Raw genomic sequence first — 57671 nt, 5'->3', positions numbered from 1 at the left:
GTGGGCCAGGCCTGCTCGACGGCGACCTGACGCAGGCCGGGTGCCGGGTTGACCGCATGGGGATGGGTCACAGCCCGCAGCAGTGGCAGGTCGTTGTGGGAATCGCTGTAACCGTGGCTCTCCTGCCAGAGGTTATCGTTCCCGGCGAAGAGCTGGTTGATGCGGGCCACCTTGCCTTCCCGAAAGCTGAGAGTGCCGCGAGTCTGGCCGGTCAGCATGCCCTCTTCCTCATCCAGCAGTATGGCGACGCAGTGATCCATCCCCAGCATCTGCGCCATGGGCGCCACCAGATGCTCGCCGGAGGCGGAGATCAGCACCAGCTCGTCGCCGCGCTCCCTGTGCCACTCGATGCGCGCCAACCCTTCCGGGTAGATGCGCGCCCGCAGCACCTGCTCGGCAAAGTGCTGGCACTGCTGGCCGAGCCACTGGCGCGACTTGCCCGCCAGCGGCCGCAGGGTGAAGGCCATGTACTGATGCATGTCCATCTTGCCCTGATGGTAGAGGGACATCATGGCCTGCTCCTCGGCAATCATGTCCGCCGGGGCCAGCTCCTGGGCCACCATGTACTCCAGCCAGAGGCTGGCGGAATCCCCGGCAATCAGGGTCTCATCCAGATCAAACAGTGCCAGTGCCATGACGGCTCCTTGGGTTGGTGGCCGGCATTTTGATGCCGGCCGAAAACAGAATGGGATACATGGCCTTATGCTACCTCACACAGCTGATCCCGGGCCACCGCCAGAGTGACACTCGTGCCTGCCGGCAGCAGATCCCGGGCCGAGCGGTTGAGGCAGTCCACCGTCAAGAGCCCCGCCTCGCACGCCACCTGATAGCGGATGACGTTGCCGAGCAGCTGCTGCTGGCGAATGATGCCGGGCAGGCTGGGCTCGCTACTGGTCGCTCCTGCGGGCAGCAGTGTGATGGACTCCGGCCTCAGCGCCAGCTTGCCCTGAAAACGGGGGCCGAACAGGGACTTGCCCTGCTCTGCGTTCAGCAGGTTGTAGTTGCCGATAAAGCTCGCCACAAACTCGCTGGCGGGGCGGGTGTAGATCTGCTCAGGCGTGCCGCTCTGGACTATGGATCCCTTGTTCATCAGGAAGATCCGGTCCGACATGGTCAGCGCTTCTTCCTGGTCGTGGGTGACGAAGATGGTGGTGAGCTCGAGTCGCTGCTGGATCTCGCGGATCTGCAAGCGCAGGCTGCGGCGGATGCGGGCATCGAGGGCCGAGAGCGGCTCGTCCAGCAACAGGATCCTTGGCCGCACCACCAGGGCGCGGGCCAGGGCGACCCGCTGGCGCTGGCCACCGGAGAGCTCGCTCGGATAGCGGCGCTCTAAGCCATCCAGCTCCACCAGACTCAAGGCCTCCTGCACGCTGGCCGCCAGCTCCCGTCCCGGCTGGGGCTTCATCTTGAGGCCGAAGGCCACGTTGTCCCACACCGTCATGTTGGGGAAGAGGGCATAGCTCTGGAACACCATGCCGATGCCCCGTTTCTGGGGGGCCTGCCAGGTGATCTCTTCACCGGCCACCCGCACCTGACCGCCATCGACTGGGGTGAGCCCGGCCAGCGCCCGCAACAGGGTGGATTTGCCGCAGCCTGAGGGGCCGAGCAGGGTCACCAGCTCCCCCTTGCGGATGCCGAACTCTATCCCCTCGAACACCTTGGTCTCGCCGTAGGATTTGTGCAGTTGGGTTACTTCTAGATGGAACATATGGATCACCGATGGAATCTGTTTGCCGCCCAGGTGAGCAGCAGGGTCAGCAGGAAGTAGCTCATCACCAGGGCGCTGGTGAAGTGGCCCGAGGTGGCGCGCATGTTGTAGAGGTAGACCTGCAGGGTCTCGTAACGGGTGCCCACCAGCATGTTGGCAAACACGAACTCCCCGAGCAGGAAGGAGAGCGACAGGAACAGCGCCGCCAGCAGCCCCTTGCGCAGGCAGGGGATCACCACCAGCGCGAAGGCGCGGGCACTGCTGGCCCCCAGCAGGTGGGCGGCATCCATCAGATCTTTCAGCGGTACACCCTGCAGGCTGTTGGCCAGCGCCCGGTACATGAAGGGCAGCACGACTGTGAACCAGGTGCCGATCAGGATCCAGGGCGTGCCGACTATGGGCAGCGGACCGTCGGCGTAGATCTGCAGCAGCCCCACGGAGGAGACCACGGGCGGCACCGCGAAGGGGAGCAGGATCAGCAGGTTCATCCAGGGATCCAGCCTGGGGAAGTAGTAGGCCACCACCAGCACGGTCGGCACCAGAACCAGGGTTCCGAGCAGCAGGGTCGCGAAGCAGACCAGCAGGCTGCGGCCAAATGCCGCGAGAAAGCGCGGGTCGCCCCACAGCTGTAGATACCAGTCGAGGGTGAAGCCGTCCGGCAGCAGGGTCGCCCCCCAGCGGGTGGAGATCGAATAGAGAAAGGTGGCCAGCAGCGGCAGCAGCAGGGTGGCGACCAGCGCCCCCAGCACCCACCTTGGCCAGCGTGGCGTCAGGTCATGCATGGGATTGCCCCTTGTTCACATAGCTCTTCTTCAGCAGCCACTGGTTGGCGGCCGTCACCACTCCCAGCAGCACCATCAGGATCACTGCCAGCGCCGCCGCCAGATTGGGCTCGAGGAAGATGTCGCCGGAGACCAGGCTGGCCACGCGTATGGTCACCAGATTGAAGTTGCCCGTGGTGAGGGCGTAGGCGGAGGCATAGGCCCCCACTGCGTTGGCAAACAGGATGATGAGGGTGCCGAGCAGGGCGGGAGTGAGCACAGGCAGCGCCACGTGCCACACATATTGCCCCTTGCTCGCCCCCAGCAGGGCGGCGGCCTGGGGCCAGTCATCCTGCAAGGCATCGAACGCCGGATAGAGCAGCAGCAAGGCGAGCGGGATCTGGAAATAGGTGTAGATCAGAATAAGGCCCGACCCCGAGTAGAGGTTGAAGCCGTCGATCCAGCCCCAGGATTTGAGCAGCAGGGTGACGGCGCCGTTGATGCCGAGAATGATGATGAAGGCGAACGCCAGGGGCACGCCGCTGAAGTTGCTGGTCATGGTGACAAAGGCCAGCAGCAGCCGCTTCACCCGCTCGCCGCTGTGGCGCAGCGCAGCGGCGCCCAGGGTGCCGATGACGAGCCCCGCCAGGCTGGCGATGCCGGCGATACGCAGCGAGTTGGTGAAGGATTGCAGGTAGAAGGGGGAGCCCAAAATTTCCCGGTAATGGTCGGTGCCCCAGCCATCCGGGGTCTGGAAGCTGCCCACCAGCACCCACACCATGGGGGCGAGCTGGAACAACATCATCAGCAGGATAAAGGGGAGCAGCACCATGGCCGGCAGCCAGTGGCGGCGGGCTCCGTGCAGGATCTTCACGGGTTGATCCGCCGCGATCCTCGTGGTGGCAGGCATCATCAGTGCACCTCGCGCATAAAGGCCGCCTTGAGCAGCTGTGGTGCGGCTGGCTTGTCGTGGGGAATGCCCAGCAAGTCGGCCATCAGGGCGCAGAGCTGGGTCTGGGCGATCGTCGCGCCCTCCGGCCACTGGGCCACAAAGGCATCGCCAAACAGCCAGAGCGGCACAGTGCGCTCTTCTGGCAGGGTGCCGCCGTGGCTGAGATCCTCGTTCATGCCGTGATCCGAGGTGACCACCACCTGATACCCTTCTGCCAGCCACTGGGGCAGCAGATCGGCCAACAGGCTGTCCATGCGGCGCGCCTGGTTGCGGTACTGGCGAGAATCCAGGCCAAACTTGTGGCCCGCATCGTCCACCCCCATGGGATGGATCAGCAGGAAGTCGGGGTCGTACTGGGTGCGCAGCCATTCGCCGTCCAGCAGCAGGTGGCTGTCGGGGTAGTTGTCATCCCAGTAGAAGCAGCCGTGCTGGATCGGCAACTGCTCGTCATGGGTGTAACGATCCCGCAGCGCCAGCCAGGGGCTGCGGTTATAGAGTTCGCTTACCCAGTGATAGGCAGCGGCGGCGGTGCTTTTGCCCGCGGCCCGGGCGAGATGGAAGATGGATTCGTGCTGGCTCAGGCGACTCACCCCGTTGTGGGTGATGCCGCTGGTTACTGGCGGTACGCCGGTCAGGATGCACTCGTAGAGGGGCCGGGAGAGGGAGGGCAGGGCGCAGCTCAGGGTCGTATACAGGCCGCGCTCTGCCTCCACCATGCCTGTGAGGTAGCCCATGGTGTGGGCTACCTCGGCAGACAGGCCATCAACAAGTACCACTATCACCTTGTGTTGCACTGGCACTCCTTACTGCATGTTGATCATGACGGTTTCCTGCCACTGGCGCGGCAGGGCCTTGGAGCTCTGCTCCCAGGCGGCATGGTCGCTGACCGGCTTGGCATTGGCGTATTGCTCGGCCGGCAGCAGCTTGGCTTTCACGTCGTCCGGCAGCACCACATTGCTGCGGATGGGGCGGGCATAGCCACGGGCCAGGTTGATCTGACCGGCATCGGAGAGTATGTATTCCCGCGCCAGCTTGGCGGCGTTGGGGTTCTTGGCCCACTTGTTGATGATGGTGGTGTAGCCGGCGATGACGGAGCCGTCGCTCGGGATCACCACATCAAACTTCTTGGGGTCTATCTTGTCGCGGTAGTTCAGCGCGTTGAAGTCCCACAGCACGCCCACTTCCACCTCGCCCTTCTCGATATTGGCGATGGAGGGGTCGTTCAGCGACAGGCGACCCTGCTTGGCCAGCTGGCCGAACAATTCCAAGGCGGGCTTGAGATTCTTCTCGCTGCCGCCGGTGGCATAGGCCGCCGCCAGCACGCCGTTGTTGGCCTGGGAGGCCACGCCCACGTCACCCAGCGTCACCTTGTAGTCACCGCCGAGCAGGGACTGCCAGCTGGTGGGGGCGGCCTTGACCAGATCCTTGTTGATCAGGAAGGCGATGGTGCCGGTATAGGCCAGCATCCAGTGGCCGTCCGCATCCTTGGCCCAGTTCGGAATGTCTGCCCAGGTGGAGGGCTTGTAGGGCTGGGTGACCCCCTGCTTGACCGCGACCGGGCCGAAGGCACCGCCCACGTCGCCGATGTCGGCGGTGGCATTGGCCTTCTCGGCGGCGAACTTGGCGATCTCCTGGGCCGAGCTCATGTCGGTATCCTGATGCTTGATGCCGTAGATGTTGCCCAGCTGCTGCCAGGTGTCCTTCCAGTTGGCCCAGCTGTCGGGCATGCCTATGCTGCTGAGCTGGCCTTCACCGCGGGCGGCTTTCTCAAGATCCGCGATGTTCTCGGCGGCAAACAGTGGCTGACTGATGGCCACCAGGGCCAGTGCACTTGCGATCACGCTTTTCATCATCCCATCCCTCTGGACTAGGTCAGTTAAGGTTCGAGAGGGATGCTAGAGGGGAAATATGACGGTGGCGGGGCGCTTTGATGGCAGTTTGATGACAATCGCCCTGTCACGGCACTGTCATCCACAGCGGTTACAACTCAGGGCCGACAGCCGCTGGTCTACTCCAGACGGACGCAAACCGGAATGACCGACAGGGATGTGACAGTGACAGAGCGATTGAGCGAACAGGGTGTGGCTGCTGGCCGCAGCCCCTCCAAGTGTGAACAGATTTGCCAGACCCTGCGCCGCTATATCGGCAGCGGCCAGCTGGGGGCGGGGCAACAGTTGCCCGCCGAACGGGCCTTGAGCGAGCGTTTCGCCACCACCCGCATCACCATCAAGGAGGCGCTCTCCAGCCTGGAGGCGGACGGCCTCATCTACCGGGCCGAGCGGCGCGGCTGGTTCGTGGCGCCGCCCCGGCTCACCTACGACCCCGCCATCCACACCCATTTTCACCAGTGGATCGGCGAGCAGCAGCGCATTGCCGAGACCCGGGTACTGGCCCACGGCAGTGCGCTTGCCAGCAGCGAGTTGTGCCGCTGGATGGGGTTGGCGCCCTTCACCCCGCTCTACGAAATCCGCCGCCAGCGGTTGATCGACGGTCGACCCGTGCTCCACGTCAGCCACCACCTGCTGGCCAGCCGCTTCCCCGATATCGCCAGTGCGCCGCTGGCCAGCTCACTCACCGAGCTCTACCAGCAGCACTATGGCATAGGCCAGGGCGGCGCCAGCCTGGAGATCACCCCCTCGGCGGCGCGGGGCGCCATAGCCCGCGCCCTCAATCTGGCGGAAGGGAGCGCAGTGCTGCGGCTGGTACGGGTCAACTATGACGAGCGAGGGGGGCTGGTGGATTGCGATATCGAGCACTGGCGGCCGGATGCCATACGAATTCATCTCGACACCCGGGCGCTGTCGCCTGCATTCAGCCCCTCAAAATGTCCTCATATGGCGGAGTCACAATGAATCAGCGCGCACTGGCGGGCACAGTGGCGACAGGTATCTGTCGGGATATGCGGCCGCTGCGGCCGATGGCAGCAAGACGACCTGAATTGCCGCTATCGAGCTGACCACAGCTGACGGATCCCGCAGGATCCGCCGGGATCAGTTGTCGATATTGGGGATCAGGTCGTCGAAGCTCTGGTAGCCGCAGTCCGCCAGCTGCAGCGACATTGTGTAGGTCTTGCTGCCCTCGCGCTGGCCGATGGCGGGGCGGTTGAGCTTGAGCTCCTGGTGCCAGTACTCCTTCATCCGCTCGATCAGCGCCATGGCCTCGCTCTCGCCCAGATGGAGCTGGCACAGCGCCATGTAGTTGTTGGACTTGTGCATGTTCTCCACCAGATAGTCCCCCAGCACTGACATGGCCTGGCGCGCCTGCTGGCGGGCGAAGCGGCTGTGCTGCTCGAAGCTGATGCGCTCGCTGATGAGGAAGTGATAGCTGTTGTCTATGCCGAGCTGCAGGATGCCGAGCTTCTCCAGCTTGCGCAGGTAGAGGTAGCAGGAGGCGTCGGTCAGGCCGTACTCCCGCTTGAGATCGATCAGCGTCTTGTCGCGCCAGAAGATGTTGGCGAGAAAGGCGTAGAGGCCCGGCTCCTTGTGGAATGCCTCGTCCTGCTCCTGGGTGAAGACGGCGCGGCGGCTCTGGGCATCCTGGGTGCGGTCCAGCAGCTCCTCGAACGAGAGCCCCACCAGGTGGCAGATCTCCAGCAGGGTATCGAACGGCAGGGAGGGTTTGTTCATCATCCGCTTGATGGTGGCGATGGAGACCCCCATGGCTTCTGCCAGGGTCTGATAGCGGATCCCCTTGTCGGTCAGGGTCTTCTTCAGGGTGTCGAGAATATTGTTGGCCAGGGTCTGGCTGTAGGTCATGCAACTATTCCTTTATCTGCATCTTTATGTTGTGTCAGAAACTGGGTTCTTTTTTAGTTATGGGCTCAGATACTGACACTTAAAAAAACCAGAGGAAATAAACCCGTCGTAATCGGTTGAAATGGCCAGACCAGTCAAGGGTGAAGGTTGCAGATAGTGATACTCTGCGGTGCATATCCTTCAACCATTCAACATTTTGCTGGTGGCGCATAAAACATCGCGCATAATTCAAAACGAATCGGATTCAAGACCTTCCTGGTTGAGAAATCGATTGTTTGCTTCCAATTTAAGGGTTTTTTAAACCGCAAGGTTTTTATTCTTTCCTGGCATTGAGCGGAACTCGCAAGAGGTCCGCTTTTTTCTTTTCCCCGAATTTGCGCCCGCCGTCAAGCGGAGGCGATCGCTGCCTCCATCCGTCATGGCTAAGGCTCCCCGGCCTCACTCCCCCTTGCAGGGAAACAGCTTGGGGATCTCCCGCACCAGCCAGCTCTTGGCCTTGCCCATGGTATCGCGCCGCCAGGCCAGTACGACCTGGATCTGGTGACGATACTCGGGGCTGATCACCTTGAGGCGGCCCGCCTTGATGTCCTCTTCTATCCAGCTCAGCGGCATGGTGCCGACGCCTATCCCCGCCAGCAGGGCATCGCGTTTCTCCGCCATGGTGCTGACGGTGAGACGCGGCTGCTTGTCGAGCAGGCGATAGGTGAGCACCGGCTTGCGCAGCGCAGAGTCCGCCACTGCGATGGCGCGGTAGCGGCGCAGCGTCTCGTCCGCCAGGGGCTCGGGCTCCTGATGCAGCGGGTGATCCGGGTGGGCGACGTAGAGCATCACCTCCTCCTGCAGCGCCTGATGCTTGATGCCGGTCAGCATGATGTCGGGGTTGAGGGAGGAGATGAGCAGGTCGGCCCGGCCATCTTCCAGACACTCCCAGCTGCCTGCCAGCACCTCGGCGCGAAACCTCAGCCGGGTATCCGTCAGCTCCGCCAGCCTTTCGACCAGGGGATAGAGCGCCTGCAGCGGCACCAGGGCATCGACGGCTATGGTGATGTCTGTCTCCCAGCCACGGGCCAGCGCCCGGGTCTCGCCCACCAGATGCTCGGCCGCCTCCAGCAGCACCCGGCCCCGCTCCAGCAGCATTCGGCCGGCCGGGGTGAACTTGGTTCTGTGGCCGCTGCGGTCGAACAGCATGGCGTCGAGCTCGTCTTCCAGCTTCTGTACCGTGTAGCTCAGCGCCGAGGGGACCTTGCCCAGCTCGTCTGCGGCCGCCGCGAAGCTGCCACGGCGATCGATGGCGTCCAGCACCCGGATGGCTTCCAGGGTCAGCGCCCGTTCCTTGTTCGATTCCTTGGCCATTTCATACCTTCAATTTTTTTGAACATGTTTGCCAGTTTATCTCGCTAACAACTTAGGCCAAGTGTCTTTAATATTCAATCAACGCTTAGGCAGGAAGGCCAAGCGGCCAAATAAACAGTAGTTCCGGGCTGAGGCATCACAAAGAGTGATGTCTGATGTCGGTAAAAGAACAACACACTATTTGAATAACCTCTTGCATGGATGCATTGATTCTGGCCGAACCGGCCTTGGCAATGACATAAAAACCAAGAGAGTGAATGAACATGAAAAACGTAATCAAGATGCTGGCCGTTGCAGGCCTGATGACAGCCGGCTTTGCTCAGGCTTCCGTTCCCGCTGACCTCAACGCCGCCCCGGGTGTGCTGTTCGTCAACTGGCACGCGAGTGCCGCGGTGGAAGGCAAGGGCAGCCCCATGCTGGAAGTGCGTGACGAGTCTGGCGACCTGGTTGCCTCCGTGCATGCCAACCTGATGGGCAGCCAGCAGGTACAGATCCCGAGCCGCACCCAGGGCAACCTGACCGTGAGCCTGGGTGAGCAGAGCAGCGACTACCGGATTCCGTTCGGCATCGGTAGCGGCAAGCAGCGTTAATCAACCGTATCGGTACGTGAGGAGCACACCATGATGACATTGAGAGCCGCAGAAGCGCGCGGCAAGGCCAACTTCGGCTGGCTGGATGCGCGCCACAGCTTTTCCTTCGGGCACTACTACGACCCGGACTGGATGGGGCATTCGGTGCTGCGGGTCATCAATCAGGATCTGGTGGCACCGGGTGGCGGATTCGCCACTCACCCTCACGCCAACATGGAGATCCTGACCTGCGTGCTGCAAGGCACCATAGAGCACAAGGACAGCCTCGGCCACGCCGAGCAGATCCCGGCAGGGGATTTCCAGCTGATGAGCGCAGGGTCCGGCATCCGGCACAGCGAGTACAACCCCTCGCAGACCGAGCCGCTCTCCCTGTTGCAAATCTGGATCGAGCCGAACGAACACGGCACGACCCCCGGTTATCAGCAGAAGAAGATTGAAGCCAACCCGGGATTGACGCTGGTGGCGTCGCCGGACGGCGAAGCGGGATCCTTCAGGATCCGCCAACAGGCCCGCGTATGGCGGTTGCAGCTTGAACCCGGTGAGAGTCTCGCCTGGGCGCTGGCCGGCCGACACGGTTACCTGCAGATGATTTCAGGGGAGCTGACCGCCAACGGTCTGGCTGCCCGACCCGGCGACGGGGTACTCAGTCGTGATGAACCCAAATGGGATCTGGTGGCAATGAGTGCCAGCCAAGCCCTGTTATTTGACCTACCCTGAAGCAGTCAGCGGTGATTTGACATACAACGAGGAGTTTGAAATGGACAAGATGAAAGATGTGGCACTGCTGGTGGGTCGCGTTCTGCTGGCACTGATGTTTGTGATTGCAGGCTGGGGCAAGATCGGCGGCTATGCCGGTACCCAGGGTTACATGGAAGCCATGGGCGTGCCCGGATTCATTCTGCCGCTGGTGATCCTGCTGGAGCTGGGTGGTGGCCTCGCCATCATGCTGGGTCTGTTCAGCCGCAGCATCTCTGTGCTGATGGCCGGTTTCACCCTGATGGCCGCCTTTATTTTCCACTATCAACCTGCGGATCAGATGCAGATGCTGATGTTCATGAAGAACGTCTCCGTGGCCGGTGGTTTCCTGGCCCTGGCGGCGGCCGGTGCAGGGGCTTTCAGTCTGGATGCCCGCCTCGGCAAGAACTGGTAATACCCGGATAGCGAGAGTTTTCCAACGCCTTTTGGCCGGTGCAGCAGCACCGGCTTTTTTATGCCCGCCATTGACCCTTTCCCGCCCCGCATGATGGCGACGTGATCTGCGGCAACAAGCGCCTTTTGCATCTTACCCCCCGATCCCCGACAATCCCATTTCGTGTGAAGTGACGGGAATGACTCACCTTTTCTCGCACCCACCCCTCATTTGAATTGGCGGGAGTCGTCCATGTTTACCCTCTACCACTCCAATCAGCTGGATCTGCTCAAGGAGCTGCTGGTGAGCCGCATCCGGCAGGCTCCTCTCTCTCACCCCTTCGATCGGGAGCAGATCCTGGTGCAGAGTCCGGGCATGGCCCAGTGGCTCAAGCTGGAGCTGGCCAAGGCCTTCGGCATCGCCGCCAATATCGACTTCCCGCTGCCTGCCAGTTTCATCTGGGATATGTTCACCCGGGTGCTGGCGGACGTGCCTCGCCAGAGCCCCTACAACAAGGGCGCCATGAGCTGGCAACTGATGACCATTTTGCCCGCCCTGCTGGGCAGGCCCGCCTTCGCACCGCTCGCCGCCTATCTGGGGGGTGGGGATGACGAGGATCCTTCGCAGGATCCCGAACAGGTGCGACTGTGGCAGCTCTGCCAGAAGGTGGCGGATCTGTTCGACCAGTATCTGGTCTACCGGCCGGACTGGATCGCCCGCTGGGAAGAGGGAGAGGGACTTGTCGGAACAGGGAGTCAGGAGCTGGCCGGGGTGAGCGGGCAGGATTGGCAGCCCGAACTGTGGCGCGAGCTGGTGGCCCGCACCCTGGCGCTGAGCCCGAGCGGCTACCACAGAGCCAACCTCTACGAGGAGTTTATCCACGAGCTGGCGCGCACCGCCGAGCTGCCGGGCAAGCTGCCGCAGCGGGTGTTCGTGTTCGGCATCTCGGCGCTGCCGCCGCGCTATGTGGAGGCGTTGCTGGCCCTCGGCAGCCGACCCGAGGTGGAGGTGCACCTGTTCGTCACCAACCCCTGCCGCTACTACTGGGGAGATCTGCTGGATCGCAAAACCCTGGCGCGCCTTGAAAACAAGCTCAAGCCCGGCACGGATATCGAGACCTTGCAGGGCCCCGCCAACCCGCTGCTTGCCTCCATGGGCAAGCTGGGGCGCGACTACCTGCATCAGCTGATGGAGCTGGAGGTGCCGCAAATCGAGGCCTTTGTCGACATCGACGAGCTGGATGCCAGGGGCAACGTCAGCCTGCTGCGCGCCATCCAGAAGGATGTGCTGGAGCTGGCCGAACGGGGGGCGGGGCAGTTCGATCTCGACAGCAGCCACCACAAGAGCCCGATCGATCCAACGGATGGATCCTTGCAGATCCACGCCTGTCACGGCCCGATGCGGGAACTCGAGGTGCTGCACGACCGGCTGCTGGCGCTGTTCGAGCAGGACCCGTCCCTCAACCCGAAAGACGTAGTGGTGATGATGCCGGACGTGAACAGCTACGGCCCCTACATTCAGGCGGTGTTCGGTGCGCGCGGCCAGATCCCCTTCGCGGTATCGGATCGGGCGGCGAGCCAGGAGAGCCCGCTGCTGCAAAGCTTCCTCGCTTTGCTCAAGCTGCCCAACGCCCGCTTCGGCGCCGGCGAGCTGCTCGCCATTCTCGAGGTGCCCGCCGTGCTGCGCCGCTTCGAGCTGGATGACGACGAGTTCAACCAGCTGAGGGTCTGGGTGCAGGAGACCGGCATTCGCTGGGGGCTGGACGATGGCTATCCCGCCCGTTTCGATCTGCCGCCCATGTCCGGCAACAGCTGGTTGTTCGGCCTGCGCCGCATGCTGCTCGGTTTTGCCATGGGGGATGGCGAGCCGGTGGCGGGTATCTTGCCCTGTGCCGACAGTATGGGGGGGCAGCAGGGGCCCTTGGCCAGCATATTGCCCTATGCAGAGATCGAAGGTCAGCAGGGGCTGGCGCTCGGCAAGCTCGCCTGGTTTGTCGACTCGCTGGCCGAATTCCTGCCCCGGCTGCAACAGGCGCAGCCGCTGGCACAGTGGAATGCCTGCCTGCTGGCGCTGCTGGAGCGCTTCTATCTGGCCGACGAGGAGGAAGAGCGTCAGCTCCAGCTCATTCGCAGCCAGCTGGCTGACTGGCAGACCCAGCTCGGCGAGGCTCGTTTCGATCAGCCCATTACCGCCGACCTGCTGCAGGATTACCTCGGCAGCGTGCTGGGGGAGTCCCGCTCCAGCCAGCGCTTCCTCGCCGGTCAGGTCAACTTCTGCACCCTGATGCCGATGCGCTCCATCCCCTTCAAACAGGTCTGCCTGCTCGGCATGAACGACGGCGTCTATCCGCGCACTTTGGCCCCCATGGGGTTCGATCTGATGGCGGTGGCTTCGCGGCGCGGGGATCGCTCCCGCCGCGATGATGACCGCTACCTCTTCCTCGAGGCGCTGCTCAGCGCCCAGCAGGGGCTCTACATCAGCTATCAGGGCTTCAGCGCCCAGGACAACAGCGACAAGGTGCCATCCGTCTTGCTGGCCGAGCTGATCGACTATGTGCGTCAGGGTTTCATGCTGGCGGGGGATGATAACCTCGACGACGAGACCTCCGGCAAGCGACTGCTCAAGCACCTGATGGTGCCGCACCCGCTCACCCCCTACAGCCGCAACTACTTCCATCCCGAGCCGGGGTCGCGGCTGTTCACCTATGCTGCCGACTGGCTGCCCGCCCTCAATCCGGTGCGCGGCGCCGCCAACTTCCAGAGCGGCGAGCTGCCGCTGCCTCCCGAATGGGGCAAGGAGCAGGGGCTGGAGCTGGCCGAGTTGCTGCGCTTCTATCGTCAACCCACCAAGTATTTCCTCAACCGCCGCCTCAAGGTGTGGTTCGAGTTGAACGAAGCCAACATAGAGGACAGCGAGCCGTTCGAGCTGGACGGTCTGCAAAATTATCAGCTTAAAGACCTGCTGCTCGGTGCTCACTTGGCTGAGGGTGATAGTGCGGTGCGCCGCGAGCGGTTGCAGCTCACCGGCCTGCTGCCGCAAGGCTGGTTCGGCAGCCTGCTGCTGGACGATCTGGATGCCGAGATGGGCAAGCTGGCGGAGCGTCTGCGCCCCTGGGTCAGTGAAAAACAGGCGGTGGAGATCGATATCTCGCTGGCACAGGGCCAGTTGCAGGGGTGGATCGACACTCAGAAGGGACGCTTGCTGGTGGTGAAACCCGGCAGCTTCAACGGCAAGGATCTGCTGCTTGGCTGGATCCAGCACCTCTGCCTCTGCCTGAGCAGTGCCCCCGGCGACACCCTGCTGTTCGATGCCAAGCAGAGCCTGCGACTGCCCAAGCTCTCGGCCGACGAGGCGCGCCCCAGACTGGCGGCCCTGGTGGCGCTCTGGGCCCAGGGGATGAAGCGGCCGCTGCCGTTTTTCCCCAACACCGCCTGGGATTGGCTCAAGGCGATGGAGAAGGATCCGGAGAAACCGGAGGCGGCCGACAAGGCGGCCCTCACCCGCTTCAACGGCGGCTATATGGTCAATGGCGAAGGGGAGGACGTTTATGTTGCCCGCTGCTTCCCCGAACTGGATGAGGCCGTGCTGACCCAGTTGCAGGCGCTGGCCCGCGAACACCTGACCCCGTTGCACCAGACCCTGGAGGAGTTGCAATAATGGCTAACCCGCTCAATACGCTGCGTTTTCCCCTCCACGGTGAACGACTGATCGAGGCCTCCGCCGGCACCGGCAAGACCTACACCATAGCCGGTCTCTACCTGCGCCTGCTGCTGGGCCACGGCCCGATTATTGAACAAGACAGTGGTGAAGAGGGGGCCGATGCCGGTCAGCCCAGCGCCCACGAGCGGCCGCTGTCGGTGACCGAAATCCTGGTGGTGACCTTTACCGAAGCGGCCACCGCCGAGCTGCGGGGGCGGATCCGCGCCCGCATCCACGAGGCGCGCCTTGCCTTTATGCGCGGGCAAAGCCGCGATGATCTGCTGGCCCAGCTGCTGGAAGAGGTGGAGGATCATGAATTGGCGGCCCGCCGCCTGCTGGCCGCCGAACGGCAGATGGACGAGGCGGCGGTCTTCACCATCCACGGCTTCTGCCAGCGGATGCTCAAGCAGAACGCCTTCGAGTCTGGCGCCCTCTTTGAAACCGAATTTCTCACCGACGACAGCCAGCTCAGGCTGCAGGCGGTGAGCGACTACTGGCGCGCCGAGTTCTATCCGGTGGACAAGACCCTGGCCGGCTCGGTGCGCGCACTCTGGCCGAGCCCCGCCGCCCTGCTGCGGGAGATGAGCAGCTGGCTCGACAACAGCGAGCTGGAGATCCACCCGGCCTTGGGGGATGAGACCCTCGCCGCCCGCCATCAGGCGGCCATGGCCCGCATCGATGCGGTGAAAGATGCCTGGTTGGCGCAGATGGACGAGATCCGCCGCCAGACCGAGGGGCAGATGAAGCTCTATACCGGCAAGAATTACGAAGGCTGGCTCGCCAAGATAAGCGACTGGGCGCAGGACGAGGCGAGCGGCTACGCGCTGCCCAAGGATCTCGAGCGCTTCGGCCAGGAGACACTGGAAGCCAAGTTGAACAAGGGGAAGGCGCCACCGACTCTGCCGCTGTTCAGTCAGATCGATGCGCTGCTGGCGAGCCGCCCCGGTATTCGGGATCTCATCCTGCAACGGGCCGCCAAAGTGGTGCGTAGCCGGATGCAGGCCAGCAAGCGGCAGGCCCACCAGCTCTCGTTCGATGACCTGCTCAAAGACCTCGACGGGGCGCTAGGTTCCAGCCTGGGCGAGCGGCTCTGCGAGCGCATTCGCGCCACCTACAGGGTCGCGATGATAGATGAATTTCAGGATACAGACCCCCAGCAGTACCGTATCTTCCACCGTCTTTATGGTGGTCATAGCGACACGGCGCTCTTGATGATCGGTGACCCCAAGCAGGCCATCTACGGCTTTCGCGGCGCAGACATCTTTACCTACATTCAGGCGCGGCGAAATGTGAGTGCCCACTACACCCTGGGGCGCAACTGGCGCTCCAGCAGTGCGCTGGTGGGGGCGGTCAACGGCCTGTTCGAGCGGGCGAAAGATCCCTTTATCTACGAGGCGGATATTCCCTTCCTGCCGGTAGAGGCGCAGGGCAAGAGCAAGGCGCTGCTGCTGGGTGGCGCCACTGCCCCCGTGCTCCACTGCTGGCAGCTGACCGGCCAGCCCACCTTCAATCGGGGGGATTACCAGAGCAAGATGGCCCGCGCCACGGCCGCCGAGATCCACCGCCTGCTGACCCAGGCCCGCGAGGGCAAGGCGCAGATAGGCGATCAGGCGGTGAAGGCGGGGGACATCGCCGTGCTGGTGCGCACCGGCGCTGAGGGCAAGCTGGTGCAGCAGGAGCTGGCGCGGCTCGCCATCGCGTCCGTCTATCTGTCGAACCGCGAGAGCGTGCTGGAGCAGGTGGAGGCGCGGGAGATACTGCTTATTCTGCACGCCTGCCAGAACCCGAGTGAAGAGCGCAGCCTGCGGGCGGCGCTGGCGACCGGCCTGTTCGACCTCGACGCCAGGGCGCTGGACGCGCTGGCCTCGGACGAGCGGGCGTGGGAGACCGCGGTGCAGGAGTTTATGGAGTACCGCAAGATCTGGCACCGCCGCGGCGTGCTGGCCATGTTGCGGGCCCTGCTGCACAGGCGCAATCTCGCCTCCTCTCTGCTGGCGAGCCCCTATGGCGAGCGGCGGCTGACCAACTTCCTCCATCTCGGTGAGCTGCTGCAACAGGTGAGCAGCGAGCTGGATGGGGAATATGCTCTGCTGCGCTGGCTGGGGGAGGCGGTGAGCCGCCCCAACGGCCAGGATGCTGAGCAGGTACTGCGCCTCGAATCCGAGCGCAAGCTGGTGCAGATAGTCACCATCCACAAATCCAAGGGGCTGGAGTACCCGCTGGTATTCCTGCCCTTCATCTGCAGCCACAGAACCGCCGAGACCCCGCTCTATCACGAGGCGGACGAGGCGGGCAATCGCACCATACTCGACTTGACCGGCGCCGAGGGATCCTTGGCGGAAGCCGACAAGGAGCGCCTCGCCGAAGATTTGCGGCTGCTCTATGTGGCGCTGACCCGAGGCGTCTACGCCACCTGGCTGGGGCTGGCCCCGGTGCGCTCGGGCAACGGCAAGTCGGAGAAGACAGACCTGCACCACACCGCCATCGGCTACCTGCTGCAAAAGGGTGAAGAGGGGGATGCCGAAACTCTGGCGACCGCCCTCACCGAGCTGTCGCAGGCGCTGCCCGGGGTGGTGGTCTGTGAGCCCTCGCTCACCCGTCCGGCCCCTTTGCCACTTGAAGAGGAGCAGCTGGGCGAGCCGCAGGTGCGCCGCTTTACCGGTTCCCTTGAGCGGGATTGGTGGATCAGCTCCTACTCCGGGCTGGCGGCGCAAGGAAATGGTCACAGCAAGGGGGTACTGGCCAATCCCGGCTTCGATGACGAGGTAGTGACCGAGGCGGCGAGCGCTGCCTTGCTGGCCGAACCGGGGGAGGTGGCAGCGCCTGAGCCCTCCATCTTCACCTTCCCGAAAGGGGCGCGCCCCGGCACCCTGCTGCACAGCCTGTTCGAGACCATCGATTTCCAGAGCGCGGGCGGCGAGTCGCTGGCGCACCATATCGCCAGCCTGCTGGCGCAGGATGGTTTCGACGAAAGCTGGGCCGAGGTGCTGCAACAGCAGGTGGAGGCTGTGCTCGATACCCCGCTGGATACCGGCTTTGGCGAGCCGGTGCGGCTGCGGGACTTGAGCGCGGATCGCAAGCAGGTGGAGCTGGAGTTCTTCCTGCCCATGGGGCGGGTGACGGCGCCGGCGCTGACCGCGCTCTGCCAGCAGCACGACCCGCTGTCACGCGGCAACAAGCCGCTGAGCTTTGCCACCGTGCAGGGGATGCTCAAGGGCTTTATCGACCTGGTGTTCGAGTGGCAGGGGCGCTGGTATCTGCTCGACTACAAATCTAACCACCTCGGCATGCGCCCCGCCGATTACAGCCGCCCGGCGCTGGAGCAGGCGATGGCGGAGCACCGTTACGACCTGCAATACCAGCTCTATTCGCTGGCGCTGCACCGGCTGCTGGCCCTGCGCCTGCCGGGCTACGACTTCGAGCAGCACTTTGGCGGGGTCTTCTATCTGTTCCTGCGCGGCATGCCGCAGGGGGGGATTTTCCATACCCGCCCCAGCCGTGAGCTGGTGCTGGGGCTGGATCGGTTGTTTGGCGAAGGCAGTGAGCCGCCAGCAGCGGGATCCCACGTATTGAACGAGGTAGAGGCATGAGCGACACCATGATCAGCACAGCGACCAGCGTCATCATGATCGAACGGTTGAAAGCACTGGCGTTGACGGGGCGCATCCGCCAGCTGGATCTGCAATTTGCCAAGCTGGTGGCCGATCTTGGCGGCAGCCCCGAGCTGGTGCTGGGGGCTGCGCTCGCCTGCTTCGAGCTGGGGCGCGGCCATGTCTGTCTGCCGCTGGAGATGCTGGCAGCAGGATCCTTGCGCCCGTTCGGGCTGGATCCCCAACAGAGCCGGGATCTGCTGCTGGATCTGGCGGATCCGGCCCGCTGGCCCGCCCTGTTTGCGGCCAGCCCGCTCGTTGGCACCGAGCAAGATGACGGGGTCGCCCCGCGCTGGCCGCTGCGGTTGTGGCACGGGCGCCTCTACCTCACCCGCTACCACGATCACGAGCAGGGCGTGGCCCGCCATCTGCGCACCCTGAGCGAGCGCGCCGAATGGCCGGAGATTGCCCCGGCCCTGTCGCGGCTGTTTGCCCGCGACTACGGGCTTGTGTTCGCGGCGCTGCTGAAAGCCCGCCTTACCCCCGACTTCTCGGCCCACCACTTTATCGAGAAGTACCTGGATCTGGTGTTCCCGAGCGAAGTGGATTGGCCCGCCATAGAGGCGCTGCTGGCCAGCGCGCAGGCGGCGAGCGATCTTGGCAAGCTGGATATGCTGGTGCCCGAGGCGCTCTGCTGCAACGGCCAGAAGCTGGCGGCGGCCACCGCGGCGGCACGCCCCTTCGCGGTCATCTCCGGCGGCCCTGGCACCGGCAAGACCACGACTGTGGCCAAGCTCCTGGCCATTCTGGTGGAAACCGGCCTGCAAGCAGGCAAGGCACCGGCGATCCGGCTGGTGGCGCCCACCGGCAAGGCGGCGGCGCGCCTCACCGAGAGTATCGGCTCTGCCCTGCAGGCGCTGGACTTGCCCCCCGAGTGGGTCGAAGCCATCCCCACCGAAGCGGGCACCCTGCACCGGCTGCTCGGGGTGATCCCGGGGCGCAGCCAGTTCCGCCACCACGCAGGCAACCCTCTGCACCTCGACTTGCTGGTGGTGGATGAGGCCTCCATGGTCGATTTGCCCATGATGGCGCGCCTGCTCGATGCGTTGCCCAGCCACGCCCGCCTGATCCTGCTCGGCGACAAGGATCAGCTCGCCTCGGTGGAGGCGGGGGCCGTGCTCGGCGATATCTGCAGCTTTATCGAACAGGGTATCAGCCCGGCGCAGGCGGATTGGCTCTCCCGCCAGACCGGCTACCGTTTGCAGGGCACGCCCGCTGGGGCACCCGTGCGCGACAGCCTCTGTTTGCTTTCCAAGAGCTGGCGCTTCGATCAGCATTCGGGCATAGGCCAGCTGGCGCGCGCCTGCAACAGCGGCGATGCCACTGCGGTGGAGGCAGTCTGGGGCATGGGCTTTGGCGATATCAGCCTGCACCCCTGGGCCGGGGAGGCCTACGAGGCCCTGATTGCCCAGGGAGTGGCCGGTTACGGCAGCTATCTGAAGGCGGCCCGCGCGGGGGAAGATCCCGCCGCCGTATTCAAGGCGTTCAACGGCTTCCAGATCCTCTGCGCCCTGCGCGACGGTCCCTTCGGGGTGCTGGGGCTTAACGAGCGACTGGAACTGGCCCTGGCACGGGCCGGGCTGATTGCCCGCGATGGGGACTGGTATGTGGGGCGCCCCGTGATGGTGGTGCGCAACGACCACGGGGTCGGCCTCTACAACGGTGACATGGGGCTCTGCCTGCCCGATGACACCGGCCGATTGAAGGTATGGTTCGAGCAGCCGGACGGTACCCTGCGCGCCCTGCTACCCAGCCGCCTGCCGCCCCACGAGACTGTCTACGCCATGACCATCCACAAATCCCAGGGCTCGGAGTTTACCCATACGGTGCTGGTGCTGCCCGACAGCCCCAGCCCCCTGCTGACCCGCGAACTGGTCTATACCGGCATCACCCGCGCCAAGGCCCGCCTCGATCTCTACGGCGATCGCGCCCTGCTGGCACAAGCGGTCAGGAAAAAGACCGAACGTTATTCCGGATTGGCGGAGAGGCTGGGTCTGAAAAACTGATGTCAGTTTATAGCTGGGAGTTATAGATTTTACAGTGTTCGTTGTATGGAGAAGGGAAAAATGGACTTTTTTAAGATAATGGTTCCTGATGGAAAGCAACATGCTAATTTTAAGTCGGTTTTACATGATGTTCGCCATTTAGAGAGGCAAATATTTTCTCAGTGGGCTGATGGATTTATAGACCGAGATGGGAAGATTGTTAAAGAATTCCAAACAACATTTAATTCAACATTTTGGGAGGTGTATCTATATAGAGTTTTTAAGGGGTTAGGGATTTATATCGATTGGCAGCATCCATCACCTGATTTCAACTTATCTAAAGGAGAACATGAATTTATAGTGGAAGCTGTTGTTTCTAATTCTGCGGATGGAAAGACAAACGAATGGGAGAAAACCTTTACAAAAGAAACAATGGGGTCAATCAAGAGGTTCAAAAAAATAAATCATGAAGCAATGATTAGATTATCTAATTCAATACTATCTAAACATCGATTATATGTGAATAAATATAAAAACCTCGACCATGTAAAAGGGAAACCATTTGTAATCGCTGTCGCCCCCTTTGAACAACCTTGGTTTAACCTGCAATATACGAGACCAATATGCTCTGTTCTGTATGATCATTATGTTGATGAAGATGAATATTTAGATAATCCAGGTAAATATCCAAAAGGGCCTCCTGTCAAAAAACTTGGTTTTATAGAGAAGGAAAATGGCGCTGAGATTCAGCTGGGATTATTCACTAATGATCGGATGAAAGATGTTAGTGCTGTAATTTTCTCCTGTACTGCAACATGGGGAAAGTTGAGCGCTATGAAGCATAATTTTTTTAGTGGCTGTAAGGTGGACACTCTTTGGTCTATAGATCAATACGGTACTCCTGAGAAGAGGTCGCAAGACCTGAGAGAGTATCATGAAAAAGTTGTTGATGGGCTATATGTATTTCACAATCCATATGCGACATATCCGTTGTCTCCTGAAGTATTCAATAATCAGGGGATAGCCCAGTATCATTATTTTGTTGATGATGAAAGCGTACATGCTATTGGGGTTGAGAATAGTCTTTTATATAGAATCGTTGTTGATTTGAGACCAGTCAAAGGAAAATCTAGGTTTAATTTTATGAGACGGTTCTATTCTTAAATATATTGTGGTGGTTTGTTTTTATGGGATGCTATAGGTTGCTACTTATATTCAATAATTTATGAATACCATTTCTCATCTATCTCATATGTTGGGCTTCGCAGACTCAGCGCCAACCTACCGATTGTGTAGGTTGTGGCTGAGCGTAGCGAAGCCCAACGTTTATTGCGTAATCTCTTTTTTCCTTCCCCTCATCCCCAGCCCTTCTCCCGCAAGGGGAGAAGGGAGAATTTCCGCTGTCCAATTATGCTTCGTCAATAGAATGCCACACTTAGCCAGCGTTAAAAAACATCACAGGCCTGCTTGTTCCGGTCATAAATAATCCAAGCAGGAGGCCTGTTTTTATATCACTCATAAATTAGCGGAACATTTATTTTCTCAAAAACGGCAGCAATACTGTCATCAGCTGTTCCGGGCACTCTTCCGTTACAAAGTGACCGCACTCGCTGAGCATAGCGCCCTGCAAATTCACCGCTCTTCCCTGCATCGTCTGCTGTGGTGCATCACGGGTGGCATGATCTGCACCGATTGCCAGAACCGGCATCATCAATTTTTTCTCAGCCCGCTGCTTGTTCTGCGCTATGGTTTGCGGAATCGCCCGGTAATACGCAAATCCTGCCCTCAGCCCGCCTGGTGAAGAATAAGCATCGATATAGGTTTGTGCTGCGACGCGATCACGACGATAAGACCAGTGGTCAAAAATAAAATTCAGATATTCCCGTTCTTTGCCGGCCGTCAGCATTTCCGGCAAATCCTGAACCTGATTAAACATAAAGTGCCAGAGGAAAATATTCTCCTGTGGATCGACAAAGATGGATGGCGCCGGCGCCAGACCCGGAATAACCGCCTCGGTTAATGCTATTTTTTTAATGTCCGCAGGGTAGTCACTTGCCAGCGCATAACCAACCCACATGCCAATATCGTGACCGACAACAGAATATTTCTTATGGCCCAGCTGATTCATCATCCTGTGCAATGTGGTTGCCACCGCCCCGGTATCATAACCCGTGTTCGGCCGTGCGGAATAACCGGTTCCCGGCGGATCAACCGCTATCGCCATATAGCCTTCGGCTGCGAGTCTGGTCATCACATGACGCCATGCATACCAAGTCTGCGGCCAGCCGGGGATCAGTAGCACAGGTTCCCCCTTTCCCGCCGTCACGTAATGAATCTTCTGTCCCGTAACGTCGACATACTGATGCTGAAAATCTGCCTCGTTAACCTGCGTTGTCGCCGAGGTTTCTGCCGCGCTTTGTGCATTTGCCGCGACGGCAGTGCCATGCAATGGGAACAGCATGACCAACGCCAGCAATGCCCTGATGAATGATGTGTTCATACTTTTTCCGTCTGAATGATTGATAAAAAATACCCGCAGCAGGCCATAGACAGAGCCCGTGTCAGCTGCGATAGCGCCTATTGTTTGTCGATCAACAGTGAATAGATTAAGAGGGCTTACAAATCTTTGTCAATCAACAAAAAATAATTCTTTGTTAGTCGACAATGAACTGGTAGCCTCTACCCGAGATGACTTATGCGGAGAGTGTGTTATGGCCGGAAGACCAAGAGAGTTCGATCGTGAAGAGGCATTGCGCAAAGCAAAGGAGGTGTTCTGGCAGCGTGGCTATGAAGGGATATCCCTGTCTGATCTGGTTGCTGCACTGGGGATTGCTTCTGCCCGTATTTATGCCGCCTTCGGCTCAAAGGAAAATCTTTTCCGTGAGGCGATAGCGCTTTATCTGGCCGAAGAAGGGGCTTTTGCAGACGCCGCCCTGTCACAGCCGGATACCCGCCTGGCGGTCAGGCAACTGCTTGTAAACGCAGTTGAAAACTACACCCGAGACGATCGGCCGCACGGCTGTATGGTGGTGTTGTCGCTGACCAACTATGGCCGTGACAACGAAGAGGTCATGGCATGGCTGGCCGGTTACCGCCGGGAGCGGATTGACGGCATCATAGAGCGCATCCGGCAAGGCGTTCAGTCCGGCGAACTGCCGGAAAACACCGATATACAAGCGCTCGGGGATTATGTGGCGACCCTGTTTCACGGGATCTCCGTCCAGGCTCGGGATGGCGTCAGCCGGGCGCGTCTGATGGCAATGACAGATATCGCCATGCACACGTTCGATGTCATGACGGCTCCGCCGGACGCGCACTAAATCCGTTATTCATTTCAGGAGAGTTTCTGATGTCATATTCAGTGCCTTCAGCCTCGCCAATGCGCGACGAGTGGATATGCGCCTGGCTTTCCACCTCTCAGCCTGCATCGGGAGACGCTTTTCCGTTTCCATCGGATATACCGGTAATTGATGGGGATCTGACACTCCGGCAGACACTGCGCATCAGCCTGGGCGGCCAAAAGCTGCGGCTGATCTTTTCCAACCGCTATGGTGCACAGCCTCTGGTAATAGGCGAGAGCTATATTTCCGTGTCTGATCTGTGCGGTGCACTGCCTGTCACCTTTAATGGGCAAACCGGCGCGATAATTCCTGCGGGGGGCACTCTGTGCAGTGATGAAATTCCACTGGATATTCCATCACTATCGGTGATCAATCTGCGGACATATCTGCCGGAGCAGATCCCGGTCAATACCTTCCACTGGGATGCCCGTCATTTTTCGTTGCTTGAACCGGGTAATCAGGCCATCAGGGAAGAAGCCGGCGACGGTCAGAAAATCAGTTCCCGTCTTCTGGTTGAAAGTGTCCAGGTTCAGCCGGTAGCCGCGTGCCGCACTCTGGTCGTCATCGGCGACTCTATGGTGGATGGTAATGGCGTGGAGATGGACACCTATGGCCGTTGGACGGATTTTTTGGCAGAGCGCTTTGTTTCCGAAAATATTGCTGTGGTGAATGCCGGGCAGTCGGGTTCCCGGCTACTGAAAGACTGCGTCGGCATCGCTACCTTGTCGCGTTTTGAGCGTGATGTGGTGCAGCAACCCGGTGTCACTGCCTGTATCGTGCAGGTCGGACTGAATGATATCGGGTTGGCGGGTACGGCACTGGATCCGGAACATCCGGTGCCGTCGGCAACCGTGCTGATCAACGCCTATCTGCAATTACTGCAGATGGCGCGGGAACAGGGTATCCGCATGACAGGCGTAACCCTGGTACCGCTGCGGGGAACCGGTGAATATGGTATTGAGCACTTTTATCAGCCTGAAAAGGAGGTTGTCCGGCAGGCAGTGAATCACTGGATGCGTACCAGCGGGGAATTTGATGCTGTTATTGACAGCGACCTGCTGGTACGGGATCCGGAATGTATTCAACAGCTCAGCGCGCAATATGACTCCGGGGATCACCTTCATCTCAATCATGAAGGGCATCTGCGGGTCGCGCAGTCAGTTCCGCTGGCCGTTATCCGGGCTTATTGACTGTTTATTTCCCGGCGATATCAAAAGCCCCGCTATTTAGCGGGGCGTTACAATTCAAAAGTAATCCGTCATATCCATCTACCTAGGCCGAGTCATTTTTTAATCAAGATTTAGGCCATCCGGAAATAGCGCCAAGGATCAAGGATCTATCCAAGCAGTTGCCTGTAATTAGGTCGCACATACATGGAGCGCTTTGCTGAACCTGTATCTGCAAATGCAGGAGGTGATGAACACCCACACTGCGGATGAGCCGAAAGCGCCCGGACAGCCAGTCTGTTCTTTGGCCAACTTGTATCGATCCCTATGGACTAGACAGTCAGCTCCAGCCGGTTGCCTTCCGGGTCGAGGAAGGTGCTCTCGTAATAGCCGTCGCCGGTCCAGCGGGGGCCGTCCAGGTGTTTCACCTCGGCGCCCTTGAGCAGCTTGAGGCGGGCGGTCATCTTGTCCACCTCCTCCTCGCTGCCGAGGGAGAAGGCAATATGGGCCAGCCCCTGCAGCGGGTGTGGCAGGCGCAGATCTGCCGGAAATAGTATGGGGCTGTGCATCAGCTCCAGGCTGGCGCCCCCCTCGAAGCGCACGAAGTAGGACGAAAACTGTTTGGCCGGGTTGTGGTAGCGCTCATTGGCCTGACCGCCAAACAGGGTGCAATAGAATGTCTTGAGTGCCTCCAGATCCTGTGCCCAGATGGCAACGTGATGTATGCACATGGCTTATCTCCTGTGACTTGATGTCCTCCACGCTATGCTGGGCCTTGAATGTTCGACATGGCTGAGCCCGTCCTGATGATGTCTGAAACTGCCAATCCTGAAGTCATTGACGTCTCCCCCGACTGCCGCGAGCAGATCTGCTGTGACAGCCTGTTGCCCGCCCTTGCCCAAGAGCGGGTATGGCTGGCTGGCTGGCTATTCCCGCCTGCGCAGCCACTACCGGATCGAGCGCCGCCTGGCGGGCGTGCACTGTTTTCTGCTCACCCTGGGGGGCGAGGGGGCTGTGCTGATCGGCGATCGTCTCGAACGACTCAAGATTGGAGAGTGGGCCCTGATCCCGGCGGGGGAACCGCTCTGCTATCAATTGCCTGAGCCGCAGTTGCCGGACAGATGGTCGTCAGCGCCGGGCGGCGACTGGGATCTGGTATGGTTGCTGCTGCACAAGGACTCCCCCTGGGATGCCTTCGCCAGCCACCCCAGGCTGGGTTGTACCTCCCAGCAGGCCAGCTTGCTGCACACCCTGGAGAACCTCTATGCGGAGCAGGAGCGCCACCAGGACCCGCTGCTCAGTGCGCTGCTGGTAGAACAGCTCGGCTTTTATCTGCGCCGCCTGCTGCAAAAGGGGGAGGGGCAGAGTCGCGGCGAGCGGCTGGCGCTGCGTCTCGAGCTGATGCTGAAAGAGTCGCTGGCCGAGTGCTGGGACATAGGGCGGATGGCCGATGCCCTGCACCTCTCGCAGCGCCAGCTCTATCGCCTCTGCCAGCAGCATTTCGCGCTGGCTCCCATGGCCTTGCTGCAACGGCTGCGCTTGCAGCGGGCGGCTCTGCTGCTGGCCAGTCGCGGCGAGCCGGTGAAGCAGCTGGCCCAGCTGTGCGGCTTCAAGAACGAGTACCACTTCTCCACGGCCTTCAAACGCCAGCATGGCCTGGCTCCCAGCCATTATCGCAGCCTGCATCATCCCGGATTTAAAACCGGACAAGGGTGAGATCCTGAGCCACACTGGTTGCTACTGTTGTTGTTCATACGAACCCGATAGCGGCCGATAACCCTGTTAACCAGAGGTGGATCGTGCGCCGGCAGGCGGATATTGGGTTGCGCTTCATGGTTGTCGTCTCTTCGTTGTCGTTTTCCACTCATCAGGTTTGAATCCCCCGCGTTGGCGGGGCTAGAGGGCAAGGATGGTCTCTATGCTGCAAGACAGTGACACGATCAGGATCTCGGACGTCAGCGAAGCCGTGGTGCACGGCATTCTGGAGGTGGTGAGCGACGGGATCTGGGACTGGAACGCCAACACGGGTTTCGTCTATCGCAACCCCGGCTGGTATCAGATGCTGGGTTACGAGCCCCACTCCCTGGGCAACAACGTCTTCACCTGGGAGAGCGTGATCCACCCGGATGACATGGATCGGGTAATGGCCTGCTTCGATGCCTATCTGAGCGGCACGGCCGCCGACTATCGGGTCGAGTATCGTTGCCGCAGCCGGGAGGGGCTCTTCATCTGGATCGAGGATTGTGGCCGTGTCATAGCCCGCAATCCGGATGGCTCTGTGGCCCGCATGATAGGCGCCCATCGCAACATACATGCCCAGAAGCTCTTGTATGAGCAGCTGGAATCGCGCAACCAGTCGCTGGAGCTGCAGATCGCCGAGCGTACCGCCGAGCTGGTGCGGCTCAACCGGGTGTTGCAGCAGAAGGCGGAGGAGAACCGCCAGCTGGCGGAGACGGATGCCCTGACCGGGGCCGCCAGTCGCTACCGGCTGGAGCGGGTCATCAAGCAGGAGTGCGAGCGCTCCAGGCGCTTTCATCAGTCCTTCTCCGTCATCGCCATGGATGTGGATGACTTCAAGCAGATCAATGACAACCACGGCCACAGCGCCGGGGATCAGACCCTGATCAACATAGTGGCGCTGGTGCGGACTCACATTCGCGAAATTGACCTCATAGCGCGCTGGGGCGGCGACGAGTTCATGGTGGTGCTGCCCAATACAGGTCTGGCCGATGGCAGGCTGGTTGCCGACAAGCTGCGAGAGCTGATCGTGCTGTCGCGGGTCTGCGAACAGCTCGACATCACCATGAGTTTCGGGCTGGCCGAATACCTGCCGGACGAGCCCATGAGCCAGCTGATGGTGCGGGTGGATAGGGCGCTCTATCAGGCCAAGCTGGCGGGCAAGAACCAGATCTGCGAATAGTCGGATCCAGGGGGGCCATAGGGTTGCCCCCGGCCTGCCAGCCGTCGGATTTTTCTCTTTTCCCCCCCGAATGCGTATTGACCGATCGATTGCCTTGACTCCGCCTGAGGGCACTGGTCTGATGCGCGCTCTTTAATCCCCCACGAGACATGAATCGATGAAAAAGCGCATCCTGATTGCCCTGACTGCACTGCCCCTGTTCGCCCACGCCGGCCTGATGGATTCCCTGACCGATACAGTGACCAGCAGCGTCACCAGCAGTGCCAAAGAGATGGCCGGTACCGCCATGGACAGCGCCTCCAACGAAGCGATCAAGAAGGCACTGGACATCAAGGAAGGCGGCTCCAACAAGCAGGCCATCAAGGACAAGCTGGGCGCCCCGGCCAGCACCAAGACCGAAGCCGGTCTGGAAGTGTGGACCTATGACCTGAGCGCCCTGAACAAGGTATCTCCCATGCTGGCAGAGACCTCCAAGACCCTGTTCAAGGATGCCGAAGCCGCTCAGAAGAGCGTCGTCATCAAGTTCGAAGGCGAAACCGTCAAGACCCTGAACCTGGCCGACAAAGCCAAGGCCTGAGTCTGAACGACGTGCATGAAAAAGGGGCCCTCGGGCCCCTTTTTGCTGGCTGGCGTTCCTCATCACACCTTGAAGCGGCGCACCAGGGCCAGCAGCTGGCGATTGGAGCTGAGCAGTGACTCCGCGCTCTGCTCCGTGTTGCGGCCATTCTCCACCAGCAGGTTGAGCATGTCGCGAATGCTCACCATGTTGCGGTTGATCTCCTCGGTTACCCGGCTCTGCTCCTCGGCGGCGGTGGCGATCTGGCTGCTGAGATCGTGGATCTGCACCACAGAATCGGCCATGTTGTCGAGCCCTCCCGTCACCTGGCCCGTGGTATCTGCCGCCGCCTGACAGCTGTGCTTGGTTTGCTCCATGGCGACCACGGCTTCGGCCACCCCCTGAGTGAGGCGCGACAGCATGCTGCCTACCTCGGCCGTGCTCTTCTGGGTGCGGGCCGCCAGGGCGCGCACCTCGTCCGCCACCACGGCGAAACCACGGCCCTGTTCACCGGCCCGCGCCGCCTCTATGGCGGCATTGAGCGCCAGCAGGTTGGTCTGGGCGGCTATGCCACCTATCACCCCGAGCACGCTGCCGATCTGCTTGGCATCTTCTTGCATTTCCAGCACCTTGGCGGCGGCGAAATCTACCTCGTCGATCAGCGCCACCACGCTGGCGGAGGCCGATCCCACCACCTTGCGGGAGTTGGCGGCCTGGCCGTTGGCTGTCTCGGTGAAGCTCGCCGAGTCGCTGGCGTGTTGCGCTACGCTGTCGGCGGTGGAGCTGAGCTCGGTGAGGGCCGTGACCACCTGATCCGTCTCGGCGGCGTGCTCGCTCAGGATCCGCCGCGCCTGACCCGTCTGTTGATCGAGCTGTGCCAGCTCGCGGGTGATGAGGTCGGTGGCGTCTGTCACCTGCACCATCATCTGCTGCAGATAGGCGATGAAGCGGTTCACCGACAGGGCGATATGATCCAGCTCGTCGTGGCCCTTCACCTGGATGCGGGCGGTCAGGTCCGCATCGCCGGCGGAGAGGGCGTCGATATTCTGCTTGAGGGTCTGCAGCCGGCTGCCGAGCTGGGTGATGGCCAGCAGCATCAGCACGAACAACAGTCCCACCAGGGGCAGCTGGATCGCGGCCAAGGTGGTGAGCACGTCCTGGCTGTCCTGGGTCAGGGTGCTGGTCGGCAGGGCCGTGGCCAGCAACCAGGGGGTGCCCTCTATGGCTTGCAGCAGCAGGGTCTGCTCTTCTCCCTGATCCTGGAAGCTGGTGCGCAGCAGCCCCTTGCCCTGGCTCTGGCCGAGCAGGCTGGCGATGGCGCCGGCGAAGGGGTAATCGGTGTGGGCGGAGAGGTTGCCGAGCACAACGTCACCGCTCAGGCGGGCATTTCGGCTCAGGATCTTGCCGTCAGCCTCGACTATCATCACCTGACCGCCGATCTCCTGCTCTTTCCTGGCCACCAGATCGTTGAAGAAGCCCAGGGTCACATCTATGGTCGATACCCCGAACAGGGCGCTATTGCGGTAGATCCCCATGGCGCAGTTGGTTCTCGGCTGCTGACTGGCGCCATCCTTGTAGGCGGCGGCCCAGACGCACATGCCCTGCGGCGCCTGCTGGCCAGCCTTGTGCCACGGCTGCTCAAAGTAGTTGGGGGCCTCGGCCGAGTTCCAGTAGCTGTTGGGGATCAGCTTGTTGGCCGTATCCCTGTGGTAGAAGGTGCTGAACTTGGCGCGGCCCGCTTCCCGCTGGTCCGGCAGTGGCCAGATGCCGCCGCCAAATACCATGGCATTGCCGTATTGATCGATCAGCGCCGGCAGCAGGGCATCGATCTGCTCGCTCGGCAGTTGGGCTACCAGCTGGGTGATGCTGCGAGACTGGCTCTGCACCCCGTTGAGCTGATCGCGGATGTCGGTCGCTATCTCGCTGACCCGCAGCGCCACATTCTGCTCACCGGCCTTCTGCAGCGCCGGCTTTATCCAGATCTGGATGCCGATCACCGTCAGGGCACACACCAGCGCCATGAATCCCACGAAGACGGCTGTATATCTTCCCTTGATTGTTCCCAGACTCCACCCCATAACGACTCCTGTCTATTGTTGGCACTGTCTTGCATGGCCTTGTTATTTGAGTCGCCATTATTAGCTATTTCGAACATAAAACGTTTGTTATCGCTCACAGAACCCGGAGCAGAGGCGAAGGGAAATGAGGGGGGCCGGGGGATCGCAGAGGGCGAGCGGCCGAGCGGGAGAGGGAAACGAAAAAGGGTGGCCTAGGCCACCCTGTTGCAGGTCGAGATGCGTTTACTGGTGCGCTTCGGCGAACTGCTTCATCGCCTCGGCGTGCTTGGTCATGCCGTCGGCACGCAGCGTCAGGTTCTTCACAAACTCGGCCTTCTTGGCCGGGTCTTCGATCTTGTCGTAGCGCTGTTGCAGGTTGGTCTGGATCTGCTCCGGGGTCATGTTCTGCATGCGGGCCATCTTGTCATGGCGGCTACCGTGGTGCTTGCCGCCCATCATGCCGCTGCCATCCATGGGGCAGTCGGTCATCATGCCGGCCTGGGTGGTGGCGACGGCTTCGCTGGCGGCATAGGCGCCGAGCGGCAGGCCAAGGATCAGGGTGGCGGTCAGCAGGGTTTTGGTCAGGGTTTTCATGGTCTATCTCCTCGCGGATTGAGTTCGGGTTCGGCTTGCTCGCCTTGACCCTAAGTAAACACCAGACTGGTGTCTGAACTTTGCCAGTTGAAGCCTATTTTGTAGCAGAGTGTGACACTGTGAGGCTGTGCTGTGGGTTAACGAAAACCGGGCCTGTCACAGTGTTCGAGGATAGGCCTGTCACCCTGAAAAGCCAGCGCCAATCCGCCTGGCAAAATACGCGCCGGCCTGGGGCCGGAATAGCGTTCTCAGGGGCGGAAAATGAAATACCCCGCCGGACAGCGTCTCTGGCGGGGTATTTCATGTCACCGGTCAGGCAACATGGTTATCGTGAGAAAACCACGACGTGAATGGCTCGGTTCAGCGCTGGCGGCCGCTGCCAACGCTGTAAGGCATGCGATAGCTGTCGCTTTCACCGTCCAGGCTGAGGGTGAGATTGCCCTGGGCTCTCATCGGCAGTCGTACCTGCTGCATCCCTTTCAACTCGGCGGGCACCCGCTTGAGCACGTCGCCGGAGGCGTTGCGGATCATCAGGGTCGGGTTGGCGTTGCTGCTGCTGGCGTCATCGTGCCAGTTGACGAACAGCAGGCCGGGGGCGGCGCTGACGTCGGCCGGAATGGCTGCTTGTGCCATGCCGATCTGGGCCAGTCCGGCCAGTGCGAACAGGGTCAGGGTCTTTTTCATCATCATTGTCTCCTTGGTATGGCTCGCCGAAGGATGCCGGCGTTGTGTGTCATGGTGCCAGGCGCCGCCCTAACAATCGGGCGCTGCCTGTCATCATGGGGAAGGGAAGTGTGTCTCGCCGGGCGGGCAGAGGCCGGCCTCATCGTCATCCAGGGGGGAAGCTTGCGTCAGGCTGCTGGCCTGTGCGGGCTGATGCGGCTTGGCCGCCGCTCTGGCAAGGGCCTCGCTGGCGGCATAAGCCAGCATGAAGGGCGTGGTAAGGGCGAGCATGGCCTGTCTCCTGCAATGAGCAAATATGGACGAGTTGGTGTGCCCTCAGTAAACCCTCGCCTTGTGTCTCAACTTTGCCGAGTGACCGCTTTTTTGTAGCAGAGTGTGGCATCTTGCTGATCTGGCACACTTTGACACAAACCGTCCGACAGATTTTCGTATACTCGTGCCAGCTCTAACAGGAGAGGCCCTCATGAACCAAAGCAGCACCCACATTCTGGTCGTCGACGATCACGGCGAGATCCGCGATCTGCTGAAACGCTTTCTGGAGCAGCATGGCCTGCGGGTCAGCTGTGCCCGGGATGGCAAGGAGATGAAGCGGCTGCTGGAGGAGCGGGAGTTCGATCTGCTGGTGCTGGATCTGATGATGCCGGGGGAGGATGGCCTGACCCTGTGTCGCGAGCTGAGGGCCAAATCCAGCCTGCCCATCATAATGCTCACCGCCATGGGGGAGGAGACGGACCGCATCATAGGGCTGGAGATGGGCGCCGATGACTATCTCGCCAAGCCGTTCAATCCGCGCGAGCTGCTGGCCCGCATCAAGGCGGTGATGCGACGCACCCAGGTCGAGCCGCAACCCGCCCCCGAGACCCTGACCCGGGATCTGCGTTTCGATCGCTGGCTGCTCGACATCAATCGCCGCGAACTGGTGGATGAGGAAGGGGTGGGGCTGAGCCTCTCCACCGCCGAATTCGACCTGCTGCGGGTGTTTCTGGAGCGCCCCCAGCGGGTGCTGAGCCGGGATCAACTGCTGGATCTGGCCCGGGGCCGCGAGGCGGTGGCCTTCGACCGGGCCATAGATACCCTGGTGAGCCGGTTGCGGCGCAAGCTGGAGCGGGATCCCAAGAATCCCGAGCTCATCAAGACCATCTGGGGCGGCGGTTATCTGTTCGCCGCCGACGTGACCCAGGTGTGACGCCGTGGTCATGATCAAGCGACTCTGTTCCCGACTGTGGCCCAAGGGGCTGACCGGCCAGATCATACTGGTGGCGCTGGCCGGGCTGGTGCTGATCCAGCTGCTCAGCATCCAGATCTACCGCTCGGATCGGGAGGAGGCGCTCGGCTATGTCAACAGCCGCAACGCCATGCAGCGCATCGTCTCGGTGGCGCGGTTGCTGGCCCTCTCCCCGCCTTCGCTCTATGACGAGATCCTCAAGGCGAGCCGCAGCGAAACCCTGCTGCTGCGCCTCGCCGACGAGCCGCTGCAACCGGACAACCGCAGCCCCCGCTTCGAGCAGCAGGTGCGTTCCCGGCTCGGTTATCCGCCGTCGCTGATGGTGGAGATCAGTGCCGAGCTGAAGCAGGACGCCCAGCGCAGCCGCGCCTGGCAGCACCACACCCGCATGATGAAGGACCGCAAGGGGATGCCGCCGCCGCAGGACATGCGGCTGTATGGCTCGATTCAGTTGCCACGCGGTGGCTGGTTGCAGTTCAGCTCCCTGGTGGACAAAGAGTCGGCGAGCTGGTCCTGGCAGACCACCTTCAACCTGATGCTGGTGGCGAGTCTGGTGATAGGCCTGATGATCTGGCTGTTCCGGCGGGCCACCCAGCCGCTCAAGCAGCTGGCCGCCAATGCGGATCGGCTGGGGCGCGGCGAAGACATAGAGCCGCTGCGGGAGGTGGGGCCGACCGAGATCCGCGAGTCGATCCAGGCGTTCAACCGCATGCACACCCGCCTCGATCGCTTCGTGCAGGACAGAACCCGGATGCTGGCGGCCATTTCCCACGACCTGCGCACCCCCATCACCAGTTTGCGGCTGCGCACCGAGTTTCTGGACGAGGGGGAGGACAAGGAGCGGATTCAGCAGACCCTGCAACAGATGGAGCAGATGCTGGCGGCCACCCTGAGCTTCGCCCGGGAGGAGGGGCAGCAGGAGGCGACCCGGGAGCTGGATCTGGTCAGTCTGCTGGAGAGCCTGTGCGATGACTACGCCGATACCGGCCAGCCGGTCACCTGCATGGTCGAGGGCAAGCAGGTCTATGCCTGCCGCGCCAACACCCTGCGCCGGGTGCTGCAAAACCTCATCGGCAACGCCATCAAGTACGCCGGCAGCGCCGAGGTATCGCTGGAGCGTACCGACAGCGAGCTGCTGATCCGGGTCTGTGACGAGGGGCCCGGCATAGATCCGGCGCGGCTGGAGGATGTGTTCAAGCCGTTCGTGCGGCTCGATGAGGCCCGCAACACCGAATCCGGCAGCGTGGGACTGGGACTCTCCATCGCCCGCACCCTGGTGCACCAGCACGGTGGCGAGCTGACCCTGCACAACCGCGCGCAGGGCGGGCTGGAGGCCAGGATCAGCCTGCCGCTGTGAGCATAGTGACATCTGTCTGGGGAGGGCGCCGACCAGGCGCCCTCCCCATGTTTATCTTGCTGTTATCTGACTGAAATCACGCCAATTTCATACTCGGTCATGCTTGTTCTTCTATGCTGAAGGTGGCGATAATCAATGGCCGCATAGACGGCCAATAGCAAGGTTGGTGCAGGAATGGCGGTCTCTTCTGGTTCTGGATGGCGGGTGCGCAGCGGATGCTGCCTCCTGCTCTGTCTGCTGTGGCTGCCCGCCTGGGCAACGCCAGCCCCCAAACCCTTGATCGTGACCAACTCCAAGGCCTGGCAGCCCTTCTCCTACATCAATGAGGAGGGGCAGCCGGATGGCCTGCTGATCGATCTCTGGCGCGAGTATGGCCGTGTCACCGGTCGCCCGATCCAGTTCAAACTGGTGGACTGGCAGACCTCGCTGGATCTGGTGCGTACCGGCGAGGCCGATGTCCATGGCGGCCTGCTCTGGTCACCGGAGCGCAATCCGCTCTATGACTATGGCCAGGGGCTCTCCCGTCTCGATTCCCAGCTGTTCTTTGCCAACTCCCTGCGCGGCACGGATGTGAACTACTACCTGCAGCACGAGAGTGTGGGTGTGGTGGCGGGAGGGTATGAGGAGTATTACGCCCGCAAGCACTTCCCCACCACCCACCTGCAAACCTTCAGTGACAACGATGCCATGCTGCGCGCCGCCTTCAGCGGTGAACTGGACGCCTTCATCGCCGATCTGCAGGTGGCGAACTTCTATATCTACACCTCGGCGGATCCCAGCCGCTTCATCCCGGTACGCCACCTCTACAGCGACGAGATACGCTTTGCGGTCGCCAAGGGCAATCAGGCCCTGTTGCAGGAGCTGGAGCTGGGGTTTTCCCGCCTGGGTGTGGCGGATCGGGAGCGGATCATCCGCAAGTGGATGCATATCGAGACAGTCTATCCACTCCACCTCTGGCCCTGGTTGCTGGCGCTGGGAGGCATGGTGCTGCTGGTCTACATAGTGCAACTGCGACGGGCGGTGGCGAGCCGTACCGCCGAGCTGATCCAGGCCAATGCGCGGCTTGAGCGCCTCGCCGGCACAGATTCCATGACGGGGATCCTGAACCGGCGCGCCTTTCTGCCCGAGTTTGAGCAGCGGCTGGCCAGCGGACAGGCCTCGGCCCTGCTGTTGTTCGACATAGATCGCTTCAAGGGGATCAACGATCACTTCGGTCACGGGGTCGGTGACGAGGTGCTCTCGGCGCTGGTCGAACGGGTGCGGCTGGTGTTGCCGGACGGGGCGCTGTTTGCCCGTATCGGGGGGGAGGAGTTCTGTATCAGCCTGCCGATGGCGGATATGGCTTCGCTGCAAGGTTGGGCCAGCCGGATAGGTCGGGAAGTGAGTCTGCACAAGTTGCAGACCAGTGCCGGTGAGCTGGGGCTCTCCATCAGTACCGGGGCCGTCTGGGTGCCGGATGGCGTCAGAGCCGATGGCAGGCGGGTGTTGTTGCAGGCAGACAGATTGATGTATGGCGCCAAGTCGCTGGGGCGCAATACCTGGCAGGCGGCCTGTTATGCCGAGGAGAAGGAGAATGCGGCAGAAGCGTAGGCCGCCGCCCCGGGGGGCGGCGGCTCATCATCAGAAGTTGTAGGTCATCCCCAGGTTGTAGCGACGACCGTCCAGCACGGTGCCGAAGCTGGTGTAATCCACCGTCTTGTCGAACAGGTTGTAGATGCCGGCGGTCACGTTCAGGTTCTTGTTGGCCTTGTAGACCAGACCCGTGTCGAAGAAGGTGTAAGAAGGTGTGCCCTCTGCCATCTTGACCCGGCTCAGGTAATCGGAGGTCTTGCTGCGGAAGTTGACCCTGGACCAGAGGCTGACCTCTTCTGTGGTCTGCCAGTCGACCGTGGTGTTGAACATGTGGCGCGGCATCTGGTTCAGTGCCTTGCCTTCCATCGGGCCGCTCTTCTGCTCGGACTGGGTGAAGGTGTAGCTAGAGGCCAGCGACCACTCTTCATTGATGGTCCAGTTGGCAGTCCCTTCCACCCCGCGCATGTTCGCCTTGTCGACGTTGATGCGGTCGCTGATGAAGTCATAGGTGTGACCGTTCAGGGTGCAGGAGGGGTCGCTCTTGCTGGTGCAACGGCGGATCTCGGAGATCTTGTCCTCGAAGTCGGTGTTGAACAGGGTCAGCCCGGTGCTCAGCCCTTCCTGACCATCCCACAGCAGGGCGATTTCCTGGCTCACGCTGGTTTCCGGCTTGAGTTCCGGGCTGCCGACCAGCATGCCGTCCTGGGTGCCGCCCCCCGTGGCCTGGCCCCAGTTGGCGGCCGACATGCGCAGATCCGGTGAACGGTAGCCGGTGGAGACGCCCCCTTTCAAGGTCCAGAACTCGGCCGGATGCCAGACTCCGTACAGACGCGGGCTCCAGTGGGTACCGTAGTTCTGATCCCTGTCCATGCGCACGCCGCCGGTCAGGGCGAAGGTGTCGGTCAGTGCCCACTCGTCTTCCACGAACATGGCCCAGCTCCAGCGGGTCAGCTGATTGGCGCGGTTGGCCACATTGAGCTGGTTGCCCTGATCCTGCAGATCCTCGTAGCGGTACTGGCCACCCACGCTCAGGTAGTGATCCCCCAGCTCAAACTGGGTATGGGTATCGGCTATGGTGTTGATCAGCTTCATCTGGCGGCCGGGGTTGGTGTTCTCTTCCCGCTGCAGATAGCTGGTGGAGGAGCCAAAGTCATAGCGGCCGTCGTGGGTGATGGCGTAGTTGGTGCGCTCGTAAGTGCTCAGGCTGGGTTTGGACTTGGCCGAGAGGGATTCACCCGGTGTGCGATCACGATCCTGCAGGCCGCGGCTGGCCTCGAAGTCGAAGCGATTGTGCTCGTCCGGGGTCAGGCTGAACACGGCCGTACCGCTGCGCATCTCCTGCTCGGCGAACCCGTTCTGGAACTGATCCTCACCGCGGTGGGAGAGCTGGCCGTTCAGGCGCACCCCCAGCAGTCCATCCACCAGGGCACCGGCGGTATAGGCGTTGGTCTGGAAGATGTCGCCGGAGTCCTTGTTCTCCTGGAAGGTGGAGTCGGCATGCAGCGACCCCTGCCAGGCTGTCATGCTGGCGGTCTTGCGGGTGATGACGTTGATGACGCCGCCCATGGCGTCCGAGCCGTAGCGGGAGGACATGGGGCCGCGTACCACCTCGATCCGTTCGATGGCTTGCAACGGTGGCAACCAGCCCTGCTCTATGCCGGGGCCATCGCTGTTGGGGCGGGTGCCACGGCTGTCGACCCGCTTGCCATCCACCAGCATCAGTGTGTATTTGGAGCCCATGCCACGAATGCTGATGTCACTGCTGCTGCCACCCCCGGTGATCACCACGCCCGGTACGTCTTTCAGGGCATCGGTCACGTCGCGATAGGCGCGTTTTTCCAATTGCTCGCGGGTCACCACCGAGATGGAGGCGGCGGTATCCTCGATCTTCTGCTGGAAGCCGGAGGCGGTCACGACCATGACCTCCTGTTCGGCGGCATAGGCGTGAGAGGCGAGGGCGGCGAGAATGAGCGTGGTCAGCTTGTTGCGGTGCATTTTTATCATGTTGGCCTGAACTCTTTTAGTAAGAAGATGCATTCATCCTTTGGGTGAATCTATGGGGTGGTTTCACCGCATCCCGCGTGAAACCCGGACCGGGCAGGTTCAATTGGATAATCCTCCCGTTTGTCGGCAGGCATTGTAATGATCATGGAATGATGTGTAAACGATAATTAATCTCATTAAGGTTGTGCTGTCATGCTAGCGCCAACCAGGAGATGCAGGAGGGATACCGGAAGAGAAGGGGTGAGGCAGAATGGCTAAACAGAGGGAAAAAGAGTCTGGGGGGAGGGAAAATGCTGAATCGCAGGCAACAAAAAACCCGCCTTGGCGGGTTTTTTTAATTCTTGCAGAAGGTCTTCTCAGCAGGCGTTAGCGAGCGTGAAGGCTTTCTTGCTTGAATTACAGACCAACTACGTTGGCAGCAGCCGGGCCTTTCTGGCCTTGCTCGATGGTGAACTCAACGCGCTGACCTTCGTCCAGGGTTTTGAAGCTGGTGGACTGGATAGCGGAGAAGTGTACGAACACGTCTTTGCTGCCGTCAGCCGGGGAGATGAAGCCAAAACCTTTCTCAGCGTTGAAGAACTTAACGGTACCAGTCATTTTGTTAGACATAATAATTTCCTAAAATAGTGTTTTAAGTGCCAAAATTTGGCAATCTATGATTTTTCGTCAGCAATACGTATGGGGAGCACTAAAGAAGGAGAATTATTTAATAAGAACTATCGTAGATAACTCTTATACTAATCACTGCTTTACTAAAATGACTGCCTAACATAATCAGGTCTGAACTACCGAACCATCGAGAGAGATTAAAACATGCTCTCTTCGTTAAAGCAAACTTTATCTCCATATTAATTTCTGGTTATCGACCTGCTACCAACTTCATATTGTCACATGAGCCACGGCGTTCACTGGCGAGATTGAGCGCTGACGCCTGCTATGCTGACGCCTGCTATGATTGGCGCTGAGCTTTTTGGGACTGTTTTCTGGCTGGCGTAGAGGCGTTCCTGATCAAGAGCGGTATAGAAGAGCTCTTCCTTGGTTGCCGCAGGGCCTTAATGGCAAACGCCCACCCACACCGGTCTGGTGTGGGTGGGCGCTCATCAACACGGCGCTAACTCAGCGCTTGCTGCGAAACTTGTTGCTGACGGAGTCGATCCAGCTGAAGGTTTCTGGCAAGACCTGATTTCTGGCCCGCTCTTTGGCCTTCTCCCGAGCCAGTTTGGAGGCCACCTTGGCCGCCTCTGCACGATCTGCCACGATTTTAAGCCGGCCTTCCTCACGGATCCTGTTACGTTCTGCGTTGGTCAGCTGATGGTCAGCATTGGCCTGGGCTTTTTGGAGCAACAGGGTTATCTCGGCCTTTTCGGCCTCGGTGAGGTCTTTCATTTCCAACTTTTTCACGGCGCGCTCCTGGCGGCTGGGGGATGGGATACCCTAACACATTTTCGCCGACTATTTCTTACGCAATGTGCTCTATGGCCATAAAAGTGCGGGTTCCACGCTTTTTTCCGTTATTTATCTGCCAGTTCACTACAGATTTCTCGCATTTTCCGGTTTACACCGCACGTCTCTCAACCGTGGCCGCTCGGTTCGACATGGATCAGCACTATGGCATGGGGCAGGTGGCGCATTATGCCCTGCTCTATCCGGTCACAGATGGCATGGGAGTGCTCTATGCTCATCTCCTTGGGCAGGGTCAGGTGGAAATCTATGTGACGACGGCGTCCGGCCTGACGGCTGCGCAGGGCGTGAAAACCCCCATGCTCGGGGCAGCACTGCTCGATCACCTGAGTGGTGATGGCCAGCTCCTCCTCGTTCATGCTGTGATCCAGCAGGGGCTGAAAGGCCTGATTAAGCATGGTGATGGCTTCCCGGAGAATGAAGATCGCCACGCAGATGGCCACTATGGGGTCGAGCAGATAGAGGTTGTAGCCCAGCCCGTCGGCGATCCAGATACCGAGCAGGCCGACTGCGACCCCGAGAGAGGTCAGTACGTCGGCCTTGAGGTGCAGGGCATCGGCGGCCAGAGCGACAGATTCCTCTTCTTTCGCTACCCGGTAGAGATAGGTGGAGACACCGCTGTTGACCAGTGCCGAGATCAGCATGACCAGCACGCCAAAGCCCACGCTTTCGATCGGCGTTGGTGTGATCAACTTGCCGATGGCTTCGAAGATGATCCAGCCCGCGGCCAGCAGGATCAGCAGGGCCTCTATGACGCCGGAGACGTTTTCGATCTTGTCATGGCCATAGGGGTGGCGTTGATCGGGTGGAATATCCGACCGACGTACCGCAAACAGGGCGATGAGGGCTGCAACCAGGTCCATTGCCGAGTGGATGGCTTCGGAAATAATACTGACGGAACCACTCAGGATCCCGGCAAATATCTTCATGATAATCAGTGTGATATTGGAGCAAACCGAGACCAAGGCCGCTCTGGTTTTTCTGGTCATGGGATATCCTTATTCTCGATATAATATTTTCGCAAATAGGGTTGGATAATATCAGCTTGAAAATAAAACGGCTGCGGCAGGTTGTAACGTTTTGTTTCTGGCGAGAGTGAGAATGCTTATCTAAATTATCTCTTCTCATTTAATTAATAGTTGTCTTCTGCTTTTGGTGATTTATTTCAGTTGGTAATTAAATAAGTCGAAGGGGCCAGATTTTATAAGGAATATTCAGGTTTTCTGGCCGTTCATGCCATCGCCCGTCGTGCCTCGAGATCGCCGAAACCCGGCCCAGAATGAAGCCTGACTGATGAGGGTGGATTCTTGCGCAAGATTGGGGGTATGCTGAAGTGAGTGCGATCAACAGGTCGTCACTGAAAGCGTACTGAAGTCTACGATTCGGATGGCATGCTGGAACCTGGGTTCCAACTGTCTGGGTAACATTTTTGGAGTTTGATGATGAGTAACAAAGAACATCACAACGGCAAAGATGCCAAGAAAAAGCCGCAGTTGTCACTGAAAGAGAAGCGCGAAGCCAAACGTCAGAAAGCAGATCTGAAAAACGGCAGCGCGATCAAGTAACGCTCCTCCACGCTGTAGTTCCTCCGGAGCCAGTATCAAGCCAGCCTGTCACAGGCTGGCTTTTATGTTTCTGGCTCAAGGCGTGGCGCCATAGGTCTCGAAGATCTTCTGATACCGGCCATCGGCCCGCATGGCATTCAACTGGCGATCAAACCAGCGCTGTTGTACCGCCTGGCGAAAGGCAAAGTGATACTGGGTCGGGGCAAACAGGTCATATTGTCTGACCCGGCCGGGTGCGTAGAGCTCGGCGCCATACTTGCTGTCGGCCAGTTGCGCCAGATAGTAGTAAAACACCCGCTGTTCCAGAACCACGGCATCCACCCGTCCCAGCATCAATCTGTGAACCTGCCCCTGCTGCTTGGCGACCTCCTCATAACGGGGATTCTGATCGGCCATGCTGGCGAAAGCGCCTCCCAGCACCTGACGTGCGCGCTGGAAGGCGCTGACTCGCAGCGTTTTCATGTCATCCAGGGTGCTGATATGGGTCTTGCTGAGGGTGAATACCCGGTTGTGGAAGGCGATCACCGGCTGTGACAGGAAAACATCGCCCAGCATGCCGGGTTTGACGTTGATGATGGCATCCAGCTTGCCGGACTCCAGCATCCGGAAGGTACGTTCCAGCGGCAAATATTCAAAACTGGGCTCATAGCCGCTGTTGCGAAAGGCCTCTCTCAGCAGATCGAGCTCGATCCCGCGGCCCTCTTCCTCTATCACATAAGGGGGGATGGCGAAGCTGACGCCCACCCGCAGCGGCTCGGCTGCCGCGAGCAAGGGCGCCGCCAGGGTGGCGGTCAGGCAAACAGCGAGCAGTAGAATGCGATACAAAAACCCCATGTGTTCTCTCTGGCAAACTGGTCGCCCTGATCATAAGCCCAAGGCATCTCATGCGGGGAAAATACCCGGCAAGTCCGCACAGGAACAGTACTGCATGGCGAGCCTGCGTCAATAACAGGCAAAAAAAGGCCCTGAATGAACAGGGCCTTCTGGCAATGCGTTGCCGATCAGAACGGGATGTCGTCGTCGAAATCCATCGGCGGCTCGTTGTATACCGGCGGTGCAGACTGGGGCTGCTGTGCCGGACGGCCGTATCCACCTTGCGGCGGCTGCATGTTCTGCTGCGGCGCGGCGGCAGGACGAGCCTGGTTCATTGGCTGCTGGGCGGCTTGTTGTGGCTGACCCCAGTTGCCTTGGGGCTGACCGCCCATGCTCTGACCTGCGCCACCTTGCGGACGGCCACCCAGCATCTGCATCACGCCGCTGAAGCTGTCTACCAGCACTTCGGTGGTGTAGCGCTCCTGGCCGCTCTGATCCTGCCACTTGCGGGTCTGCAGTTTCCCTTCGACATAGACCTGGGAGCCCTTCTTCAGGTACTCGCCAGCCACTTCGGCCAGCTTGCCCATGAACACCACGCGGTGCCACTCGGTACGCTCTTTCTGCTCGCCGGTCTGCTTGTCGCGCCAGGTTTCAGAGGTGGCCAGGGTGATGTTGGTCACGGCACCGCCACTCGGCATGTAGCGCACTTCCGGGTCTTGTCCCAGGTTACCGATCAGAATGACTTTATTGATGCCTCGACTGGCCATAATCTCTCTTCCACCCTTTATATACCGGCCAGGCCATATGCCCGGACCAATTCAACATATCGTTTGTTTTCTGTCAGATAGGCAGCATCGCTGGACGATACCGTCACTCAAGTGATGACTGCACCCGGTTCAGTCGGCCTGCTGGCCAACGCCCCGCTTTCAGATTTTGCCCGCAATAGTAACAGTTGGCGCGAACGAGCGCACATCTTCCTGCCCGTTCAGCCTTCACCCAGGACCTGGACCGAAAGATTAACTTACACGAGGCAGACCTCGACCAGCAAGCGAGCAGGAACGGCAGGGTGTCTGTGCCCATGGCGAGATCGCCGCAGGAATGCGGGTTTGCCGCGATGTGACACCCTTTGTCAGGCGTGGCGCCAGCATTCCACCCAAATGGGGGGGTATGGCTAGTCATTTGTATTGCTTGGGAAATTGGTGAGTTTCAAAGGAGGCACACTTGTGTCTAATACTTTTTTAATGCTGCGCCGATCGAGGGGCTTGGTACTCTCTGCTGCCAAAAAAAACCATGGCCTGAATGTTCAAGGACGTGCTCTTCATGACCACCCCATATCCCATCGTACTGGTTACCGAAAATAATGTGCAGGCGGTCAGTTTTCAGAGCTATCTGACCGAGCAACTTGCGCTCCCCATACTGCTGGTGAGCATGCTGGAAACCCTGCCGCAGCAGGACGAACTCGAGCCGCATCCCTTGTTTCTGGTCGATCTGGATTATCTCAAGTCGAGCCAGCAGTCGGGTTGGCCGCGGGAGATCTCCAGCCGCTTCGGTGAGGCCAACACAGTGTTGCTAAACGCCCCGACCAGCACGGATCGGGAGTTGCTGCTGATGTGGCCCCACACCAGCGGACTCTTCTTCCGCCAGGATCCGCTGGATCGGCTGGTGCTCGGCATTCGCAAGGTGCTGCAGGGGGAGTACTGGATCCCGCGCCACCTGCTGTGTGATCTGGTCAACTACTACCGCAAGGGAAGGGAGCATCACCTGCGCAACCAGACGCTGCTGACCGTGCGTGAACAGGAGATCATCCGTTATCTGATGACGGGGGCCTCCAATACCGAGATTGCCGATAGCCTGTTCGTGAGCGAGCACACCATCAAGTCACACCTCTACAACGTGTTCAAGAAGTTGAACGTAAAGAACCGGTTGCAGGCGGTGAGCTGGGCCAAGGAGTATCTCTGAAATCGATGGGGATGATGGATAAAACCTGTCTATTCATCCAGTAGTCTCTATGCCATACTGATTCGCTCTGGTTTGTGTATCGAGCGTGCAAAAGATGGAAAAAATCGTGATTCGGGGTGCCCGCACCCACAATCTCAAGAACATCAATCTGATCCTGCCCCGCGACAAGCTGATCGTGGTCACAGGTCTCTCCGGCTCCGGCAAGTCTTCCCTGGCGTTCGATACCCTCTATGCGGAGGGGCAGCGCCGCTATGTGGAGTCGCTCTCCGCCTATGCCCGCCAGTTCCTCTCCCTGATGGAGAAGCCGGATGTGGATCATATCGAGGGGCTCTCCCCTGCCATCTCCATCGAGCAGAAGTCCACCTCCCACAACCCGCGCTCGACCGTCGGCACCATTACCGAAATCTATGACTATCTGCGCCTGCTGTTTGCGCGGGTAGGTGAACCCCGCTGTCCGACCCACGCCATTCCGCTCGCCGCCCAGACCATCAGTCAGATGGTGGATCTGGTGCTGGCCCAGCCCGAGGGCAGCAAGCTGATGCTGCTGGCCCCTGTGGTGCGGGATCGCAAGGGGGAGCACAGCAAGCTGCTGGAAAACCTGGCGGCGCAGGGTTATATCCGTGCCCGTATCGATGGCGAGGTGTGCGATCTCTCCGATCCCCCCACCCTGGAGCTGCACAAGAAACACACCATCGAAGTGGTGGTGGACCGCTTCAAGGTGCGCGATGATCTGGCGCTGCGTCTGGCCGAATCGTTCGAGACGGCGCTGACCCTCTCCGGCGGCATCGTATTGGTGGTGCCCATGGATGGGGAGGAGGGGGTTGCCCCCATGACCTTCTCCGCCAACTTCGCCTGCCCCGAGTGCGGCTACTCCATGTCGGAGCTGGAACCGCGCATCTTCTCGTTCAACAACCCGGCCGGTGCCTGCCCCACCTGTGACGGCCTCGGGGTGCAGCAGTATTTCGATCCGGCCAAGGTGATAGGCGATCCGGCCATCAGCCTGGCCAACGGTGCCATCCGTGGTTGGGACAAGCGCAGCTTCTACTACTTCCAGATGCTCAAGTCCCTCTCCGATCACTATCAGTTCGATCTGGAGGCGGCCTGGGAGGATCTGCCGCTCAAGACCCAGGAGGTGATACTGCGCGGCTCGGGGCGTACCGAGGTCGAGTTCCGCTACATGAACGATCGCGGCGATGTGGTGGTGCGCAAGCATCCGTTCGAGGGGATCCTGCACAACATGGAGCGGCGCTACCGGGAGACAGAGTCCAACTCGGTGCGCGAAGAGCTCTCCAAGTACATAGCCAACAAGTCCTGCACCAGCTGCGGTGGCAGCCGGCTGCGGGAAGAGGCGCGCCACGTGTTCGTGGATAACCGCAACCTGCCCGCCATCGCCGAGCAATCCATCGGTGATGCACTCGCCTTCTTCGAGGGGCTGAGCCTGACCGGCCAGCGCGCCCAGATCGCCGAGAAGATCTTGAAAGAGATCGTCGAGCGGCTCGGCTTTTTGGTGAACGTGGGCCTCAACTACCTGAGCCTGTCCCGCAGCGCCGAGACACTGTCCGGCGGCGAAGCGCAGCGCATCCGGCTGGCGAGCCAGATAGGTGCCGGCCTGGTGGGGGTCATGTATGTGCTGGATGAGCCCAGCATAGGCCTGCATCAGCGCGACAACGAGCGGCTGCTCAAGACACTCACCCACCTGCGCGACCTCGGCAATACTGTGATAGTGGTGGAGCACGATGAGGATGCCATCCGCCTCGCCGACCACGTGCTCGACATAGGCCCGGGCGCCGGGGTGCACGGTGGCAACATAGTGGCCCAGGGGACGCCCCAGCAGATCATCGACAATCCCGCCTCCCTGACCGGCGACTACCTCTCCGGCCGCAAGCAGATCGCCATTCCTGAAGTGCGTACTCCGCTCACAGACAAGTGGTTGAAACTGAAGGGGGCGAGCGGCAACAACCTGCGCAGCGTCAACCTGGATTTGCCCATAGGGGTGATGACCTGCGTCACCGGCGTCTCCGGCTCCGGCAAGTCGACCCTGATCAATGACACCCTGTTCCGTATCGCCCACCGGGAGCTGAACAAGGCGACCGAGTCTACCCCGGCCCCCTATCGCAGCGTCGAGGGGCTGGAGCACCTGGACAAGGTGGTGGACATAGACCAGAGCCCTATCGGCCGTACCCCGCGATCCAACCCGGCCACCTATACCGGCCTGTTCACCCCGATCCGCGAGCTGCTCTCCGGCACCCAGGAGGCGCGTTCCCGGGGCTACCAGCCGGGTCGTTTCTCCTTCAACGTCAAGGGGGGGCGCTGCGAGGCCTGTCAGGGGGATGGGGTCATCAAGGTGGAGATGCACTTCCTGCCGGATGTCTATGTGCCGTGCGACGTCTGCAAGGGCAAGCGCTACAACCGCGAGACCCTGGAGGTGAAGTACAAGGGCAAGAACATCCACGAGATCCTCGACATGACGGTGGAAGATGCCAGAGCCTTCTTCGACCCTGTGCCGGCGGTGGCGCGCAAGCTGCAAACTCTGATGGATGTGGGCCTCTCCTACATCCGGCTCGGCCAGTCGGCGACTACGCTCTCCGGCGGCGAGGCGCAGCGGGTCAAGCTGGCGCGGGAGCTCTCCAAGCGTGACACGGGCCAGACCCTCTATATCCTGGATGAGCCGACCACTGGCCTGCACTTCCACGATATACAGCAACTGCTCAAGGTGCTGCACCAGTTGCGGGATCGGGGCAACACCATAGTCATCATCGAGCACAACCTGGACGTCATCAAAACCGCCGACTGGATCGTCGATCTGGGGCCCGAGGGCGGTGCCGGTGGCGGCCGTATCCTGGTGACAGGCACGCCGGAGCAGATCAGCCGCTGTGAGGATTCTCATACGGCGCGCTTCTTGGCCCCGCTGTTGGTAAGATAGTCGCGGCAGCAATGAGACAAGGGGCCCCGGGCCCCTTGTTTTTTATGGAAGTGATTCAGTTGCCGCCCCAGGAGGCGGATACTCCATACTTGGTGCAAGACAGTTTTCGCTCCCTTGTTTGCCGTCCAAAGGATATTGGCGTTCATGGCTCAACCTTCCCGCTCCATCGATCATTTGCTGGCCTACTCCATGTTTCCCGTCTGGGCCGGAGCCATCCTGATGCTGCTCATAGTGATCGCCCTGGCCCAGGTGCCGGCGGCGCAGAGAGTCGAGGAGCGGCGGATGAAGGATCACCTGCAGCGGGTGATCAAGGCGGTACAGGGTGACATCAACGCCATCAATGCCTTCACCCGGGATTGGGGCATCTGGGATGAGAGCTATCGCTTTCTGGCCCATCCCAATCAGGCCTATATTCGTTCCAATCTGCTGGTCGATACCCCGATGCGGGATTTCGAACTCAACGTATTGAGCTATATGGATTTGCAGGGGGCCGAGATCTGGACCCGCACCCTGCTGCCCGAGACGCCAGGCACGGACACGACCCTGCTTCCCTTCTTCCTGGATGACCTCAAGCTGCAGTTGTTGCGTGAATCCCGTCAGGAGGGGATGCGCAGCCTGAGCGGGGTGAGAGGATCCCAGTGGGGACCGCTCATCTACTCGCTTCAGCCGGTGACCAACACCCTGGGAAACGCCACACCCAATGGCTATCTGCTGGTGACTCGCTGGCTGGATGCTCGCTATCTGCATGATCTGGCCGAGCGTACCGCCCTCTCTTTGACCCTCTCCCAGCCGAAGCCTTCCGATAACTTCCTCTCCTTCAAGCCACTCAAGCCACAGATGAGCTATCGCCTGGTGGACCTGGGGCTGCAGCGGGTCAGAGGGGAGGGGCTGCTGCTCGACAGCAATGGCGACCCCGTGCTGACCCTGATAGTGGAAGACGATCGTGATGTGTTGCAGGGGGCGATGGAGGGGGCTATCTGGACCTTCGTCGGCATGCTGCTGATCAGCCTGGCCTGCATCTTGATGGCGCTGGCGCGGTTGCGGGCAATCGTACTGGGGCCGGTCAGCGAGCTGGTGAAGGCGCTGCAGAAATTTGGCGAGAAACAGGACGTGAGCGTGCTGCCGATCATCGACAGCAGCCAGGAGATGGCCCTGCTCAGCCGCAAGTTCCGGGAGATGGCGGCCAAGATCAGTCTGCACCACAGTGCCCTGCAGGCACACTCTTCCAAGATGGAGACTGCCGCCTATACGGATCCGCTGACCCATGCCTTCAACCGGCGCTACCTCGACGAGTGGCTGCTGAGCCGGGATAACGTCACCGCCGCCAGGATGCTGGTGATCCTGGATCTGGATCACTTCAAGCAGGTCAACGATCGTTTCGGGCATGATATCGGCGATCTGGTGCTGTGCCAGCTCGCCGAACTGCTGCGCGCCGCCCTCGGTGAGGAGGAGCCGCTGATCCGGCTGGGTGGGGAGGAGTTCCTGCTGCTGCTCACGTGCGAGGAGGCGGCACAGGTCGCGAGTCGGGTCGAGCGTTTGCGCCGCAAGATTGCCGAGTACAGATTCGGGCGCGAGGAGGTGCCGCTCAAGATGACTGCATCGCTGGGATATTGCAGCTATCCCCTGCACCGGGAACTGGAAGATTCGTTCTGGAATCTCAGCTTCAAACTGGCAGATATGGCGTTGTACAGGGCCAAGCAGGAGGGGCGGGATCGCTGGCGGGGCTACAGTGGGGAGCTGGCCCGGGAGCAATGGGCGCTGAGCCCGGAGCAGATAGTGGCGGGAGAGTGGCTGTCGTGCCAGACATCCCATGTCGGCCAGCTGGTTTAACGGGTCAGCATTAATAGCGCCATGCCGAGAATGAATCCCAATAAAATAAACAGGAAGGATCCTATGCCCCATATGGCCGCCAGAATGGCGATGATCTTTTCCCGTCTTGTTTGTTCTTTCATAAACTTTCGCTTACAGCTGCGCTACATTGGCCGCAAAAATACGCTTGTTGCCAGGATGAAACAACCATTTCTCGCCGTTTAAATCCGCAATAAGATATATTTCAATTGTCTCTTAGTGGGTTTCATATCAGTTCTATATTATCCAATTCATTGTTATGCAGGTGATTTTTCTTTGTTTTTGCGGTTTGCAGGCAGGGTAGAAAGCTGCTGTACACATCTATCTATTTATTGGTAACGTTTGAGCTAAATCAATAACTCCGCATTCACATCCCTTTATAGTTTTCAGGCTTGCAACATAGAACGAAAACTAAAAGGAAAAATGTGATGAAAAAGATCCTTCCGCTGATGATCGCAGCCGCACTTGCCTCTCCCATCGCCATGGCCCACCAGGCCGGCGATATTCTGGTCCGCGGTGGCCTGGCATTTGTCTCCCCTCAAACGAGCAGTGACGATGTGCTGGGCTCTGGTTCTGAATTTGAAATTGACTCAAATATGCAGCTGGGCCTGACCCTTTCCTACTTGATTACTGACAACTGGGGTATCGAGCTGCTGGCAGCCACTCCTTTTTCACATTCAGTGAGTCTGGCTGGTACTGAAGTTGCCAAGGTCAAGCATCTGCCGCCGACCCTGATGGCGCAGTACTACTTCGGTGATGCCAAGAGCAAGGTTCGCCCGTATGTTGGTGTAGGGGTCAACTATACAAACTTCTTTGATGAAAAAGGTCGTGGCCCATTAGCCAATGATGACATCACACTGGATGATTCTTGGGGGGTTGCCGGCCAAGTCGGCCTGGACATGGCGATCAATGATCGCTGGTTCGTCAACGCTTCCGCCTGGATCATGGATATTGATACCGAAGTTCATGTAAATGGTGGTGATGGAATCAAGACCTCCATCGATCCCATGGCCTTCATGTTCGGTGTCGGCTATCGCTTCTGATAGGACACAAGGTTGGCCTCCTCACGGCCTGTACAGCTAAGCACGTCTCTTTGGCCCGGCACTGTCCGGGCCCTTTTATGCCTGTGCCGGATCCCGCCAATTGTGATCCAACCCCATATAGATCAATAAAATAACATCGCCCTCCCCTCTATAATTCGCCGCTTGTGCCGATAGTGTCTATGTTCACGTTACCTTCCCCCAATGAGTGAGGATGTCTCCATGGGTTTATCTATTGTGCAGCGGATCATCGCCGGATTTGTGTTGATGCTGCTGCTGTTGATCCTGCTTGGGGTGATCAGCACCCTGAAGATCAGGGGTATCAACGACGGCCTGTCGCAGGTCTCAGACCGGGCGACGCCGCTGGTGATTGCGGTGGCGGGCCTGAAAGGCGCTCTGCAAGACAGCAACCGCTGGGTGCTGGTCTACCGGACCAGTGAGGAAGCGAGCCAGCTGCCGCAACTCGCCAGCCAGTTCAAGGAGCAGCAGGCCCGATTCAGCCAGCTGAGCCAGGAGATGGACAAGTTCACCGGCGTGGCGGAGGCCAATGGTCGCTTCCAGCAGGTGGATGGCGCCACCAAACAGTTTTATGGACTGGCGGAGCAGGTGCTCTCCCAGCACAGCCAATGGGTCAACGCCCTCGATCAACGCCACAAGCTGGAGATCGCCTTCATCCGGCTGGAAGACACCTACCAATGGGCGGCCGATCTGCTGCTGCAGCAGACCGCCAGCAAGCGCTCCATGCGCAACAAGGCCGAGCTCATCACCTCGGGTATAGCGCGGGATCTGAAAAACATTCGCCGGGCCGATGCCAAGACAGATCTCAATGAGCTGGAAAAGGTGCTCAGCAAGGATATCGAGATGGCCCGCAAGCGTCTCGATAGGGTGCTGGTCCCCGACGATGTGAAGCAGCGTTTCGTCTCCAACCTGGACCGCATGCAGGAGCTGGCGCTCGGCCAGCAGGGCTTGCTTGCCACCATGCGCAATGCCCAGCAACTGGCGTCATCGCTGCAAACCTTGAATCAGCAGCTCGACGCCAGCCTGGTCAACAGCCTGAGCCTGCTCGACGAGATGGGCCAGTCGGCCGGGACTATCGCCAGTCAGAGCCGGACCACGGCGGATGATGCGGTCAGCAGTGCCAGCTTCTGGATCCTGATCGTCGCCGCCATCTCGGCCGCGGCGGCGCTCATCATTGGCTACACAACAGCGCGCAGCATTCAGCGTCCGCTGCAGATGATCAACAAGGAGCTGAACTACATGGCGGCCGGGGACATGACCCGCCGCATCAACTACCGCAGCAGCTGCGAGTTCGGCACCCTCTCCCGCTCCATCGATACCCTGGCCGGCAAGACGGGGGAACTGCTCTCCCAGATCAACGCGGGCTCCCGCCATCTGGTGGATGAGGCGAGCCGCGCCGCCGAGATCAGCGAGCGCGCCATGTCCCGGGTGCAGGATCAGAAGAGCCAGACCGATCAGGTCGCCGCCGCCATCACTGAGCTGGAGGTCAGTGCCACCGAGGTGGCCCGCTCCACCGATGGCACCAAGCGGGAAGTGGATCTGGCCGATGACGAGGCCCGCAGCGGTCGCCAGAAGGTGGCCACCACGCGTCGCATCACTGAGCAGCTGGCTGGCGCCATGGAAGAGGCCGTCGGCATCACCTACAAGCTGGGCGAGTTCAGCAACAATATCGGCAGCATTCTGGACGTGATCCGCAGCATCGCCGAGCAGACCAATTTGCTGGCCCTGAACGCCGCCATCGAAGCGGCCCGGGCCGGCGATGCCGGTCGTGGCTTCGCCGTGGTGGCCGACGAGGTGCGAGCGCTCGCCAACCGCACCCAGACCTCGACCGAAGAGATCCAGGCGATGATCGAGAACCTGCAAAACTCGAGCAAGCAGGTGGTGGAAGTGATGGGTCGCAGTCAGGAGCAGACCCACAGCTGCGTCGAGCAGACCCGCGAGATGGATCTGGCATTGCAGTCCATCGCCGAGCGGATGACCTCCATCAAGTCGATGGCGGATCAGGTTGCCCATGCCGCCCAGGAGCAGATCTCAGTCAGTCAGGGTGTCGCCCGCCATATCGCCGGCATTGCCGACGTGGCCTACGAGACTGAGCGGGAGGCGAGAGAGTCGGCCAGCAGCAGTGAAGTGCTGGCGGATCTGGTCGCCAAGCAGCAGCAATTGATCGCACATTTCAAGGTCTAGGAGGGCTTATGTCTAAAAAGTGGATTGGGGCCCTGAGTCTCCTGTTGTGTGGCCAGCTGATGGCCAGCGAGCTGGTGATAGAGAGCTGGCGGATCGATGACAAGGCCCTGTGGGAACAGAAGATCATTCCCGCCTTCGAGGCGGCCCACCCGGGTATCCAGGTGAAGTTCAACGGCGTGCAGAACGTCGACTACATGCCGACCCTGTGGGCCAGCCTGAAGGATGGCAAGGCGGGGGATCTCATCACCTGCCGTCCGTTTGACGACTCCTTGGCTCTGTTCAAGGCCGGTCATCTGGCGGAGCTGACCGAGATGTCGGGGATGGAAAACTTCCCTAGTTTTGCCCAGTCGCCCTGGCAAACCGACTCCGGTGCCCAGACTTTCTGCGTGCCCATGGCCTCGGTCATTCACGGCTTTTTCTATAACAAGAAGATATTCAGTGAGTTGGGCCTGACAGTGCCACAAACCCGCGATGCCTTCTTCGCCGTGCTCGACAAGGTGAAGGCGGATGGTCGTTATGTGCCGCTGGCCATGAGCGGCTCCGAAAGCTGGGTATCGTCCGAACTCGGCTTCCAGAACATAGGTCCCAACTACTGGAAGGGGGAAGACGGCCGTCTGGCGCTGATCGGGGGTCAGGAGCGACTCGACAACCCGCAATACGTGAAGGTGTTCGAGGAGCTGGCCCGCTGGCGCCCCTACCTGGGTGAGGGAGGGGAGAGCCGGGACTATGCCGCCACCAATGAGTTGTTCACCTCCGGCAAGGCCGCCTTCTATGTGGCGGGCTCCTGGGAAATCGCCCCCTTCACCGGCAAGGTCGACTTTGGTGTCATGCGTCCGCCCGTGGCGAAACAGGGGGATGGTTGCTTCTTTACCGATCATACCGACATCGGCATGGGGCTGAACCCGGCCAGCAAGAACAAGGAGGCTGCCATGGCCTTCCTGCAGTGGCTGACCACCCCCCAGTTTGCCGAGCTCTATACCAACTCGCTGCCGGGGTTCTTCTCCCTCTCCAACCACTTCTTCGATGTCACCAATCCGGCGGCGAAGGAGATGATGGAGTGGCGCGATCAGTGTGACTCCACCATACGGGTGGCGACCCAGATCCTCTCCCGTGGCAAGCCAAAACTGGGCGACGAACTGGCCGAGGTGAGTCAGGCTGTGCTGCTCGGCAAGATGGAGCCCAAGGCGGCGGCCGACCGGCTGGAGCAGGGGCTGAAAGGCTGGTATCCCGCTCATCAGGGCAACAAGGCCAAGGGACAGGATTGTCAATGCGATGTATCTGCGCCCCCTGTATCAGCAGCCCCCGCTACCACAGAGGCTGGCACCGTTGCCGCACCATCCGCGGCGACGCCGGCTGTGACAGCAGCTCCTGCCGCGCCCGTGCCATCGGTGACACCCACCGCGCCAGCGTCTGCCGCTGCGGCCCCATTGCCGGTACCGTCGGCCGAGGTGGAACAGGCGCTCTCCAACGAGCTGGAGACGCCGCAGCAATAACCGGTAACACCATAAACAACGGGAGGCATCAGCCTCCCGTTTTCATTGCTGCCCGCAGCCGGGCTATTGTGCCTCGTGGGGCCAGCGGCAGAGGCTGCCGATGCGCGCTACCGGAGCAAATCCAAGCGAGCGATAGACCCGTTGGGCGTGGTAGTGCTCGTCGGCCACTATGATGAGCTGGCTGACGCGATCCAGCCCCTGACGGGCGACCTGGCTCAGCAGCTGGCGGCACAGCCCCCGGTTGCGCCAGTCCTGATGGGTGCGCACCAGCTGAAAGCGGCCCATGGTGTCGGTGAAGAAGAGGCCGCAGCTGGCGACCAGCTGATCTTCCCGCCAGATCCCCCACCACTGCCCGAGTCCGTCCGCGATCATGGCCTCGTACAGGTGGCGGCGCGACTGCAGATAGGGCAGATAGCTCTCCACCGAGTGGCCAGGGTCGCGTTCATTGAGCTCAAACGTCAGCCACTCATCCCAGTCGGCGGACTCGAAGGGACGGGCATCCGTCGCCAGATCGCCAACCGTTGCTTGATGCCAGCTGGGGGCATCCAGCGCCAGCACCACGCACTCCATGTATTGATAGCCTGCCGCCACGAAACCGGCGACCCGGCTGTTTTGGCCTGCGGCCAGCGGCCACTGAAAGGTGCGGTGTTGTACTCTGGGATCCTGCCCGATCAGCTTGTCGAAGCTGGCCTCGAGCCAGCCCTTGTCACGATCGCTGGGCGGGGTGGGGAGCAGCAGATAGTTGCCAAAATAGTAGTCGGGGGCATCAGGGGTGCGCACGGCCCAGAATTGCTCATGATCTACCACGTTGCCCTGATAGCGATCGAACAGCAAGTCGGTGGCAAAGCCGGGGTGGGTATCCATGATGAGGCTCCTGCGAATGGCTCAATTGGTTATCGGCAGGGAGGGGAATAGGTTGAAAAAGGGGCCGGAGAAGCCTCCGGCCAAACAATCACACGCAGATTCAGAACGTCCAGGACGATCCGGGTTCATCATAACGCGACTCCGCGGATTTTGGGATGGGGTGCCAATCGTTACTTCAGGTTAATTGCGAAATAAACACCAGCCTCTCGCCTCGATCCATAAATCAGTGTTGACTTTGATCCGTTTTCTCATAAAGATATAAAGACGTTTAGACGTCCAAACATCCGTTTTGACGTAGAGGAATGGGTTGCGGGACAGGGAGAGAGCAGATGGGATTTCACAGTGCACGTCAGGTTGAGGCGCTCAACCAGAGTTTGGCCGATTTAAGCGGTGACATAGGGGTTAGTTTCGAGTTTTTTCCACCCAACAGTGAAGGGATGGAAAACACCCTCTGGCAGTCCATCGAACGGCTGAAAGTGCTGGAACCCAAGTTCGTCTCCGTGACTTATGGCGCCAACTCCGGCACCCGGGATCGCACCCACAAGGTGATCAAGGACATCAAGGAGCGTACCGGCCTGATCGCGGCGCCGCACCTGACCTGTATCGATGCCAGCCGCGATGAGCTGCGCACCATAGCCCGCGATTACTGGAACAGCGGCATCCGCCATATCGTGGCCCTGCGCGGCGACCTGCCGCCCGGACTCGACAAGCCGGACATGTATGCCACCGATCTGGTGGCCCTGCTCAAGTCTGAAGCTGACTTCGATATTTCGGTGGCTGCCTATCCCGAGGGCCATCCCGAGGCCAGGAGTGCGCAGTCCGACCTGCTCAACCTGAAGCGCAAGATTGATGCCGGCGCCAACCGTGCCATCACCCAGTTCTTCTTCGATGTGGAGACCTATCTGCGCTTTCGGGATCGCTGTGCCGCCATCGGCATAGATGCCGAAATCGTGCCTGGGATACTGCCTGTCTCCAACTACCAGACCCTGGCCAAGTTCGCCGGTTTTACCAACGTGAAGATCCCGCGCTGGATGCATCAGCGCTTCGAGGGGCTGGACAACGATCAGATGACCCGCAACCTGGTGGGCGCCAGCATTGCCATCGATCAGGTGCGTGTGCTGAGCCAGGAGGGGGTGAAAGATTTCCACTTCTATACCCTGAACCGCTCCGAGCTGACCTACGCCATCTGCCATACCCTGGGGGTCAGACCGAAGGACCCAGCCTGACACAGGTTGCCGCAGGCACAAAAAAAGCCAATGAGTCGCTCATTGGCTTTTTTGTCATAGGGGATTATCAAGGCCGGGTTGGGGCTATCTCTTTCGGTTCGAGATCGATCACTGCATTGCCGGCGGCACCCGGATACTGGTGATAGCTCTGGTCCTGCTCCAGGGTGTAGAAGGTATCCAGATAGTCGTCGTTGTTGGTCATCCAGGAGTCGGGCAGCGCCTTGACGATACGGCCGCCGAGATCCAGGAAGGGCAGGGCCTCCGGCACGCCGCCAGCGGTAAAGGCGAGCTTGAGGGCATCGATGAACAGGCCGCTCAGCTCCTTGTAGTTGACGTTGTCGTCCTGCTCCATCATGACGATGTCGACGGCACCCCAGCGGTAGCGATCCCAGTACACCAGGATCTGGTTGGGGGTGTAGTCGGTGTTGTCATAGTCGAGGTAGGGCATGTCGACTATGTCGACCACGGGCTCATCCCTGCTGGGATTGACCCCGGCGACCACCGCATACACTTCGGCCGCACCCAGCAGCCAGGGCTCCTGATCATCCTTCAACCGAATTTTCTTCAGGATGCTGGTCTTGAGCGGTGCCGTGCTGGCGGCGGTGCGCGGGGCAGCCTGCAGATCGGCTGCGGCCAGCGCCTTGCGCATCACCTTCAGACCGGCGTTCTTGGCCTTGACGGGGTCTGCTTCCACCACCAGGACCGGTCGCGCCGGCGCCTTGTCCACATCCAGATAGACGGGGTTGCCGGCGCTGTCGAAAGCTTCGATCGCACTCCAGCTCTTCTCATCTCCGCTCGGTACATAGGCAACCAGGGGTTCGACCCCTTGTTGCAGTGCGGCGGCCTGCTCCGGGTTGGCCAGTCGCAGTTGCATCAACTGCTTGACCTCGCCGTCCAGCCCTTGCCGGCTGATGGCGGCCTGGTTGGCATCGCTCGCCTGCCGTTTCAGCCTTGGACTGGCTTTCTGCAGCAGGTTGGGCAGCGGGCTCTGGTACTCCTGATTGCTCAGCAGTGGCAGCAGGTTTTTCTGCTGCAGCGCGAGCTGGCGTGCCAGCTCCCGATCCGAGTCGGCAGCATGGGCGGTGGTGGCGCCCAGCAGTGCCAGTAACAAAATGACAGCCTGATTCCTCATTATTATTCTCCAGTTTATGAGTCTGACAGAGGCACACATCGGGGAAGAAGAAGTGCCTCGGCACCACTTAATGGCAATTAGTTTCAGCTGTGAACCAATTTTTCTGAATTATGTGCTGTGTCTCACGGGAGGCTCCCCAGATGGTCAGGTCAGTTTCTCCGCTGGTTGACTTGATGCAGGATGACACCGACGAGCAGCCCCCAGCAGGCGGCGCCGACACCCAGCAGGCTGATCCCGGAGGCCGTGATGATGAAGGTGAGCAGGGCGGCTTCGCGCGCCTCGTCTTGTTGCAATGCCGTGTGCAGGCTGCTGCCTATGGTGCCGAGCAGGGCCAACCCGGCCACGCAGGTGATCAGCGTCGCAGGAAAGGCGGTGAACAGGGCGGCCACGCTTGCCCCGAAGCAACCGGTCAGCAGATAGAAGCCGCCAGCCCAGACGGCGGCGGGCCAGCGACGGCTGGCATCGGGATCCACGTCCTTGCCCATGCAGATGGCGGCCGTAATGGCGGCCAGGTTGAAGGCGTAGCCACCGAAGGGGGCCAGCAACAGGCCGGTCAGGCCGGTCCAGGTGATCAGGGATGAGGTAGCCGGTTGGTAACCGTGAGCTCGCAATATGGTAATGCCGGGCATGTTCTGGGAGGTCATGGTGACGATGAACAGTGGCAGGGCTATGCCGAACAGGGCATTAAAGGAGAAGCTTGGCCAGGTCCAGACCGGGCTGGCGAGCTGCCAGTGAAGCGTGTCGAGTTGCAGATCCCCCCGCAGGGCACAGAGGGTTATTCCCATCGCCAGCACCAGCACCATGGTGTAGCGAGGCCAGAGATGACGGCCCAGCAGGAAGGCCAGCAGCAGGGTGCCAAGCAGCAAGGGATCTTGTGGCGCGACCTTGAAGAGATCCAGCCCGAATCTGAGCAAGACTCCGGCCAGCATGGCGGCGGCCAGCGGAGCCGGGATGTGCCGCATCAGGCGATCGAACCAGCCGCTGATGCCGCACAGTGTGATCAGCAGGGAAGAGATAACGAAGGCGCCTATGGCCTCGGCCAGGGTGAAGTTGCCAAGGCTGGTGATCAGCAGGGCGGCACCCGGGGTCGACCAGGCGGTCAGTACGGGTATGCGGTAATAAAAGGAGAGGCCGATGCAGCTTATTCCCATGCCGATACCCAGCGTCCATAGCCAGGAGGCAAGCTGGGCGGCATCGGCACCCGCCGCCGTAGCAGCCTGAATGATCAGGATGACGGAGCTGGTGTAGCCGACCATCACGGCGATGAAACCTGCCACCAGGTGGGGAAGGGCGAAGGGCATAGTGACGTCCTTGTGGAGCTGTGACGGGCTGTGCGTTATTACGTACAATGTGTGCTCTGACTATATCGCTGTGCGCTATAGCGCACAAGGCGATTCATGCAAGCGCAACAAAGAGGCAGTCATGCAAGAGATGAATCAGCATCTGGCCCAACGTCTGAAGGGGTTGCGCAGCGAACTGGGCTGGAGCCTGGATGTGGCGGCACGTGAGACAGGGGTAAGCAAGGCCATGCTGGGGCAGATTGAGCGGGGAGAGTCCAGTCCCACCGTGGCGACCCTGTGGAAGATTGCCACCGGTTTTCGGGCCTCCTTCTCCAGCTTCATCGAGCCTGCCCCGGCAGCGCAGGGAGAGGTGCTCTATCGAACAGCCGACGCCATTCGCCAGCAGCCTGCGGGAGAGGGCATGCAGGTCGCTCCCTTATTTCCTTATGAGAAGCGATTTGGTTTTGAATTGTTTGAGTTGACGCTGCTACCCGGGTATCAGCGCGAATCCGAACCCCATGAGCCCGGTGTAACCGAGCATGTCATCGTCATCAGTGGTCTGATGGAGGTGCTGGTGGAAGGGGAGTGGCGTTCATTGGTGCAAGGGGAGGCGGTGCGCTTTGCCGCCGACCGCCCCCATGGTTATCGCAATCTGGGAATAGCCCCTGCGATCTTTCACAACCTGATCCACTATCCTGCGGCCAGGCCCCGAGAATAAGCCCGGATGATCAGCCCGGACGGCCATCCGCTCTGGGGCTGGTCAGTATGGGGGCATAAACCCAGACGAACAGCCCATAGGCGCCGACC

General features: G+C 60.5%; 49 protein-coding genes and 1 pseudogene (2 of these 50 running past the window's edge). 25 read left to right on the top strand and 25 right to left on the bottom strand.

Going from position 1 to position 57671, the window contains the following annotated elements; translation table 11 throughout:
• The 6 genes from IU367_RS20280 to IU367_RS20255 form a co-directional block, all read right to left on the bottom strand.
• A protein-coding gene (locus IU367_RS20280) for an HAD family hydrolase (protein WP_098981703.1) crosses the window boundary here: on the bottom strand, positions 1-635 show its 5' portion. 25 nt of this gene lie to the left of the window's left edge; the window shows 635 of its 660 coding nt (coding positions 1-635); the start codon lies at positions 633-635; its stop codon lies beyond the left edge, outside the window.
• A gap of 65 nt (positions 636-700) precedes the next feature.
• Complete coding sequence (locus IU367_RS20275; RefSeq protein ID WP_274452935.1) at positions 701-1708, bottom strand: ABC transporter ATP-binding protein; 1008 nt, start codon at positions 1706-1708, stop codon at positions 701-703.
• Positions 1709-1713: 5 nt separating this feature from the next.
• Positions 1714-2490: an ABC transporter permease gene (locus IU367_RS20270; protein ID WP_043141478.1), complete on the bottom strand. Its 777-nt coding sequence runs from the start codon at positions 2488-2490 to the stop codon at positions 1714-1716.
• A complete protein-coding gene (locus tag IU367_RS20265) occupies positions 2483-3382 on the bottom strand; it encodes an ABC transporter permease (RefSeq protein WP_274452934.1) in 900 nt (299 codons plus the stop codon). Before IU367_RS20265 ends, IU367_RS20270 begins: the two co-directional genes overlap by 8 nt.
• A complete protein-coding gene (locus IU367_RS20260; RefSeq protein ID WP_274452933.1) occupies positions 3382-4215 on the bottom strand; it encodes an alkaline phosphatase family protein in 834 nt (277 codons plus the stop codon). The genes IU367_RS20265 and IU367_RS20260 overlap by 1 nt, the downstream gene beginning before the upstream one ends.
• A 9-nt stretch (positions 4216-4224) precedes the next feature.
• On the bottom strand, positions 4225-5271 hold the full coding sequence (locus IU367_RS20255) for an ABC transporter substrate-binding protein (RefSeq protein ID WP_043141471.1): 1047 nt from the start codon (positions 5269-5271) through the stop codon (positions 4225-4227).
• 183 nt (positions 5272-5454) lie between these two features.
• Here IU367_RS20255 and IU367_RS20250 point away from each other — a divergent pair, with 183 nt between their 5' ends.
• Positions 5455-6273 (top strand): UTRA domain-containing protein, encoded by an 819-nt coding sequence (locus IU367_RS20250; RefSeq protein WP_274452932.1) that lies wholly within the window; start codon positions 5455-5457, stop codon positions 6271-6273.
• 138 nt (positions 6274-6411) lie between these two features.
• Here IU367_RS20250 and IU367_RS20245 read toward each other — a convergent pair whose 3' ends face one another.
• Both IU367_RS20245 and IU367_RS20240 read right to left on the bottom strand, forming a co-directional pair.
• Positions 6412-7176 carry a helix-turn-helix domain-containing protein gene (locus IU367_RS20245; protein WP_043141465.1) on the bottom strand — a complete coding sequence of 255 codons (765 nt, stop codon included), beginning with the start codon at positions 7174-7176 and terminating at the stop codon, positions 6412-6414.
• A 438-nt stretch (positions 7177-7614) separates the two neighbouring features.
• Complete coding sequence (locus tag IU367_RS20240; protein ID WP_043556051.1) at positions 7615-8529, bottom strand: LysR family transcriptional regulator; 915 nt, start codon at positions 8527-8529, stop codon at positions 7615-7617.
• Positions 8530-8786: 257 nt separating this feature from the next.
• On the opposite strand from IU367_RS20240, the gene IU367_RS20235 reads away from it, so the two are divergent.
• The 7 genes from IU367_RS20235 (at position 8787) to IU367_RS20205 (ending at position 20746) form a co-directional block, all read left to right on the top strand.
• A complete protein-coding gene (locus IU367_RS20235; protein ID WP_274452931.1) occupies positions 8787-9119 on the top strand; it encodes a hypothetical protein in 333 nt (110 codons plus the stop codon).
• A gap of 30 nt (positions 9120-9149) precedes the next feature.
• On the top strand, positions 9150-9836 hold the full coding sequence (locus IU367_RS20230) for a pirin family protein (RefSeq protein WP_274452930.1): 687 nt from the start codon (positions 9150-9152) through the stop codon (positions 9834-9836).
• Positions 9837-9876: 40 nt separating this feature from the next.
• Complete coding sequence (locus IU367_RS20225; protein WP_043141457.1) at positions 9877-10269, top strand: DoxX family protein; 393 nt, start codon at positions 9877-9879, stop codon at positions 10267-10269.
• A gap of 231 nt (positions 10270-10500) precedes the next feature.
• Entirely contained in the window at positions 10501-13905 is a 3405-nt protein-coding gene (gene recC / locus IU367_RS20220; RefSeq protein ID WP_274452929.1) for an exodeoxyribonuclease V subunit gamma, read from the top strand.
• On the top strand, positions 13905-17537 hold the full coding sequence (recB, locus tag IU367_RS20215) for an exodeoxyribonuclease V subunit beta (protein WP_274452927.1): 3633 nt from the start codon (positions 13905-13907) through the stop codon (positions 17535-17537). The genes recC and recB overlap by 1 nt, the downstream gene beginning before the upstream one ends.
• Positions 17534-19603: an exodeoxyribonuclease V subunit alpha gene (recD, locus tag IU367_RS20210; RefSeq protein ID WP_274452926.1), complete on the top strand. Its 2070-nt coding sequence runs from the start codon at positions 17534-17536 to the stop codon at positions 19601-19603. Before recB ends, recD begins: the two co-directional genes overlap by 4 nt.
• A 60-nt stretch (positions 19604-19663) precedes the next feature.
• Complete coding sequence (locus IU367_RS20205) at positions 19664-20746, top strand: hypothetical protein (RefSeq protein ID WP_274452925.1); 1083 nt, start codon at positions 19664-19666, stop codon at positions 20744-20746.
• Between the two features lie 370 nt (positions 20747-21116).
• On the opposite strand, the gene IU367_RS20200 is transcribed toward IU367_RS20205, so the two are convergent.
• Positions 21117-22082 carry an alpha/beta fold hydrolase gene (locus tag IU367_RS20200; protein ID WP_274452924.1) on the bottom strand — a complete coding sequence of 322 codons (966 nt, stop codon included), beginning with the start codon at positions 22080-22082 and terminating at the stop codon, positions 21117-21119.
• Positions 22083-22293: 211 nt separating this feature from the next.
• On the opposite strand from IU367_RS20200, the gene IU367_RS20195 reads away from it, so the two are divergent.
• Both IU367_RS20195 and IU367_RS20190 read left to right on the top strand, forming a co-directional pair.
• Positions 22294-22902, top strand: a complete 609-nt coding sequence (locus tag IU367_RS20195; protein WP_274452923.1) for a TetR/AcrR family transcriptional regulator — start codon at positions 22294-22296, stop codon at positions 22900-22902.
• 29 nt (positions 22903-22931) lie between these two features.
• A complete protein-coding gene (locus tag IU367_RS20190) occupies positions 22932-24113 on the top strand; it encodes an SGNH/GDSL hydrolase family protein (RefSeq protein WP_274452922.1) in 1182 nt (393 codons plus the stop codon).
• Positions 24114-24421: 308 nt separating this feature from the next.
• Here IU367_RS20190 and IU367_RS20185 read toward each other — a convergent pair whose 3' ends face one another.
• A complete protein-coding gene (locus IU367_RS20185) occupies positions 24422-24820 on the bottom strand; it encodes a VOC family protein (protein ID WP_274452921.1) in 399 nt (132 codons plus the stop codon).
• A gap of 75 nt (positions 24821-24895) precedes the next feature.
• On the opposite strand from IU367_RS20185, the pseudogene IU367_RS20180 reads away from it, so the two are divergent.
• From IU367_RS20180 to IU367_RS20170, 3 genes and pseudogenes are all read left to right on the top strand, one after another.
• Positions 24896-25805 (top strand): annotated as a pseudogene (locus IU367_RS20180) (helix-turn-helix transcriptional regulator).
• A gap of 202 nt (positions 25806-26007) precedes the next feature.
• A complete protein-coding gene (locus tag IU367_RS20175; protein WP_274452920.1) occupies positions 26008-27009 on the top strand; it encodes a sensor domain-containing diguanylate cyclase in 1002 nt (333 codons plus the stop codon).
• Between the two features lie 157 nt (positions 27010-27166).
• Entirely contained in the window at positions 27167-27586 is a 420-nt protein-coding gene (locus tag IU367_RS20170) for a hypothetical protein (protein ID WP_043141437.1), read from the top strand.
• Between the two features lie 62 nt (positions 27587-27648).
• Here the strand turns inward: IU367_RS20170 and IU367_RS20165 are convergent, their stop codons facing one another.
• From IU367_RS20165 to IU367_RS20150, 4 genes are all read right to left on the bottom strand, one after another.
• Entirely contained in the window at positions 27649-29643 is a 1995-nt protein-coding gene (locus IU367_RS20165) for a methyl-accepting chemotaxis protein (RefSeq protein WP_274452919.1), read from the bottom strand.
• A gap of 222 nt (positions 29644-29865) precedes the next feature.
• Positions 29866-30216: a hypothetical protein gene (locus IU367_RS20160; protein WP_043141431.1), complete on the bottom strand. Its 351-nt coding sequence runs from the start codon at positions 30214-30216 to the stop codon at positions 29866-29868.
• A gap of 360 nt (positions 30217-30576) precedes the next feature.
• On the bottom strand, positions 30577-30903 hold the full coding sequence (locus IU367_RS20155) for a hypothetical protein (protein WP_080741176.1): 327 nt from the start codon (positions 30901-30903) through the stop codon (positions 30577-30579).
• A gap of 90 nt (positions 30904-30993) precedes the next feature.
• Positions 30994-31170, bottom strand: a complete 177-nt coding sequence (locus IU367_RS20150) for a hypothetical protein (protein WP_274452918.1) — start codon at positions 31168-31170, stop codon at positions 30994-30996.
• 193 nt (positions 31171-31363) lie between these two features.
• Here IU367_RS20150 and IU367_RS20145 point away from each other — a divergent pair, with 193 nt between their 5' ends.
• From IU367_RS20145 to IU367_RS20135, 3 genes are all read left to right on the top strand, one after another.
• The gene (locus IU367_RS20145) at positions 31364-32086 is read left to right on the top strand and encodes a response regulator (protein ID WP_042873218.1); all 723 of its coding nucleotides are present in this window, start codon (positions 31364-31366) and stop codon (positions 32084-32086) included.
• 10 nt (positions 32087-32096) lie between these two features.
• The gene (locus tag IU367_RS20140) at positions 32097-33482 is read left to right on the top strand and encodes an ATP-binding protein (RefSeq protein WP_043556095.1); all 1386 of its coding nucleotides are present in this window, start codon (positions 32097-32099) and stop codon (positions 33480-33482) included.
• A gap of 174 nt (positions 33483-33656) precedes the next feature.
• Complete coding sequence (locus IU367_RS20135) at positions 33657-35072, top strand: transporter substrate-binding domain-containing diguanylate cyclase (protein WP_274452917.1); 1416 nt, start codon at positions 33657-33659, stop codon at positions 35070-35072.
• Between the two features lie 30 nt (positions 35073-35102).
• On the opposite strand, the gene IU367_RS20130 is transcribed toward IU367_RS20135, so the two are convergent.
• The 4 genes from IU367_RS20130 to IU367_RS20115 form a co-directional block, all read right to left on the bottom strand.
• Positions 35103-37049, bottom strand: a complete 1947-nt coding sequence (locus tag IU367_RS20130; RefSeq protein WP_103472902.1) for a ligand-gated channel protein — start codon at positions 37047-37049, stop codon at positions 35103-35105.
• 405 nt (positions 37050-37454) lie between these two features.
• Positions 37455-37667 (bottom strand): transcription antiterminator/RNA stability regulator CspE, encoded by a 213-nt coding sequence (cspE, locus tag IU367_RS20125; protein WP_005316548.1) that lies wholly within the window; start codon positions 37665-37667, stop codon positions 37455-37457.
• Between the two features lie 507 nt (positions 37668-38174).
• On the bottom strand, positions 38175-38459 hold the full coding sequence (locus IU367_RS20120; protein WP_011899186.1) for a YjbD family protein: 285 nt from the start codon (positions 38457-38459) through the stop codon (positions 38175-38177).
• Positions 38460-38629: 170 nt separating this feature from the next.
• Positions 38630-39508, bottom strand: a complete 879-nt coding sequence (locus tag IU367_RS20115) for a cation diffusion facilitator family transporter (protein ID WP_043556073.1) — start codon at positions 39506-39508, stop codon at positions 38630-38632.
• A 453-nt stretch (positions 39509-39961) separates the two neighbouring features.
• Here IU367_RS20115 and IU367_RS20110 point away from each other — a divergent pair, with 453 nt between their 5' ends.
• Positions 39962-40084 carry a hypothetical protein gene (locus IU367_RS20110; RefSeq protein ID WP_098981751.1) on the top strand — a complete coding sequence of 41 codons (123 nt, stop codon included), beginning with the start codon at positions 39962-39964 and terminating at the stop codon, positions 40082-40084.
• Between the two features lie 75 nt (positions 40085-40159).
• On the opposite strand, the gene IU367_RS20105 is transcribed toward IU367_RS20110, so the two are convergent.
• Both IU367_RS20105 and IU367_RS20100 read right to left on the bottom strand, forming a co-directional pair.
• On the bottom strand, positions 40160-40918 hold the full coding sequence (locus IU367_RS20105) for a substrate-binding periplasmic protein (protein WP_043556075.1): 759 nt from the start codon (positions 40916-40918) through the stop codon (positions 40160-40162).
• A gap of 167 nt (positions 40919-41085) precedes the next feature.
• Positions 41086-41664: a single-stranded DNA-binding protein gene (locus tag IU367_RS20100; protein ID WP_043556077.1), complete on the bottom strand. Its 579-nt coding sequence runs from the start codon at positions 41662-41664 to the stop codon at positions 41086-41088.
• 532 nt (positions 41665-42196) lie between these two features.
• Here IU367_RS20100 and IU367_RS20095 point away from each other — a divergent pair.
• The 3 genes from IU367_RS20095 (at position 42197) to IU367_RS20085 (ending at position 47609) form a co-directional block, all read left to right on the top strand.
• Entirely contained in the window at positions 42197-42856 is a 660-nt protein-coding gene (locus IU367_RS20095; RefSeq protein WP_274452916.1) for a LuxR C-terminal-related transcriptional regulator, read from the top strand.
• Positions 42857-42950: 94 nt separating this feature from the next.
• A complete protein-coding gene (gene uvrA / locus IU367_RS20090; RefSeq protein WP_274452915.1) occupies positions 42951-45779 on the top strand; it encodes an excinuclease ABC subunit UvrA in 2829 nt (942 codons plus the stop codon).
• A gap of 144 nt (positions 45780-45923) precedes the next feature.
• Positions 45924-47609 carry a sensor domain-containing diguanylate cyclase gene (locus tag IU367_RS20085; RefSeq protein WP_274452914.1) on the top strand — a complete coding sequence of 562 codons (1686 nt, stop codon included), beginning with the start codon at positions 45924-45926 and terminating at the stop codon, positions 47607-47609.
• Here the strand turns inward: IU367_RS20085 and IU367_RS20080 are convergent.
• Positions 47606-47731 carry a hypothetical protein gene (locus IU367_RS20080; RefSeq protein WP_264303493.1) on the bottom strand — a complete coding sequence of 42 codons (126 nt, stop codon included), beginning with the start codon at positions 47729-47731 and terminating at the stop codon, positions 47606-47608. The two genes, IU367_RS20085 and IU367_RS20080, sit on opposite strands and share 4 nt — an antisense overlap.
• A 324-nt stretch (positions 47732-48055) precedes the next feature.
• Between IU367_RS20080 and IU367_RS20075 the strand changes: the two genes are divergently transcribed.
• From IU367_RS20075 to IU367_RS20065, 3 genes are all read left to right on the top strand, one after another.
• The gene (locus IU367_RS20075) at positions 48056-48670 is read left to right on the top strand and encodes an OmpW family outer membrane protein (protein ID WP_274452913.1); all 615 of its coding nucleotides are present in this window, start codon (positions 48056-48058) and stop codon (positions 48668-48670) included.
• A 219-nt stretch (positions 48671-48889) separates the two neighbouring features.
• The gene (locus tag IU367_RS20070; RefSeq protein WP_043141408.1) at positions 48890-50869 is read left to right on the top strand and encodes a methyl-accepting chemotaxis protein; all 1980 of its coding nucleotides are present in this window, start codon (positions 48890-48892) and stop codon (positions 50867-50869) included.
• 8 nt (positions 50870-50877) lie between these two features.
• On the top strand, positions 50878-52362 hold the full coding sequence (locus IU367_RS20065) for an ABC transporter substrate-binding protein (RefSeq protein WP_274452912.1): 1485 nt from the start codon (positions 50878-50880) through the stop codon (positions 52360-52362).
• Positions 52363-52425: 63 nt separating this feature from the next.
• Here IU367_RS20065 and IU367_RS20060 read toward each other — a convergent pair whose 3' ends face one another.
• Entirely contained in the window at positions 52426-53226 is an 801-nt protein-coding gene (locus IU367_RS20060; protein WP_274452911.1) for a GNAT family N-acetyltransferase, read from the bottom strand.
• 329 nt (positions 53227-53555) lie between these two features.
• Here IU367_RS20060 and metF point away from each other — a divergent pair, with 329 nt between their 5' ends.
• Positions 53556-54452 carry a methylenetetrahydrofolate reductase gene (metF, locus tag IU367_RS20055; RefSeq protein WP_021140731.1) on the top strand — a complete coding sequence of 299 codons (897 nt, stop codon included), beginning with the start codon at positions 53556-53558 and terminating at the stop codon, positions 54450-54452.
• A gap of 67 nt (positions 54453-54519) precedes the next feature.
• On the opposite strand, the gene IU367_RS20050 is transcribed toward metF, so the two are convergent.
• Positions 54520-55584 (bottom strand): DUF3103 family protein, encoded by a 1065-nt coding sequence (locus IU367_RS20050; protein WP_065402590.1) that lies wholly within the window; start codon positions 55582-55584, stop codon positions 54520-54522.
• A gap of 149 nt (positions 55585-55733) precedes the next feature.
• Entirely contained in the window at positions 55734-56885 is a 1152-nt protein-coding gene (locus IU367_RS20045; protein ID WP_274452909.1) for a benzoate/H(+) symporter BenE family transporter, read from the bottom strand.
• Between the two features lie 121 nt (positions 56886-57006).
• On the opposite strand from IU367_RS20045, the gene IU367_RS20040 reads away from it, so the two are divergent.
• On the top strand, positions 57007-57582 hold the full coding sequence (locus tag IU367_RS20040; RefSeq protein WP_274452907.1) for a helix-turn-helix domain-containing protein: 576 nt from the start codon (positions 57007-57009) through the stop codon (positions 57580-57582).
• A 10-nt stretch (positions 57583-57592) separates the two neighbouring features.
• On the opposite strand, the gene IU367_RS20035 is transcribed toward IU367_RS20040, so the two are convergent.
• Positions 57593-57671: the end of an NnrS family protein gene (locus tag IU367_RS20035; protein WP_274452906.1), read on the bottom strand. 1118 nt of this gene lie beyond the right edge of the window; only the last 79 of its 1197 coding nucleotides appear in the window; its start codon lies beyond the right edge, outside the window; it ends in the stop codon at positions 57593-57595.

The organism is Aeromonas bestiarum, assembly GCF_028751155.1.
GTDB classification, from domain to species: domain Bacteria; phylum Pseudomonadota; class Gammaproteobacteria; order Enterobacterales; family Aeromonadaceae; genus Aeromonas; species Aeromonas bestiarum.
This window is presented reverse-complemented; position numbering and strand designations above follow the sequence as displayed.

Bases quoted from the DNA above. Each gene is read 5' to 3' on its own strand.
- IU367_RS20275 (WP_274452935.1), bottom strand. From the start codon at position 1,708: ATGTTCCATCTAGAAGTAACCCAACTGCACAAATCCTACGGCGAGACC.
- IU367_RS20270 (WP_043141478.1), bottom strand. From the start codon at position 2,490: ATGCATGACCTGACGCCACGCTGGCCAAGGTGGGTGCTGGGGGCGCTG.
- IU367_RS20265 (WP_274452934.1), bottom strand. From the start codon at position 3,382: ATGATGCCTGCCACCACGAGGATCGCGGCGGATCAACCCGTGAAGATC.
- IU367_RS20255 (WP_043141471.1), bottom strand. From the start codon at position 5,271: ATGAAAAGCGTGATCGCAAGTGCACTGGCCCTGGTGGCCATCAGTCAG.
- IU367_RS20250 (WP_274452932.1), top strand. From the start codon at position 5,455: ATGACCGACAGGGATGTGACAGTGACAGAGCGATTGAGCGAACAGGGT.
- IU367_RS20245 (WP_043141465.1), bottom strand. From the start codon at position 7,176: ATGACCTACAGCCAGACCCTGGCCAACAATATTCTCGACACCCTGAAG.
- IU367_RS20240 (WP_043556051.1), bottom strand. From the start codon at position 8,529: ATGGCCAAGGAATCGAACAAGGAACGGGCGCTGACCCTGGAAGCCATC.
- IU367_RS20235 (WP_274452931.1), top strand. From the start codon at position 8,787: ATGAACATGAAAAACGTAATCAAGATGCTGGCCGTTGCAGGCCTGATG.
- IU367_RS20230 (WP_274452930.1), top strand. From the start codon at position 9,150: ATGATGACATTGAGAGCCGCAGAAGCGCGCGGCAAGGCCAACTTCGGC.
- IU367_RS20225 (WP_043141457.1), top strand. From the start codon at position 9,877: ATGGACAAGATGAAAGATGTGGCACTGCTGGTGGGTCGCGTTCTGCTG.
- recC (WP_274452929.1), top strand. From the start codon at position 10,501: ATGTTTACCCTCTACCACTCCAATCAGCTGGATCTGCTCAAGGAGCTG.
- recB (WP_274452927.1), top strand. From the start codon at position 13,905: ATGGCTAACCCGCTCAATACGCTGCGTTTTCCCCTCCACGGTGAACGA.
- recD (WP_274452926.1), top strand. From the start codon at position 17,534: ATGAGCGACACCATGATCAGCACAGCGACCAGCGTCATCATGATCGAA.
- IU367_RS20205 (WP_274452925.1), top strand. From the start codon at position 19,664: ATGGACTTTTTTAAGATAATGGTTCCTGATGGAAAGCAACATGCTAAT.
- IU367_RS20200 (WP_274452924.1), bottom strand. From the start codon at position 22,082: ATGAACACATCATTCATCAGGGCATTGCTGGCGTTGGTCATGCTGTTC.
- IU367_RS20195 (WP_274452923.1), top strand. From the start codon at position 22,294: ATGGCCGGAAGACCAAGAGAGTTCGATCGTGAAGAGGCATTGCGCAAA.
- IU367_RS20190 (WP_274452922.1), top strand. From the start codon at position 22,932: ATGTCATATTCAGTGCCTTCAGCCTCGCCAATGCGCGACGAGTGGATA.
- IU367_RS20185 (WP_274452921.1), bottom strand. From the start codon at position 24,820: ATGTGCATACATCACGTTGCCATCTGGGCACAGGATCTGGAGGCACTC.
- IU367_RS20175 (WP_274452920.1), top strand. From the start codon at position 26,008: ATGCTGCAAGACAGTGACACGATCAGGATCTCGGACGTCAGCGAAGCC.
- IU367_RS20170 (WP_043141437.1), top strand. From the start codon at position 27,167: ATGAAAAAGCGCATCCTGATTGCCCTGACTGCACTGCCCCTGTTCGCC.
- IU367_RS20165 (WP_274452919.1), bottom strand. From the start codon at position 29,643: ATGGGGTGGAGTCTGGGAACAATCAAGGGAAGATATACAGCCGTCTTC.
- IU367_RS20160 (WP_043141431.1), bottom strand. From the start codon at position 30,216: ATGAAAACCCTGACCAAAACCCTGCTGACCGCCACCCTGATCCTTGGC.
- IU367_RS20155 (WP_080741176.1), bottom strand. From the start codon at position 30,903: ATGATGAAAAAGACCCTGACCCTGTTCGCACTGGCCGGACTGGCCCAG.
- IU367_RS20150 (WP_274452918.1), bottom strand. From the start codon at position 31,170: ATGCTCGCCCTTACCACGCCCTTCATGCTGGCTTATGCCGCCAGCGAG.
- IU367_RS20145 (WP_042873218.1), top strand. From the start codon at position 31,364: ATGAACCAAAGCAGCACCCACATTCTGGTCGTCGACGATCACGGCGAG.
- IU367_RS20140 (WP_043556095.1), top strand. From the start codon at position 32,097: ATGATCAAGCGACTCTGTTCCCGACTGTGGCCCAAGGGGCTGACCGGC.
- IU367_RS20135 (WP_274452917.1), top strand. From the start codon at position 33,657: ATGGCGGTCTCTTCTGGTTCTGGATGGCGGGTGCGCAGCGGATGCTGC.
- IU367_RS20130 (WP_103472902.1), bottom strand. From the start codon at position 37,049: ATGCACCGCAACAAGCTGACCACGCTCATTCTCGCCGCCCTCGCCTCT.
- cspE (WP_005316548.1), bottom strand. From the start codon at position 37,667: ATGTCTAACAAAATGACTGGTACCGTTAAGTTCTTCAACGCTGAGAAA.
- IU367_RS20115 (WP_043556073.1), bottom strand. From the start codon at position 39,508: ATGACCAGAAAAACCAGAGCGGCCTTGGTCTCGGTTTGCTCCAATATC.
- IU367_RS20110 (WP_098981751.1), top strand. From the start codon at position 39,962: ATGAGTAACAAAGAACATCACAACGGCAAAGATGCCAAGAAAAAGCCG.
- IU367_RS20105 (WP_043556075.1), bottom strand. From the start codon at position 40,918: ATGGGGTTTTTGTATCGCATTCTACTGCTCGCTGTTTGCCTGACCGCC.
- IU367_RS20100 (WP_043556077.1), bottom strand. From the start codon at position 41,664: ATGGCCAGTCGAGGCATCAATAAAGTCATTCTGATCGGTAACCTGGGA.
- IU367_RS20095 (WP_274452916.1), top strand. From the start codon at position 42,197: ATGTTCAAGGACGTGCTCTTCATGACCACCCCATATCCCATCGTACTG.
- uvrA (WP_274452915.1), top strand. From the start codon at position 42,951: ATGGAAAAAATCGTGATTCGGGGTGCCCGCACCCACAATCTCAAGAAC.
- IU367_RS20085 (WP_274452914.1), top strand. From the start codon at position 45,924: ATGGCTCAACCTTCCCGCTCCATCGATCATTTGCTGGCCTACTCCATG.
- IU367_RS20080 (WP_264303493.1), bottom strand. From the start codon at position 47,731: ATGAAAGAACAAACAAGACGGGAAAAGATCATCGCCATTCTGGCGGCC.
- IU367_RS20075 (WP_274452913.1), top strand. From the start codon at position 48,056: ATGAAAAAGATCCTTCCGCTGATGATCGCAGCCGCACTTGCCTCTCCC.
- IU367_RS20070 (WP_043141408.1), top strand. From the start codon at position 48,890: ATGGGTTTATCTATTGTGCAGCGGATCATCGCCGGATTTGTGTTGATG.
- IU367_RS20065 (WP_274452912.1), top strand. From the start codon at position 50,878: ATGTCTAAAAAGTGGATTGGGGCCCTGAGTCTCCTGTTGTGTGGCCAG.
- IU367_RS20060 (WP_274452911.1), bottom strand. From the start codon at position 53,226: ATGGATACCCACCCCGGCTTTGCCACCGACTTGCTGTTCGATCGCTAT.
- metF (WP_021140731.1), top strand. From the start codon at position 53,556: ATGGGATTTCACAGTGCACGTCAGGTTGAGGCGCTCAACCAGAGTTTG.
- IU367_RS20050 (WP_065402590.1), bottom strand. From the start codon at position 55,584: ATGAGGAATCAGGCTGTCATTTTGTTACTGGCACTGCTGGGCGCCACC.
- IU367_RS20045 (WP_274452909.1), bottom strand. From the start codon at position 56,885: ATGCCCTTCGCCCTTCCCCACCTGGTGGCAGGTTTCATCGCCGTGATG.
- IU367_RS20040 (WP_274452907.1), top strand. From the start codon at position 57,007: ATGCAAGAGATGAATCAGCATCTGGCCCAACGTCTGAAGGGGTTGCGC.